38 protein-coding genes are annotated in these 44680 nt (G+C 46.0%); 14 read left to right on the forward strand and 24 right to left on the reverse strand.

Annotation, left to right across the window (positions count from 1 at the left end):
* Positions 1 to 13: 13 nt before the first annotated feature.
* The 4 genes from ntrB to QUB08_RS02350 all read right to left on the reverse strand — a co-directional run bounded on the left by ntrB (position 14) and on the right by QUB08_RS02350 (position 7843).
* On the reverse strand, positions 14 to 859 hold the full coding sequence (gene ntrB / locus QUB08_RS02335; protein WP_333223134.1) for a nitrate ABC transporter permease: 846 nt from the start codon (positions 857 to 859) through the stop codon (positions 14 to 16).
* A gap of 64 nt (positions 860 to 923) precedes the next feature.
* Complete coding sequence (locus QUB08_RS02340; RefSeq protein WP_333223136.1) at positions 924 to 2309, reverse strand: CmpA/NrtA family ABC transporter substrate-binding protein; 1386 nt, start codon at positions 2307 to 2309, stop codon at positions 924 to 926.
* Positions 2310 to 3091: 782 nt separating this feature from the next.
* Positions 3092 to 5857, reverse strand: coding sequence for an HAD-IC family P-type ATPase (locus QUB08_RS02345; protein ID WP_333223138.1), 2766 nt, complete (start codon positions 5855 to 5857; stop codon positions 3092 to 3094).
* A 528-nt stretch (positions 5858 to 6385) separates the two neighbouring features.
* A complete protein-coding gene (locus QUB08_RS02350) occupies positions 6386 to 7843 on the reverse strand; it encodes a CHASE3 domain-containing protein (protein WP_333223140.1) in 1458 nt (485 codons plus the stop codon).
* Between the two features lie 528 nt (positions 7844 to 8371).
* Here QUB08_RS02350 and QUB08_RS02355 point away from each other — a divergent pair.
* Positions 8372 to 9496 carry a cysteine peptidase family C39 domain-containing protein gene (locus tag QUB08_RS02355; RefSeq protein ID WP_333223142.1) on the forward strand — a complete coding sequence of 375 codons (1125 nt, stop codon included), beginning with the start codon at positions 8372 to 8374 and terminating at the stop codon, positions 9494 to 9496.
* 354 nt (positions 9497 to 9850) lie between these two features.
* Here the strand turns inward: QUB08_RS02355 and QUB08_RS02360 are convergent, their stop codons facing one another.
* Together QUB08_RS02360 and QUB08_RS02365 are read right to left on the reverse strand one after the other, a co-directional pair.
* Complete coding sequence (locus QUB08_RS02360) at positions 9851 to 10339, reverse strand: hypothetical protein (RefSeq protein ID WP_333223144.1); 489 nt, start codon at positions 10337 to 10339, stop codon at positions 9851 to 9853.
* Between the two features lie 169 nt (positions 10340 to 10508).
* Positions 10509 to 11537: an isochorismatase gene (locus tag QUB08_RS02365; RefSeq protein WP_333223146.1), complete on the reverse strand. Its 1029-nt coding sequence runs from the start codon at positions 11535 to 11537 to the stop codon at positions 10509 to 10511.
* 77 nt (positions 11538 to 11614) lie between these two features.
* Between QUB08_RS02365 and QUB08_RS02370 the strand changes: the two genes are divergently transcribed.
* The gene (locus QUB08_RS02370; RefSeq protein ID WP_333223148.1) at positions 11615 to 12346 is read left to right on the forward strand and encodes a TVP38/TMEM64 family protein; all 732 of its coding nucleotides are present in this window, start codon (positions 11615 to 11617) and stop codon (positions 12344 to 12346) included.
* Between the two features lie 16 nt (positions 12347 to 12362).
* Positions 12363 to 13898 carry a mercuric reductase gene (locus tag QUB08_RS02375; protein WP_333223150.1) on the forward strand — a complete coding sequence of 512 codons (1536 nt, stop codon included), beginning with the start codon at positions 12363 to 12365 and terminating at the stop codon, positions 13896 to 13898.
* Between the two features lie 153 nt (positions 13899 to 14051).
* Here QUB08_RS02375 and QUB08_RS02380 read toward each other — a convergent pair whose 3' ends face one another.
* From QUB08_RS02380 to QUB08_RS02390, 3 genes are all read right to left on the reverse strand, one after another.
* Complete coding sequence (locus QUB08_RS02380; protein ID WP_333223152.1) at positions 14052 to 14642, reverse strand: Uma2 family endonuclease; 591 nt, start codon at positions 14640 to 14642, stop codon at positions 14052 to 14054.
* Between the two features lie 70 nt (positions 14643 to 14712).
* The gene (locus QUB08_RS02385) at positions 14713 to 15561 is read right to left on the reverse strand and encodes a phosphatase domain-containing protein (RefSeq protein ID WP_333223154.1); all 849 of its coding nucleotides are present in this window, start codon (positions 15559 to 15561) and stop codon (positions 14713 to 14715) included.
* A 114-nt stretch (positions 15562 to 15675) separates the two neighbouring features.
* A complete protein-coding gene (locus QUB08_RS02390) occupies positions 15676 to 16761 on the reverse strand; it encodes a T4 RnlA family RNA ligase (protein ID WP_333223156.1) in 1086 nt (361 codons plus the stop codon).
* Between the two features lie 191 nt (positions 16762 to 16952).
* Here QUB08_RS02390 and QUB08_RS02395 point away from each other — a divergent pair, with 191 nt between their 5' ends.
* Together QUB08_RS02395 and QUB08_RS02400 are read left to right on the forward strand one after the other, a co-directional pair.
* Positions 16953 to 17513, forward strand: coding sequence for a hypothetical protein (locus QUB08_RS02395; RefSeq protein ID WP_333223158.1), 561 nt, complete (start codon positions 16953 to 16955; stop codon positions 17511 to 17513).
* Positions 17514 to 17671: 158 nt separating this feature from the next.
* Positions 17672 to 18724, forward strand: coding sequence for a hypothetical protein (locus QUB08_RS02400; RefSeq protein ID WP_333223160.1), 1053 nt, complete (start codon positions 17672 to 17674; stop codon positions 18722 to 18724).
* Positions 18725 to 18856: 132 nt separating this feature from the next.
* Here QUB08_RS02400 and QUB08_RS02405 read toward each other — a convergent pair whose 3' ends face one another.
* The gene (locus QUB08_RS02405; protein WP_333223162.1) at positions 18857 to 19024 is read right to left on the reverse strand and encodes a hypothetical protein; all 168 of its coding nucleotides are present in this window, start codon (positions 19022 to 19024) and stop codon (positions 18857 to 18859) included.
* A 166-nt stretch (positions 19025 to 19190) separates the two neighbouring features.
* Between QUB08_RS02405 and hemC the strand changes: the two genes are divergently transcribed.
* Positions 19191 to 20162 (forward strand): hydroxymethylbilane synthase, encoded by a 972-nt coding sequence (gene hemC / locus QUB08_RS02410; protein ID WP_333223164.1) that lies wholly within the window; start codon positions 19191 to 19193, stop codon positions 20160 to 20162.
* A gap of 362 nt (positions 20163 to 20524) precedes the next feature.
* A complete protein-coding gene (locus QUB08_RS02415; RefSeq protein ID WP_333223166.1) occupies positions 20525 to 21349 on the forward strand; it encodes a S1C family serine protease in 825 nt (274 codons plus the stop codon).
* 266 nt (positions 21350 to 21615) lie between these two features.
* Here the strand turns inward: QUB08_RS02415 and QUB08_RS02420 are convergent, their stop codons facing one another.
* On the reverse strand, positions 21616 to 21759 hold the full coding sequence (locus QUB08_RS02420; protein ID WP_333223168.1) for a hypothetical protein: 144 nt from the start codon (positions 21757 to 21759) through the stop codon (positions 21616 to 21618).
* A gap of 45 nt (positions 21760 to 21804) precedes the next feature.
* On the opposite strand from QUB08_RS02420, the gene glgA reads away from it, so the two are divergent.
* On the forward strand, positions 21805 to 23232 hold the full coding sequence (gene glgA, locus QUB08_RS02425; protein WP_333223170.1) for a glycogen synthase GlgA: 1428 nt from the start codon (positions 21805 to 21807) through the stop codon (positions 23230 to 23232).
* Positions 23233 to 23358: 126 nt separating this feature from the next.
* Here glgA and QUB08_RS02430 read toward each other — a convergent pair whose 3' ends face one another.
* From QUB08_RS02430 to QUB08_RS02440, 3 genes are all read right to left on the reverse strand, one after another.
* Entirely contained in the window at positions 23359 to 23787 is a 429-nt protein-coding gene (locus QUB08_RS02430; protein ID WP_333223172.1) for a DUF1824 family protein, read from the reverse strand.
* A 240-nt stretch (positions 23788 to 24027) separates the two neighbouring features.
* Positions 24028 to 24798, reverse strand: a complete 771-nt coding sequence (rnc, locus tag QUB08_RS02435) for a ribonuclease III (protein ID WP_333223174.1) — start codon at positions 24796 to 24798, stop codon at positions 24028 to 24030.
* Positions 24799 to 24891: 93 nt separating this feature from the next.
* Positions 24892 to 25392 (reverse strand): NYN domain-containing protein, encoded by a 501-nt coding sequence (locus QUB08_RS02440; RefSeq protein ID WP_333223176.1) that lies wholly within the window; start codon positions 25390 to 25392, stop codon positions 24892 to 24894.
* A gap of 587 nt (positions 25393 to 25979) precedes the next feature.
* On the opposite strand from QUB08_RS02440, the gene QUB08_RS02445 reads away from it, so the two are divergent.
* The 3 genes from QUB08_RS02445 to QUB08_RS02455 all read left to right on the forward strand — a co-directional run bounded on the left by QUB08_RS02445 (position 25980) and on the right by QUB08_RS02455 (position 27184).
* A complete protein-coding gene (locus QUB08_RS02445; RefSeq protein WP_333172864.1) occupies positions 25980 to 26339 on the forward strand; it encodes a hypothetical protein in 360 nt (119 codons plus the stop codon).
* Positions 26340 to 26413: 74 nt separating this feature from the next.
* Positions 26414 to 26668 carry a hypothetical protein gene (locus QUB08_RS02450; RefSeq protein ID WP_015176458.1) on the forward strand — a complete coding sequence of 85 codons (255 nt, stop codon included), beginning with the start codon at positions 26414 to 26416 and terminating at the stop codon, positions 26666 to 26668.
* A gap of 372 nt (positions 26669 to 27040) precedes the next feature.
* Positions 27041 to 27184, forward strand: a complete 144-nt coding sequence (locus tag QUB08_RS02455) for a chlorophyll a/b-binding protein (RefSeq protein ID WP_006632525.1) — start codon at positions 27041 to 27043, stop codon at positions 27182 to 27184.
* Positions 27185 to 27381: 197 nt separating this feature from the next.
* Here the strand turns inward: QUB08_RS02455 and QUB08_RS02460 are convergent, their stop codons facing one another.
* The 5 genes from QUB08_RS02460 to QUB08_RS02480 form a co-directional block, all read right to left on the reverse strand.
* Positions 27382 to 27504 (reverse strand): hypothetical protein, encoded by a 123-nt coding sequence (locus QUB08_RS02460; protein ID WP_333223178.1) that lies wholly within the window; start codon positions 27502 to 27504, stop codon positions 27382 to 27384.
* 196 nt (positions 27505 to 27700) lie between these two features.
* Positions 27701 to 27919 carry a hypothetical protein gene (locus QUB08_RS02465; RefSeq protein ID WP_333223180.1) on the reverse strand — a complete coding sequence of 73 codons (219 nt, stop codon included), beginning with the start codon at positions 27917 to 27919 and terminating at the stop codon, positions 27701 to 27703.
* A gap of 593 nt (positions 27920 to 28512) precedes the next feature.
* On the reverse strand, positions 28513 to 28905 hold the full coding sequence (locus QUB08_RS02470) for a response regulator (RefSeq protein WP_242715629.1): 393 nt from the start codon (positions 28903 to 28905) through the stop codon (positions 28513 to 28515).
* Positions 28906 to 29264: 359 nt separating this feature from the next.
* Positions 29265 to 31832, reverse strand: a complete 2568-nt coding sequence (locus QUB08_RS02475; RefSeq protein ID WP_333223182.1) for a PAS domain S-box protein — start codon at positions 31830 to 31832, stop codon at positions 29265 to 29267.
* Positions 31833 to 32208: 376 nt separating this feature from the next.
* Entirely contained in the window at positions 32209 to 34455 is a 2247-nt protein-coding gene (locus tag QUB08_RS02480) for a glycoside hydrolase (protein WP_333223184.1), read from the reverse strand.
* 93 nt (positions 34456 to 34548) lie between these two features.
* Here QUB08_RS02480 and QUB08_RS02485 point away from each other — a divergent pair, with 93 nt between their 5' ends.
* The gene (locus tag QUB08_RS02485) at positions 34549 to 34689 is read left to right on the forward strand and encodes a hypothetical protein (RefSeq protein ID WP_333223186.1); all 141 of its coding nucleotides are present in this window, start codon (positions 34549 to 34551) and stop codon (positions 34687 to 34689) included.
* On the opposite strand, the gene QUB08_RS02490 is transcribed toward QUB08_RS02485, so the two are convergent.
* Both QUB08_RS02490 and QUB08_RS02495 read right to left on the reverse strand, forming a co-directional pair.
* Complete coding sequence (locus tag QUB08_RS02490) at positions 34690 to 34926, reverse strand: NifU family protein (protein WP_333032298.1); 237 nt, start codon at positions 34924 to 34926, stop codon at positions 34690 to 34692.
* A 280-nt stretch (positions 34927 to 35206) separates the two neighbouring features.
* The gene (locus QUB08_RS02495; RefSeq protein WP_333155326.1) at positions 35207 to 35857 is read right to left on the reverse strand and encodes a DUF3386 domain-containing protein; all 651 of its coding nucleotides are present in this window, start codon (positions 35855 to 35857) and stop codon (positions 35207 to 35209) included.
* A gap of 320 nt (positions 35858 to 36177) precedes the next feature.
* Here QUB08_RS02495 and QUB08_RS02500 point away from each other — a divergent pair, with 320 nt between their 5' ends.
* Complete coding sequence (locus tag QUB08_RS02500; protein WP_333223188.1) at positions 36178 to 37716, forward strand: PAS domain S-box protein; 1539 nt, start codon at positions 36178 to 36180, stop codon at positions 37714 to 37716.
* A 440-nt stretch (positions 37717 to 38156) separates the two neighbouring features.
* On the opposite strand, the gene QUB08_RS02505 is transcribed toward QUB08_RS02500, so the two are convergent.
* The 3 genes from QUB08_RS02505 to QUB08_RS02515 all read right to left on the reverse strand — a co-directional run bounded on the left by QUB08_RS02505 (position 38157) and on the right by QUB08_RS02515 (position 42442).
* Positions 38157 to 38966, reverse strand: coding sequence for a GAF domain-containing protein (locus QUB08_RS02505; protein WP_333223190.1), 810 nt, complete (start codon positions 38964 to 38966; stop codon positions 38157 to 38159).
* 785 nt (positions 38967 to 39751) lie between these two features.
* A complete protein-coding gene (locus tag QUB08_RS02510; RefSeq protein ID WP_333223192.1) occupies positions 39752 to 41650 on the reverse strand; it encodes an ATP-binding protein in 1899 nt (632 codons plus the stop codon).
* A 564-nt stretch (positions 41651 to 42214) separates the two neighbouring features.
* Positions 42215 to 42442 carry a hypothetical protein gene (locus QUB08_RS02515; RefSeq protein WP_333051858.1) on the reverse strand — a complete coding sequence of 76 codons (228 nt, stop codon included), beginning with the start codon at positions 42440 to 42442 and terminating at the stop codon, positions 42215 to 42217.
* A 328-nt stretch (positions 42443 to 42770) separates the two neighbouring features.
* On the opposite strand from QUB08_RS02515, the gene lepA reads away from it, so the two are divergent.
* On the forward strand, positions 42771 to 44585 hold the full coding sequence (gene lepA, locus QUB08_RS02520) for a translation elongation factor 4 (protein WP_333223194.1): 1815 nt from the start codon (positions 42771 to 42773) through the stop codon (positions 44583 to 44585).
* Positions 44586 to 44680 lie beyond the last annotated feature (95 nt).

Raw genomic sequence — 44680 nt, forward strand, 5'->3', positions numbered from 1 at the left:
CCCATCGAGTTAGCTATTTGCCTTGAGAAGGAGCAATCTTTTGCTGCAACCAAGCCATCATGCGATCGAGCAACAAACCAACAGCCCCAATGTAGAACACCGCTAACAGAATTTCGCTGATGTAGTTTTGCTGGTAAGCGTTCCAAATAAAGAAGCCGATACCCGTAATCCCAGACATCACAATTTCCGCAGCAATAATCGCCAGCCAAGCCAAACCGATCGCAATTCTCAATCCTGTGAAGATATAAGGAAGCGCCGACGGAAACAAAATATTCATGTAATATTCCTGACGAGAAAGTTGCAGCACTTTCGCCACGTTGTTATAGTCGTCGGGAATTTGGCGAACACCTTCAGCCGTGTTGATTAAAATCGGCCAAACTGAGGTGATAAAAATCACGAACAAAGCAGCAGGTTCATTTTGTTGCAGTGCAGCCAGGGCGATCGGCACCCAAGCCAAAGGCGCCACCATCCGCAAAAACTGGAAAATCGGATCTAAAGCCTTGTTCAAGAAGGGATTCGTACCTACCACAACTCCCATGCTAATTCCCACAGCGGCCGCGAGAGTGTAGCCTTTTGCCACCCGTTCCAAACTAGCCAAAGTCTGCCAAAATAAGCCTACTCCGTAGGTTTTGGAGTTCATAAAAGGATACATCAACAAGATCCGCGTCCGTTCGTCAGTCCAAACGCTGATCGGCCCGGGCAATTTGATAATTCCCAAACTCGACAGGAACTGCCAAACTAACAGAAATCCAATTACTCCCAAAATTGGTGGCAAGATATTCGGGGAATTCTTCTTCCAAAATTCGCCCAATGCTCCTTGGGCATCGACTCCGCCTCTCCGATTTGCGCTGACAGCCATCTTGTTAATCTCCTATATTTCTGCTGTTTTTTTCGAGACTCAATTATTCGAACCTAAGACCCCATCACGCTTTTTTAATTGCCAAACTATTAATGTAAGCTTCTGGATTTTCCGGGTTAAATTCTTTGCCGTCAAAGAACTTCTCAATGCCGCGAGACGTACTTTTCGGAATCTCAGCCTCAGCAACTCCGGCTAATTTTGCTGCGGCTTTCCACAAATCTTCTCGGTTGACTTTATCGATGATTGCCTTAGAATCTGCCAAGGTTTTTGTTGGCAAGAAACCCCAGCGCACGCTTTCGGTTAAGAACCACAAATCGTGACTCTTGTAGGGATAAGAAACGTTGCCGATGTCGTCTTTCCAGTACAGCGGACTGCTCTTGAAGTCGTTGATGTCTGGTTTGCCGTCGCCCATAACATACTTGCCTTCATAAGGAGGCGTCAAAACGGCGGGAGATACGTCAAAGAAATTTTTGCCAGAAACAATGGCGACCAATTCGGCTCGATGTTCGGGCTTGTCGCACCACTGCTGTGCCTCAATTAGTCCTGCGAGTATGGCTTCGGTGGCTTTGGGGTGTTTGTCTACCCAGTCGCCGCGAATTGCTAGATATTCCTCTGGGTGATCTTTCCAGATTTCGGCAGTCAGGGCGGACATGAAGCCGATGTTTTCTTTGACAATCCGCAGCGGCCACGGGTCGCCGGTGCTGAAACCGTCCATGCTTCCGGTTTTCATGTTGGCGACAGTTTGGGCGGCCGGTACTGTTAGCAGTTCGACATCTGCGTCGGGATTGATGCCGTTAGCTGCCAGCCAGTAGCGAATCCACAAGTCTTGGTTAACTTTGGGAAAAGTGTAGGCTGCTTTGAAGGGCGTGCCTGCTTGTTTGAGGCCTTTGATGTAGTCTTGGGCCGCTTGATCTAGTTTAAGTCCGAGGCCTTTGCCTTGGTGTTTGGCCGCGATCGCAATTCCATTTCCCTGAGTGTTCAACTGGGCTAGAACATACATCGGGATTTGGGCGCTGTTTTTGGTAATCAGGCCTTTACTAATTAGATAAGGCATCGGCATTTGCCACTGGCCGCCGTCAATGCCGCCGCCTGCAGAGCCGATTTCTAGGTTATCTCTGGCCGAGCCCCAGTTGGCTTGCTTCGCAATTGTTACCTCAGTCATGCCGTATTTGGCAAAAAAGCCTTTTTCTTGGGCAATGATTAAAGGTGCTGCTTCGACGATCGGGATATATCCCAATGTGATTTTAGTGCTTTCAATTCCTTCGACTCTTTTCTCGTTGGCAACAGCCATTACTGAGGTAGCCGCGGGTATCGCGCCGTCAGCACCGGCAGTGGCACCGGGTTCTGGAGGATTTCCCAAACAGCCTTTGAGCAGTATTGAACTGACGGCAGATGCACCTGCTGTAACGATAAATTTACGCCGAGAAAATTGCTCTGAAAATTTTGTCATAGTCTAGCCTCGCTGCAATTCATAATCTTCTGTAACGACATCACTGAAGTTTATCAATGCGCTTTTTTTCTGTTCGTTAATGGAATTTAGCGAACTGTTTTGAGCGCTGGTTCGCAGGAGGGAGCAAAAGATTTATCGCTAGCATAAGTCTTTAAACTATCCCTGCTGATTTTACACTTTTGATTAACTCAATATCTCGACGATCGGCCCAGCGGTGCGATCTCCCAAAAAGCGAGCAGCACATTTTCTTGGCTTGATAATTAACTCTACCGTACTATTGCAGAAATTCTAAAACAATTATTAAATTTGATTGATAAGTAAATCTTTTAGGATCACGCTATCGATAACGAACCGTTGGTTCGGGCGATCTGGTTTGCTTATCAAAACTGGTGCAAACCAAGACTTGCTGAGTAAAGGTTGTAGCGAAGGGCGATCGGGCAGCCTTCAAATCTATTGTCAATAACTTGCAAACATCGCAGCCACCGCACATTTACTTTGTTAATATATATCTATTTTTTTTAGGGTAATTGTAGTCTTTTATACAGAAATAATTAACATTATACGGTTCGGCTGTTTTCAAAGGGTTAACTGGTTTTCATTGATGGACTAAAATTGGCGCTTAATCCTAAGTAATTTAACGGATATGATATGACCTGGGTTTTGAGGTTCGATTTCTGTAAAACAGAGAAACCCGGTTGCTTCAAGAAACCGGGTTTCTCAACACCCGAAATTACTAATCGGTGGAAGTACCTACAAGTTCGATCGCACTTTTGGGCAGCAGCTTAGTTGGGCGGGTCAAAGCGGTTGACGGAGAGAGCAACACCGATCATGGGCAGAGCGACACCGAAGCAAATCAACCACTGATCCAGATTCATCGGAGCCGTCTCAAATATGCGATTGACAAACGGAGAGTTAGCAAAGATGATCTGCAAAATCACCGCCAGGACAATTCCTACACCCAGGGCGGGAGCGCCGCTAACTTCTTCCTTAGAACCGCTAAATTTAGCAATCAAAGAAGGCAACAACTGGCTGAGACTCAACAGGTAAAAAATTCTTCCCATTACCAAAGCTTGAATCGCCATTGTCCGGGCCAGTTCCAAGGTTCCCCAAGGAGCTTGGCGTACCCATTCAAACATCCCGAAAATCAGAGTCCAGTTGTAAAGAGAAATAGCGATGATCCGCTTGATCCGATTTCCGGTGAGGAAAGGTTCGTTTACTGGTCGGGGCTGCTGTTTCATGACTCCCGCTGACTTGGGTTCGAAAGCCAGGGGCACAGTCATGGTGATCGAGTTGAGCATATTCAGCCAGAGAATTTGTAGCGACAAAATCGGCAATTCTCGACCTAGGAGCGTGCTGAGCAAAATTGTCATTGACTCCCCGCCGTTGACTGGGAGAATGAAGCTGATTGCTTTGAGCAGATTTTTGTAAACAGATCGCCCTTCTTCGACAGCAGATTCGATCGACGCAAAGTTATCATCGGTAAGAATCATGTCGGCGGCTTCCTTAGAAACCTCCGTACCGCTGCCCATCGCAATGCCGATATCCGCTTGTTTCAGCGCCGGCGCGTCGTTAACGCCGTCTCCCGTCATCGCCACGATTTCGCCTTGAAGTTGCAAAGCTTCTACGAGGCGGAGTTTTTGTTCTGGGGCGACGCGGGCAAAAACTGAGCCGGCTTCTACAGCTTCGCCGAGTTCCTGCTTGGTCATTGCGGCGAGTTGAGCACCCGTGTAGGCTACAAGTTCTCTGTGGTGTTTAGTTTTGCGGAATCCCATGCGGCGGGCGATCGCCTTGGCTGTAGCGATGTGGTCGCCGGTAATCATTTTGACTTGGATGCCGGCGGTTTGACAAGCTTGGACGGCTGCGATCGCTTCTGCCCGCGGCGGGTCGATCATGCCTTGGAGTCCCAAGAAAATCAGCCCTGACTCCAAATCCGAGTGATCGACGGAATTTTGGCTTTGGGGTACTGGCTTTTTCGCGAAAGCCAAGACGCGCAAGCCTTGCTTTGCCATTTCATCGACTTGATGGTGAATTTGTGTCCGATCGACTTCTACCGGATTTCCTTGGGTATCGAGACTGGAACCGCAGCGGCCGAGAATTGATTCTACGGAACCTTTGACGTACAAAATTTTGCCAGCGGGAGTTCGGTGCAGCGTCGCCATGTATTGAAACTGAGATTCAAAGGGAATTGAATCCAGGCGCTGCATTGACTTGGACAAAGTTTGCTGACTCAAATCAGCTTTTTTGCCTGCAGCAATTAACGCTCCTTCTGTCGGATCTCCGACGACTATCCAATCATCATCTTTGAATTCCAAGTGAGAGTCGTTGCAAAGCAGTCCAGCTTGCAAACATTCTTGCAAAGTTGGAGCTTGGCTAACAGTAATTGGCAGTTGGTTGAGTTGAATTTCACCTTCGGGGCTGTATCCCGTACCCGTAACCGAGTAGGATTCGCCGCCAGAATAGATTTCTTGCACCGTCATTTGGTTTTCCGTCAAAGTTCCGGTTTTGTCGGAACAGATGACTGTAGCGCCGCCGAGGGTTTCGACTGCGGGCAATTTGCGGACGATCGCGTGGCGATTTGCCATCCGGGAAACGCCTACGGCTAGGGTGACGGTGATGACGGCGGGTAAGCCTTCGGGAATTGCGCCGACAATCAGGGCGACTGCGGGTTCGACTGCTTCTTTAAAGGCTGAAACTCCCGGAGGGACTGGCCGCCCCAATCTGACGGCGAAGGTCAAGGTTGCCATTCCCAACACGAATAACAGCCAGTTTTGACTGAATTGGTTGAATTTGCGGGTTAAGGGGGTGGTGAGGTCGATGTGCCGATCTAATAGTTGGGAGATTTTGCCGGTTTCGGTTTTATTGGCGATCGCAATTACGATGCCGCTAGCTTGGCCAAAAGTTACAAAACTGCCGGCATAGGCCATGTTATCCCGTTCTGCTAGTGGCGTTTCTTGTGGCAGAACCAAGTCTCCCGATTGTCCTAATTCTTTTTCGACAGCAACTGATTCCCCGGTGAGTCCCGATTCGTCGATTTGCAAGTCGCGCACTTTCACTAAGCGCAAGTCTGCCGGTACTTTGTCGCCGGAAGTCAGGATTACTAAGTCGCCGACAACGAGTTCTTTGGAGGGAATTCTTAATTTTTTGCCGCCCCGAATGACTGTGGCTTCGGTGGTGACAGCTTGGGCTAGGGCTTCAATTTTTTTCTCGGCTCCAGCTTCTTGGATGAAACTAATAGTAGCGTTGGTGGTTGTTACGCCCCAAATTACGCTAGCGTTGAGCCATTCTCCAATCACTGCTTTGATTAAACCTGCACTCAGTAAGATGATCAGGAGGGGTTGGTTAAATTGCAGGATAAATTTTAACCAGGCTGGTTTCCCTGCTTTAACCGTTAGTTCGTTTGGCCCGAATTTCTGTTGGCGATGGTTGGCTTCTGTCGGTTCTAAACCGCTTTCCAGGTTGGTTTCTAAGATAGTTGCAACCTTGGATATTTCTAGGTAGTGCCAATATTGCTCTGCTACGTCTACATCGTTGGCGGATCTTGATGGCATGATTCTTCCTGAATATTGGGGGTGTGTGAGGAGCTTCGATCGCTCTTTAATAGGCACGCTAAATACAACTCATCGCTAGTTGGAGCGTGAATATATTGAGCGGCTTAATTGTTTGTTGATTACTTTAACGGGCTGTTACTTACATCTATATTACAACGGATGTGGCCGTTTGTGGCAAGAGATTTGGGGAATTATTTCCGGCGCTAAATCTGGTTTGGGACTTGGTGGCTAAGGTGGGGAAAAGTCGATCGAATCCCTTGACATTTTGCCAATTTTAGGTGTGGTTGAAGAAAGGGAGGACATGGAAGTCACGGATACACGCATTCATTATTGAACACGAGTCAGGAGTTATCGATCGCAGTTTATTTAAGGGCAGAAAGTCCCTCGCCCTGGCTGTCGCGATACCATCGCCTGCGAACACTTTGACTTGGATGCCGACTGTTTGACAAGCTGGGCTGGGAGGGCAGCGATCTCAATTCATGACTCAGTGCTATCAATTGCTCGTCTGCTAGCCCAAAACACTGAGAACTAGACAATTGAATTGAGATTTTGGGCTGCCTCGTTCAATTGTTGAGTGCCTACTTTGGTTTGAGTAATACCACTAGCGGTTTCTTTGGCAGATAGGTTGAGGCTGTTCATCGCATCCACTACTTGTTTAATAGCCACTGCTTGTTGTTGAGCAGTTAGAGAAATTTGTTGATTGTTCAATACCACATTGTTAACAGCATTTGCTATTTCCGAGAAAGCTGCTGCCGTTTCTTGACTAATTTTGGTTCCTTCTTCTACTGTTTTAGTCCCTTCCTTTGTCACCGTTACGGTGGAATTTATCGCATTCTTGATATCATCAACTAGGCGATTAATTTTCTCGGAAGATTTCTTACTTTGGTCTGCTAGTTTGCGGATTTCTGTGGCTATGACAGTAAAACCTTTGGCGTTTTCGCCCGCCCGCACCGCTTCTACTGAGGCATTTAGTGCCAGCATATTTGTTTGATTGGCTAAATCTGTGACATCAGTAGAGATATTGCCAATCTGATGGGTTTGTTCACTCAATTTCAGAATTTGTGCCGCGATTGCCCCGACATTTTCTTTCAATATTGTCATCGATTCCAGGGTTTGCTCCACTGCTAGGGTTCCCTTTTGAGTTATCTGTAAAGCTTGCCGTGCAGATTCCGCACCAGCTTGGGCTTGCTGGGCTGATTGTTGGGAAGCAGCGCCCAACTCATCCATTGTGATGGTAGTTTGAGTGACAGAGCTAGATTGCTGTGCGGCTGTGCGTTCCTGTTGTTCAACTGTGGCAGCAATCTCTGTGGAAGAACTGGCGATCGTATTTGCTACCTGATTGATTGGTCGGATAATTTTATCAAAAATAAATAATACCACAAATGAACCAAATACTACAGCAAGAACCGTACCTCCTATAGAAACAATCGTCGCTAATTGCTCCGACTGTTTTGCTAATTTTGTTCGTTGAACCAGTAAAGCATCTTCTACCTTAAGCATTTCTGCCAGCTTATCCCTGATTTCATCCATAAATATCTTGCCTTTACCTGAAATCACCAATGCTCTTAGCTCTGTTTCTTTGCCAGCCCTTTTCAGGGATATAGTTTCCGCTAATTCCTCTAGTTTTTGCTGACCAATATTTTCAAGTTCCTCCAACTTTTTAATTTGTTCAGGGTTATCTTTTATTAACTCTTTTGTCTCAGTTACTGTTTGATTAAAGGCGACAGTCCCCTTTTTGTAAGGTCCTAAAAATTCCTCCTTACCAGTGAATATAAACCCGCGCTGTCCTGTTTCAGCATCCACTAAATTTTTTTCTAGGGCTTGCAAATTTGTCTTAACTACATAAGTGTGCGTTTGCAACTCAATAGCTTCGGCTAAATTATCCATACTCAATTTAGTGGCTAATCCGATGCTAATCATTAACAAAAAAATGGAGCAGAAGCCCAAGGGAACTACTTTACTAAGCCGAATAATATTTTGCGACATTTAACTTTTTACTCCTTGATTAGTTGTTTACTTCTGCGTGGGAAGTTGCAGTCTCAATAATTTCCGGCTCTTTTTCACCAAAGTAGTTATTTAATCCTTAATCAATACTCCGGACAGTTTTTGGAACGATTCTACAAGCTTACGCGGGGCAAGGAGCCTAAAAAAGTCGAATTAAATGTAAGTCAGGGGTGGAGCTGACATTGATTTAATTATCCACAGGGGCTGCGAAGTCAAGCGAGCCTAAGCCATTGGGCAATATAAAAACTGTCCGGACTATTGCTTAATACTCATTCAGAATTAATGCCCCTTTTTTGGTGGAAAAAACTTCCAGCGCTTCTTTTTGCTTTCGTTGCTTTACTAACTCAACCATTGACTCAGACCGATCAAGAAAAATCTGGCAACACTTAATGTCGAGCAAGCGATGCAGGTCAAGCCTTTAGAATTAAGGGTTGTTTTGCCTGCTTCGATTTTGGATAAATCCTGTTTATTCGATTGTAGCGAGAAATTGAGGAACGAAACCCAAACATCATGAAATTCTCTCTCCCACTCTTCCTCTCTCCCACTATTGATTGGGTTCCAAGTCGATCGCATAAATGTTACAACCTAGTTAAGCAACAAAATTTTGAGTTCATGGAAATAGTAGTGACGCTGGTGCTGGGTTCGGTGCTGTTTGTCTGGGGAATGCGGTTCGGGCGAGTGTTAGTTCGCTCTGGAGTGACGGCTAACGATTTATTTAAGGGCAGAAACTCGATCGCCCTGCTGTTTTTGGGTTTTTATATTGCTTTGCTGCTACTGGCTCTAAATCTGCCTCAAATGCCAGCTTTGCCGATCGAGTGGCGCTTTCACGGGATGCGAGTTACTTGGACTTTGCTACGAGTGATGTTGATGGGAGTCTGCGGTATTGGCTTTAGTATAAGTTGGCTGACGGCGCGATCGCAAGTAATCGCAGTAATTTTAATTTGCTTGTTGGGATTGGGAGGATTTACAAGCGCTGAAAACTATTTTATGGCCCCAATTTACGCTGATTTAATAGATAATTTGCAGGCAAACGGTGTATTTCGGCAAACATCTAACAGCAGTTGCGCCCCTGCCGCCCTAGCAACAGTGTTAAGGCGTTGGGGAATCGATGCGACGGAATCGAATGTAGCGCGTTTTGCCGCCACGAGTCGCTTGGGAACTTCGATGCCGCAGTTAATTATAGCAGCAAGAGCTTTGGGCGTAAATGCGATCGAACTAACGCCGACTTGGGAGCAAATTCAGCAAATTAATCGCCCCGGAGTGCTAGCATTTTGGCTGTTTGACGGCCCTCGGAAGCTACCCCACGCGGTCGCTTTGCTGGGAATGAATGACAGTGTAGCTGCCATCGGAGACCCGGCACGGGGCAGGATTTTCTATTTAGATAGGGCAACTTTTGCCCAGGTTTGGCGCGAGCAATATGTGCCGATTTTTCGGTCTGCGGATATCTTGTTAAGCAATCAGCAAGCTATTGATTATTTGAGTAAATTAGGATATAATTCTGGTAATTTGCCAGCAGATATTGAGCGCTTTCAAAAAGATAAAAAATTGCAAGTCAGCGGCAACTTAGACCGGATGACTGAGTTAATGTTGAGTGGCAGTTTTTTGGAAGAAGTCCCCCGATTGGATGGGAAATAGTTAGGGGAAATCATCAAACGCAGAGGCACTATTGACGCAGAGGTAAGAGGAATTGTGCAGTTTTTTTCCAAACAATCTTTGAGTCATATTATCTCCGGTCGATTACCCTAATAAGGTAGGGGCCGGTTAACGAAAAATATCTGCCAATAATTGACAATCTCAAAAACCCGCCCTTTTAATCTCGATCGGACATGATATCATTCGTTCATAGCGATCGCAAATATTTAATCGCCCCAGCAGATGATCGAGGATCGCACATTCCTAGCGTGGCTGCATGAAATTACCAATATAACCGTAGGAAGTTGCATCTAATTCCTCGTATATTTTTACGGTCGATCGCAGCTTGGTCACGCCTCAGCGTTTTTGACAATTGGGAACAGTTGAATCGCTCATTTTAGGCTCAGACAGCTTGACTTCCCATCCAGGTAAATTCCACCAATTAACTCGCTGATTCGGCTGAATCCAGAAGTTTAGTTGCACGATTTTTCCATCCTCAAATCTGAGTGTGGGAAAGCTAGGATAACTGGTATCATCGGTTTCGCGATAAGTGCGTCCCAGGTAATTTAGGCAAGTCGTTAATCCCTCAATAATTCCCAATTCTTCCACTCCCGTTCCCTTCAATTTGGCATCATCGTAGCTGAAAGAACCGTTGAATGAATTGCCCGCTAACCCGCCTTTGGTAACAGTGATGGTGAAATCGTAGGTTACGGGAACTGCGTAGACTTCGGTTGCAGTTACAACTGTGCTCAAAAGAGTCGTGGCGATGGCGACCGAGAGTTTTGAAATTGCTGGCACACTCGCCTCCCGAACAAGAACAACACTATAAATTTCGCTTTCAGCCATCGGGAAACTCCTTAACTACGCTTCTCTCGTAAGTGATTTACCGGATATGATATCATAAGCAATAAGTTAAATGCGATCGCAGCCGAGTGCCAAGCGAACAAAAATTACCGCCTTTTGTTAATCATGTATACTTTTTTGCACTGAAAACCCCAAGAGAAAACACTCGTCTTTAATCGTCCAGAATTAACTCAGTAGATTTAACAATATTCATTCCCGCCGCCGCAAATTTTTGATAAGCTGCATCTGCTTGTTCCGTAAAATCAACAACACCCGGAACCACCACAGGTGAAGTGCAATCTTCCAGCAAATAAACCTTCTTTGCCAAATTTGGATCTCGCGCCAAAATTTCCGTTAACAAATCATCAATTGTCCAAGCAACGCAGTGACTTTTGGCTTGTCCGGCAATAATTACTGCATCAAAATCGAGTAATTTATCAATAAACCTAGCATTCTTTTCCGCAATCGGATTGCCGTCGAATCCATCTAAAACTTCTGGCCGCAAAACCGAATAGTTTTCTGTGAGTGGATTGCCGCCTTTGATTTCAAAAAGTGCTTGGCTGTTGCGGGCTATAGTATGAAAAAATACAGCTTCTTCCACCGCAGAAACCAGGGCGTGTCCGATGCCTCCTAACATTGAGTGATAGGGCCAAATTGTCAGCGGATATTTCCCATCGGCGCTGAGTTTTTTGACGTAGTGGCAAGCCTGTTTTTCCAGTGCTGAAAAATTGCCGGGGCTGATGCTGTGGGCGACGGCTGGATTGACTTTCCAAATGCCTTTTTGGACATCTTCGAGTGTAATAGAAGTGGCGGCAGGTAGGGGGTGTTCGCCTGCTTCGTTGATCCAAAAGATTGGATGAAAAATTTGCATGGCGGTGTGGGTATCCATTGTGGGCGCAATGGTTGTAATTGCGTTTAAATTACGGTAAATAAATTCGCACAGCCGCAGGTTGTCATCAACTGCACCGCTACCGGAACGCCCGCCAACAAATAGTTCAAATTCGGGCAAACAAAAGGTATTTTGGGCATCGATTATCAGCAAACAAATGCGGTTTTTGTCGCTGGATGCTGGCTGGATGCTGTGCTGGTTTGCCCACTCTTTCGCTTGGGTGGCACGTTCTTGGTAGGGGACTCGCCATACTTCGCCTAATTTGTGGGGATCAAAATGTTCGGGGATTGGAAGTTGGGCTTTTGGTGTCATGACGATCGCTTTTAGGGTAGTTTACAGTAATCATTTAAGTTTGGAGTATAATGCTGATAAATATTTGCGGGTGAATCATGGCAAAAGAACGAATCCAAAATTATGCTAGGGTAAAATTTAAACGCATAGTGTTGTTTTTTTCGATCGCCCTTTTGCTTGCTCTCTTGATTGTAGCAACTAGATCTGCCTACCTTCAAGATGTTTTGAGAACTATGTTAATGCGGATTGAGGATTTAGGCTGGTGGGGGCCGGTGGCTTTCGTAGCTACTTATAACTTGGCTACTGTGCTGTTTGTACCGGGTTCGGTACTGACGCTGGGAGGGGGGGCGATTTTTGGTTTGTGGTGGGGCTCAGTTTACGTCTTTGCGGCGTCCATTTTAGGTGCTGTATTTGCTTTTGCGATCGGGCGCTATTTGTGCCGCGATCGCGTGGTAAAATATATGGAATCTCACCCCAAGTTTAAAGATCTCGATCGCGCAGTTTCCCAACAAGGATTAAAAATTGTTTTTTTGACTCGTCTTTGTCCTTTATTTCCTTTCAATTTATTGAATTACGCTCTGGGAATCACTCAAGTTTCTTTGAAAGATTACGTGCTGGGTTCCTTTGGCATGATACCGGGTACAATTATGTACGTTTACTCTGGTTCTTTGGTGGGAGAGGTTGCTGCAATAGGCACGGCAACTGTGTATGCAAGTCCTCAAGATTCCGCAGTAAAATGGTTGATTAATATTATCAGTTTTCTTGCTACTGTCGCTGTTACTGTATTTATCACTCGGATAGCCAGCAAAGCTTTGGAAGAAAGTATTTAATTAGGATAATTTGCCCATGTCGCAGTCAAAAGTCGATCGTGTAACTGTCCCCCCGATGGACGAACACAACCAGAAATTAGTCTCCTATTTGCATCCCCCCGATTGGGTAAATCCGCAGCCTGCTAGTTCTTATAATTTAGTAGTAATTGGCGCGGGGCCCGCCGGATTAATTGTGGCTGCAGGTGCCGCAGGTTTGGGCGCGAAAGTTGCTTTGATTGAAAAACATTTGATGGGCGGCGACTGCTTGAATGTCGGTTGTGTGCCGTCAAAAGCGCTGATTCGTTCGTCTCGTATTGTCGGCGATATCTCGGAAGCAAGTAAATTTGGTGTTAATGTTTCTGACAGTGTAGAAGTGGATTTTGCCGCTGTGATGGAACGGCTGCGCCGTATCAGGGCGGGAATCAGCGATGTTGATTCTGTTCAACGATATCAGGAAAAATTAGGAGTTGATGTTTTTCTGGGTTCTGGTCGTTTTACTAGCAATAATACAGTTGAAGTTGCAGGTCAAACTCTCCGCTTTAAAAAAGCAGTAATTGCCACAGGTGCAAGGGCGCTACAACCGCAAATTCCCGGCTTGCCGGAAGCTGGATATCTGACAAATGAAACTGTATTTAACCTCACAGAAAGACCTCAGCGTTTGGCAGTAATTGGTGCAGGGCCGATCGGCTGCGAATTGGCTCAAGCCTTTCGGCGGCTGGGTTCGGAAGTCGTATTGCTGCACAAAAATGCTCAGATTTTAGACAAAGAAGATGCGGATGCTGCTAAAATCGTGCAGCAGGCTTTTGTACGCGAAGAAATTCAACTAATACTAGAATCCACAATAGAGCGCGTTGAGAAAACAAATGCAGGCAAAGTAATTTATTATAAATCTCAAGGTAAGGAAGCATCGGTAACAGTAGATGAAATTATTGTGAGTACAGGGCGATCGCCCAACGTCGAAGGATTGAATCTGGAGGCTGTAGATGTCGATTATGATACACATACGGGCGTATTTGTCAACGACAATTTGCAAACTACTAATCCCCGCATTTATGCGGCTGGGGATATTTGCATGAAACATAAATTTACTCACGCTGCTGATTTTGCCGCGAGGATGGTGATTCAAAACACTCTATTTTTCGGGCGCAAAAAGCTCAGCGCTTTGACGATACCTTGGTGTACTTATACAGATCCCGAAGTGGCGCGCGTCGGAATTGGGGAACACGAGGCTAAGGAAAAAAGCATTGATATCGATACATTTTTAATTCCTTTCAGTCAAGTCGATCGGGCAATTATTGACGGCGAAGAGGAAGGATTTGTGAAAATTCACGTCAAGAAAGGCAGCGATAAAATATTAGGTGCAACTATTGTAGCGCGCCACGCTGGGGATATGATCAGCGAGATTACTTTGGCAATGGTTAACAATATTGGTTTGGGAAAGATTGCTAGCACAATTCACCCGTATCCAACACAAGCTGAGGCAATTAGGAAAGCGGGAGATGCTTATAATCGCACTCGTTTGACTCCGTTTGTGAAAAATTTGTTTAACCGCTGGCTGGCTTGGACGCGATAGATAAATAATTGTGGAATAGGCATCTTGCTGGTTCATTATCGGCTTTTATGGGCGGCGTCTAAGCCCAACCCCAACTCCCCACAAGAAAATTCACTCTTTGTGGAACAGGCCGGAAAGCCTGTTCATGAAAGAGGTGAAAAATGAAGTGTGTTTTTATGCTTCTGTTTCTGTTTCTGTTTCAAATCCAACACCTTCATACAAAAGTGCGACCGGCAAATCAAACTCAATGCTTGATAAAGTGATAATCTCCCCAGCAGTGTAAGAATAGTACAGCCACATTCTGCCCTCTCCCCGACAGTAACGCTCAACAAAAATCTTTTGTGAATCAATCAAGATATACTCTTGCAAAGTCGGAATTTTCAGGTAACAAGTGAATTTTTCATCCCTATCTTTAGCACTTGTACTGGGAGAAAGAACTTCCACAATGATTTTAGGATTCTGAATGAATGTGCGGGAATTGAGGTCTTGAGGGTCGCAACTGACTATCACATCAGGGTAGTAGTAACGGCTTTGAAAACTGACTTGCAATTTCACATCTGACACGTTCATCCGACAGCCTCTGGAACGCAGATGCGGGCGTAATGCAGTGTAAAAGTTAAGTGCCAGATCGTTATGGGGAATTGTACTGCCCGTCATGGCAAAAACTTCGCCGTTGACATATTCGTGGCGAATCTCTTGTTGAGCTTCCCATTCGAGATATTCCTCAACGGTCATTTTTTGGGGTGGTTGGGGAATGGATATCATAACAAAATTTTTTGTAATGTTACTTTGATTGTAGCATTAGGCATGGGACAATTGTCATAAAAACCATAGGTCAAAAATCCCCTTCATCTACTTGGAATACCGTCAATCCCAAGCCTCTCCACATATCAACAACTTGCTGGCGATCGTCCAACACAAATTTAACATTATATTTCCCTTCAATATACTGCCGATAAAATTCTTCTTTCATAATCGCATCCTTCCTCATATCTCCAGTTCTCCGCATATAAAGAGCAGCATAATTGATCTCGTACTGCTGCAACCATTTTTCAGTTTGAGGCTGACAATCATCTGTTCGACCCGATACTACAATAATATGGGCGCTGGACTGCCATTTGCGAACGGTATCTAAGACGGGCTGATTGGGCAAATCGCGATCGCACGTCGAAGCATCAAAAGGGTTTCTGCCGTTGAGAAGTGCTAATGTGCCGTCCATATCGACAATAATTGCATCCGGCAAATCCGGGTTATATTCCGGCGGCACAACGGGAACCCGCACGTACTTATTATACATCTTCATGATCACATCTTTGCCCACCGAATTAAGTCTTTTCAAATCCCGTTTAATACATTCTTCAACCGGAACTTGCAGGAAAGAATCATTAACTTCGACGATGGCTTTACCTTTAACTAACTCTTTGATATGCTCGATGTGAGGCCCGAAATTAGTATCATCAACAATGACGTGCTTGCCGCTTTCCAAAGCCATCAAAATAATCGTATCTCTCAACTGCACAATAAACTTTTCATTCGCCGGCGACCAATGAGAAGCATGAGCCATTTCTCTAAGCAAATCTTTATTGCTCCGCACCCACTGGGCAGGTTCCGACAGCAGCAATTCCCTAGCAAATTGAGATTTTCCCGAAGCAGGTAAACCGACCAGTACAATAACTTTTTTCATGGCAATTGGTAATGGTAATGGATAATTGGTAATTGCTAATTTGCAACTTAATTATTTAGTCCGCGTAGGCGGACTTTGTTTGTGTAGGAGCGGTTTCAACCGCCGATTCTCTGCTCACAATCCTAGATGGATGTAATCTAAACCTAATAACTCTTCTATTTTATGGATCGTAACATCACGGAGAGCTTCTTTCACTCCCGCAACTCTTCGGGCCCGCAAAGAAAACAAAATCCCGGAATACGGCAAATGCTTCACAGCTAATGCAAAATCTTTCTGAACTTCGATATGTTCGTGCTGTCGGTAAACCTCCTCGATTTCTTCAACCAAAGATTGATATTTGTCCTTAACTTGTTGATACAACTCACTCCACTCAGGAAAATAAGCTAAAAACTCTTCTCCTTCATTAGTTAAAACAATTTCTATCATGCGGCGGGTCGAAAACCCTTCGCGCAGATGGGAAATCGCGACATATTGCGGAGACTTAACTTTAACTCTGTTGAAGTTAGCGTCGCAGATAATATACCCTTCCGAATCCATCGGATCTAAATGTTGTGCTGCTTCGATAACTTCTTTCCAGCTAGTTAAAGGATAGGATGCTACCAATTCCCAGCCATATTTATTTGCCCAAAGACTTGGGTCTGTTTCTAGCAGCGTTTGAGTGTTGCGAACCCCGTGCATCACGATTTGATTGTTTGGTTGCTGGACAACTATTCTATTGTAAGGCGTCATCAACTCAAAGATAAAACACTGGTCGGTTTCTTGTGGCAATTGATATCCCAATTCTTGCCAGACTTTCCAAAAAAGTTCGGCAAAGCTGAACCCAAAACCATTAACTTCCCCGGCGGCGTCGGGAGTGCCGCTAGATTGCACTCTCCATTCTCCCTTGTAAAAATACAGTACAGTCAGAGAACCGTCTAGTTTTTGGTAAACTTTGGCATGACTCCAATCAATTGCAGTGGCGTGAATTTCTCCGTAATTAAAAAATTTGTCGTAGGGATAAGAAACTATCTGCCAATCTTGAGATGAATCTAAAATAATGCCTCGGCACTGCTGGACTATTTTTTCGCCCAGGGGAGATTCTATCTGCGAGTATTTCAGACAGACTAAATCGGGATATTGGCGGTGGCGGGTAACTTTGATATGATAAGTTTCGGACAAAGTTTCCAATCCGTGCTGACGTAAATACTCTTGTAGTTCCACGTTCTATTCCTAAATTTGTCTCCTTCTATATTTTATCTGTAACTGCATATTTTAGGGAATTTGTAAAAAAAAGTTAAAGTTGCTTTTTTGCGGAATGCCTATTGGGAGTTTTGTATTTTGGAGTATCGTTGTAAATAGGTGAATGTGCTTCAACGAAAAACTGGACTGTTTCGACATCAAGGAAAAACACAGTGAACAATAAATTCTTGCGTTTAGCGACTTCGGCGTGTGTATTGACTATTTTAGTACCTGTATCGGGAGTTTTTGGTGTGTCGGAATTGTCGCAGCGACCGCCGGAAACAAAATTTGTTGCTGTAGCTGGTACGGCTGTTCCGGTAAGTCAAATCTTGCAGCAGTTAAAAGGCAAAACACAAGTACCAATTTTCATCCCCAGTCGGCTCCCTATTTCGGAGAAGCTTTACTATCAAAGCCAAGCGGAAGCGGACAGCTATACTATTTCTATGGAGTATACAGCAGATTGCCGAGGTGCGGGAGCTTGCAGTTTTGGGGAAATTAGAGGTCAGAAAGGCGGTGAATTTTCTACCAAAGTAGAAGGGGTCACTAAGACCTTAAAAAATGTTCAACTTGCGGGCGGAGTGAAAGGTGTTTTTCACAATGGTTGCGGGGCTTACTGCACAGCAACTATTGAGTGGAAAAGTCAGAATTTTATGTATACCGTAGCAATTAAGAATGGACGGGAATCTGATTTAATTTTAATAGCCAATTCTGCTATTTTAGCTCGGAAGCGTTAAGCTTTGTAGTCTGGGACTCACAACTTATATCTGTAGGGTGTGCACGGCACACCTTACCGTTATTGTATGAGAGATTTGTATGAGAGATATTAACTCGCACTCGCCCTTTACAAGATGCTATGGTTTTTTTTCGCTGACCTACTTAGGGGGAAATCAGGATGAGGAGAAGATGGCTATTTGCAGCGATTTTTGCTTGTGTGGTTACTGCTTTTACGATTCCCTACCCTTCGGGAACCCCTGCGGGGAACGGGATAGCTTCGCTTCACGCACCTTTGACACCAAACTCAGCCTTAGCAAGGACTGAACTCCCGATTACCGAAATCCGTTGGTTTAATTATTCCCCTGAAGATAGCTGGCAACCGATACAATTTATTGTACCCGATCGCAACACTGCAAAATCTGCCAACGGCCGTAAGTTGCGGTTGTACGATGTTCATATTGCCAAGATGTTTGAGATTTCTCATTTTTTGTGCGATCGCGATCGTGCTTCTGAAGGTTACAATTGGTCTTATCAAGCGGAAAATGGCAATATTGAGACGGGACGCTTCAAAATTAGCTGCAATCTCGCCCGTTCCATAGCCACAGCTTACGGGTTAGGGAAACCAGAAATTACAGTGATTCGCCGCAGCTTCAACCTGAAAAACGGTCGCCCTTCTTTTGCGCTAGAAAAATACTCGATTCCCACTCTCAACATTGCTAAAAATAGAGTTGTGCAGTGGAGGAATTTTGTGCAAAAAATTCCCCCAATCCCCGATAACTCAGGTGCAAACCAAGCTAACAGTCGTTTTCCTGCTAGTAACATCTTTAGACAAATCAAAGGCAAAACGCGAGTGCCTGTTTTTCTTCCGAGTAGACTTCCTTTATCAGACATTCAGCAACTTGATTTTGATGTGCAAGCGGGGGCCCACGGTTACATTGTGGGAATGTATTTAGGCAAAGGATGCCGCGCGGGAGCCTGTTATTTCGGCACAATCGAAGCTAAAAGAAATGAACCGTTTTCGCCTCCTTCCCAATTACCGCAGGATACTTACAGAAGCATTGAATTGGCGGGCGGCATCAGGGGGATTTATTTCAATAATTGCGGTGCTTACTGCACTGCTTTTGTTGAGTGGCAAAGGCTGGGGGTGCTGTACCGAGTCACAAGGAAAAACGGACGGCAGCAAGAAGTTGTCCAGATAGCAAATTCTGCACTTCAAGCAGGGCAACGTTAAATTTGGGTGAGAAATGGAAAAGGTACGCGGGAGCGAAGCTATCTTCCCGAAGGGGTTCCCGAAGGGTAGGGAATCGCCCTTTGCTCAACGAAGCTACTACAAATAAATATGATCGCCCTTTTCCCCTCCCAACTACATTTCTCTCCCCAATCTCGCAACCTTTGAGCTAATTCTTTCGATCTGCTGCTGAGCTAACTCCTCATACCAACCAGGTTCATCCGGCTCTACCCTAGGTAGAGCGTACATCGCCGGCAGCCTTTGCTTCGCAATGTCGATCGCCCCCGTGCCAGCGACGCCCAATGCAGGATGGGAAACATCATCAAGGCTAACTGCTACTGGCGCTCCAAACCTGGTATTTCTATTTTATCGCCCGAATTATCCCAACCAGCAATTAAAGTCCCCACCTGCGGTACGCTAGATCAGGTGAATATATTGGCTGATTTCAAGCTATCCTCCGATCGATCTTATGTCCCCAACCACATCTGCCCCTTCCCGAACCGTTCGCATCGGTTCCCGCAAAAGCCAACTCGCTCTCGTGCAAACCCACTGGGTGCAAGAACAGCTACAGAAACACTTCCCGGAACACACTTTTGAAGTCCACACCATGTCCACCCAAGGGGACATAATTCTTGATGTCGCCCTCGCTAAAATTGGCGATAAAGGACTTTTCACCAAAGAATTAGAAACGGGGATGATTAACAATGAAACGGACTTTGCCGTTCATTCCCTCAAAGATTTGCCTACCAATTTGCCCGAAGGTTTAATTTTAGGATGCGTCACCGAACGGGAAAATCCCGCTGACGCCCTGGTAGTTCACTCCAAGCACAAAGACAAGCAACTCGACACCCTCCCAGAAGGTTCAGTAATCGGCACTTCTTCCCTGCGGCGGCTGGCTCAACTTCGGCATCATTTCCCTCATTTTGAATTTAAAGATATTCGCGGCAATCTCAATACTAGACTCGCTAAATTAGATGAGGGCGGTTACGACGCGATTATTTTAGCAGTTGCTGGCCTCGAAAGATTGGGAATGGGCGATCGCATCCACCAAATTATCCCTGCTGAAATCTCCCTTCACGCCGTCGGACAAGGTGCTTTGGGCATCGAATGCCGCGCCGGAGATACAGAAATCATGGAAGTGATTAAAGCTCTTGAACACTCGGAAACCGCCCAAAGATGTTATGCTGAACGCGCATTTCTGCGGGAATTAGAAGGTGGCTGTCAAGTGCCGATCGGCGTCAATACCAAAATAGAAAACGGTCAATTAACCTTAACCGGAATGGTATCGAGTCTCGACGGCCAGCGATTCGTCAAAGATACTGTTTCCGGCGCAGCCGAGACTGCTGAAATGATCGGAATTGACCTCGCTCACCGCCTGCGCCAACAGGGTGCTAGTGCAATTTTGGAGGAAATATTTGTCGAAGTTCAACGCGGTTCCTAAAACAGATACCCATCTCTTTGTCAATGCTTTTAGACGCAATATATCGCCTTTTGTAAAATAAAAATAACAGGCGGTTTGCTTTGGCTTTCACAGGTAGAGTAGCAGTCTGATTGTAGATTTTTGATGGGATTTTAGGTAGGATTTGGGCGATAGATTTCAAAAATATCTGACTAATTTAGGACGCTCCGCACGGGTGTTAAGCAACCCGGTTTCTGATGTAAGTCTCGCTGTATAGCCCAAGATTTATGGTAAAAACCGGTTTTTTTTTTTTCGTGAGTCCTATAATTCTTAACCTACCCATCCACAATCTACAATCAAACATCCAAAATTAATCAGCAATTTATTTCAGGTAAAGGCCCAATATGAGCGCTAGAGAAACTCAATTAAAGCTGGAAGTGAAAAAGGTTCAGCAACTATATAGCAAAATGCAGGCAGACCAACAAGCTTTGCAGAAGCAATTGAAAGAGTTCAAAACTCAAGCCGGAAGTTTTTCGGATGTAGTCGAGCAAGTCTTGCCGTCCGTAGTTTCAATTTACGTCATGGATTGGGATACAGAAGAAGAGATTTCTTCAGGAAGCGGGTTCTTTGTATCGCCGGACATAATTGTCACGAACTATCACGTTGTAGAAGATATTGCCGATGAAGATTACTTCTATGAAGAAGATGAAATCGAACAGGTTTTAGTCGAAACTCACGACGGAAAATTGAGATTAGCAGAGGTGGTGTTTACTGGTAATGCTGAAGAAGATTTAGCATTACTCTTAATTAGCGATTTTACCTTCGACCCGAACACAGGGGAACAAGTGGACTCTCCCCAAGAATATCCTCCCCTAGAGTTGTCTTTGGATGTGAAAGTGGGAGATAGAGTAATTGCTGTGGGCAATCCTTTGGGGCAGTTTGCTTCAACTGTAACTCAAGGTATTGTGAGTGCAATTCGCGAACCAGAGGAATATGAAGAAGGCGACGATGAAGAAGATGTTGCTGAGGTGAAGGTGTTGCAAACTGATGCGGCGATTAATCCGGGAAATTCGGGCGGCCCGTTGATTAATATGGCTGGTCAAGTGGTTGGTGTGAATACCTGGGGATTGGAAGATGCCGACAGTATTAATTTGGCGATCGCCTCTGAAGCTTTGGATGATTTTCTAGCGGGATTTGAGGAGACTTTGGAGGACAATTCTCAGAATTAGTCGGTAGCTGTCGGTAGATTTTATCCCACATTTAACCACCAATGTAGGGGCGGGTTCGCCTAGATATTTGACACCACAGACAAATGATAAAAACCCGCCCCCACCCCACCCAGAAATTAAGAATTAATTGTATTTAACGGTGGGGGAAATGGTCGATAGGGGTTATTGGTTGGGTGGGGGCGGGTTTATCAAGATTATCGGTGGGTGGCAAATATTTTGGTGAACCCGCCCCTACAGATTTTATTCAATATTTATCATAAAATCGATCACTCTTTTGTTCGCCACAGAGCGCCGCCGATAAACACGGATGGAAAAAGGGCGATCGCATTCTTGAGTAAAGTGCGATCGCTACAGCAACTCAGATTTATACTTGTTTTTGGCAGGCGCGTTAATATTGTGCCACTCGCCATTTAAACTTAATCTAGACTAACAATCTCAAGGAACACAAAAAAATAATGCGTATTTTATTTGTATCCGCCGAAGCATCACCCCTCGCCAAAGTGGGCGGTATGGGCGATGTCGTCGGCGCTTTGCCGAAATTTCTGCGGCGCATGGGCCACGATGTCCGCATCTTCATGCCCTACTACGGTTTCGTCCCCGACAAAATGGACGTTCCCAAAAAACCTGTTTGGGATGGGGCTGCCATGTTCCAAAGCTTCTCGGTGTTTGAAACTGTTTTGCCGGGAACCGATGTACCTTTATACTTAATGCAACATCCATGTTTCTTGCCCCGCCGCGTTTACGGCGGTGTAGATGAAGATTGGAGGTTCACTTTCTTTGCCAATACTGCGGCTGAATTTGCCTGGAATCATTGGAAGCCCCACATTATCCACTGTCACGACTGGCATACGGGGATGATACCTGTTTGGATGAGCCAAGATCCTGATATCAGCACAGTTTTTACTATTCACAATTTAGCTTATCAAGGGCCGTGGCGCTGGCGTTTGGAGCAGATGACTTGGTGCCCTTGGTATATGCAAGGTCACAATACAATGGCTGCCGCAGTACAGTTTGCCGATCGAGTAAATACAGTTTCACCGACTTACGCCGAGCAAATCAAAACTCCAGCTTATGGGGAAACTTTGGAAGGTTTGCTGTCTTACCTCGGCGGTAAAGTATCTGGCATTTTGAACGGAATTGATACAGAATCTTACAACCCCGCCACTGACAAGTACCTCCATCAACAATTTAGTGTTGATACTATTGAAAAGCGCCCCGCTAATAAAATTGCGCTGCAAGAAGAAGTCGGTTTGGAAGTAAATAAAAATGCCTTTTTGATCGGCATGGTGACAAGGCTGGTAGAACAGAAGGGATTGGATTTGATAATTCAAATGCTCGATCTGTTCATGGCCTATACCGATGCTCAATTTATTGTACTCGGAACGGGCGATCGCTACTACGAAACCCAACTCTGGCAAATGACAGCCCGCTATCCCGGTAGGATGTCCACCCAACTACTTTACAACGAGGCCCTTTCCCGGCGCGTTTACGCAGGCTGCGACAGCTTCCTGATGCCCAGCCGTTTCGAGCCCTGCGGCATCAGCCAAATGCTCGCCCTCCGCTACGGGTGCGTGCCAATGGTTCGCCGCACCGGCGGTTTAGTCGATACCGTTTCCCACAACAACCCGATCGACAATACCGGTACCGGTTACTGTTTCGATCGCTACGAACCCCTCGACTTGTTCACCTGCATGATCAGAACTTGGGAAGGTTTCCGCTACAAAGATAAGTGGAGAGAACTGCAACAGCGCGGCATGAGAGAAGATTTTAGCTGGGATATTTCGGCCCGGAAATACATCAACTTGTACAGCGATATTTTGGGATTGCCGCCCGAAGGAACCGCACCGGAACAAGAGCCAGAATTGATCGTTGGTAAGGGTTAATTGGTAATGGGTAAGTTGACTGTTGACAGTTGACTGGTGACAGTTGACTGTTGACAGTTGTTATTTGTTAGTTTTTGGTTCCAATGCCCAATGCCCAATGCCCAATTCCCAATGCCCAATTCCCAATTAATCAACAAATAAATCGAGAGGTAAATGACCGAAAGTTCCGCTAACTCCACTTTCTGAGGCTGATTGGCACGAAATCAAAACGCCCCGGTAAGTTCCGGGATAGCCGTCAACATAATACGACCCCTTCAAAGTATTGAACTTAATATAAACCGAACCAGCAAAGGTCGATACAGCATTGGGATCTAAAACAACTTGATATCCCAAAGCTTTCAAATAAGCTTCTAAAGCTAAAAACCCCTCATCCGTCGAAGAAGCGCACACTCCCAACATTTGATAATCCGACAAACTTGCTACCAGCAAAATCGCTTGACGGAGTGCCTGTTTTTCCAGAGGCGATGCTACTGATTGCATATCCAGACAAGTGAAATCTTTGAGGATTTGCTGTGCTTCTTCAACAGTTAGGGTAGTCGGGTTGTGAGTAGACATGAATTGCTCTGATATTTCCCAAAATTACGATAGACACTCGGGCACTCGTCAACGAATTTCTGTCATTGCAACCCTCAATCGACGGCGGTAACACTTGCCCAAGTCCTGATTATAACCGATTGTGGACTCTGGCAATCAATTCGGGCGATCGTCTTCGAGGGTTTTCCTTCGGATCGCTTCGCTAACGCCAACGCCCGCATCGCACAAAAAATCTAGTAGTTTTTACCAATGTTTTCAAGTTTAGATCAGTCCCCGTTTTTTCAGCTTTGCTAGCGCATCTTCAGCCGCATTTTTCTCAGCATCTTTTTTGCTTTTGCCTTTACCTTCTCCATAGAGTTTCTCTCCGACATAAACTTTAGCGAGAAATTCCGGCTTGTGAGGCGTTCCTCCTGCTTGGATGGTCACGTATTTGGGCGGAGTCGTGTCACCGTTGGCTTGTACCCATTCCTGAAAGCGATTTTTCGAGTCTACAGTCGATCGAGTTTCCACAACATTTTCGGGAACAGAATCAAACATTTGTTGCACAAAGTTGCGAACTTTGTCCATGTCTTGCGTGTCGAGATAGTAAGCGCCAATAAATGCTTCAAAAGTGCTGCTGAGCAAATTTGGATTGGTAATCCCACCTTCTCGATAAGCTCCTTTTCCGAGCCGCATTTTTAAGTCTAAACCTATTTCAGTAGCAAATCTGGCTAATTGTTTTTCATCTACTAATGCAGAACGCCGGCGAGTCAGTTGGTCTTCTCCCATTTCTGGATGACGCTGATAGAGATATTCGCCACTGAGAAAAGTCAGCAAAGCATCGCCGAGAAATTCTAAGCGTTCGTTGTCTTCTTCGCGGAATGTGGGGTTTTCGTTGACGTAGGAACGATGGGTTAGTGCTTGGCGCAGCAGTTTTTCCTTGTTGAATTCGGGAAGGGTCATTTGTATCTCTTTTGTTGGATGAGTTAATTGCATAGGAGTTTGATACTTGTCATTTTGGGCAGAGTTGAGGGCTATTGCGGGAGTAGACATGAAATAGCCGCAAATAGCGGTGGGTTTGGAGAATCTAGTTTATCAAATAAACTGGATTTTTGCTATCTGCGACCTGGTGAATGTCTAGGAAGTTTAGGCAGTCAGTTTGTAAGTCTCGATCGACTTCGGCAATTCATCGATCAAGTAAAATCGATCGGCCAGCTTTTTGAGATTGTAACTATCATTACCTTTGCGGGCAACAATTATTACCTTCTTCCCCTTTTCATGCAGATCGTGAATCAAAATTTCACCGTAGCCGTCTCCAGACACAATAATAAATGTGTGTGGGTATGAACTCATTGAAGCCTCGCTACAGCAGTTCATTGACAAATAAAAGTCTACAGCATTTTTGATGTTTAGCGATACATCAAAACGTTGAAACTTTAGATAGTCTAAAGTTTCTTGTGCAGTCTTATTTCTTTGTTTCCAATTGTCGTAAACTTTTTGATTGACTACATATCCTAGTCCACTAGCAAAGAGTAATAAATCTTTGGCTCGTTTGTAATCAGGGATGTTCTGATAATCCCAATAAATGGAAACTAAAGGCTGAGACTGGCTTTTTTGTTTGCCTGTGGTTCGATGATTGTCTGTCATTGGATCATTCCTAAAAAAGGGTGAGCAGACAGCATCAATAAATTACCCATCTAGCACGAAGTATTGTTTTTGGGTTCGCTCAAAAATGAGCTTTCCCATTTAACAAATGGCTCTAGTAACAAACTCTGAATTTAGTTTGTAGTTGTTTGGTTAGCGTCTCAGCGATACGATGCGTAAACTTCGGCTAGGGGTTCTAAAAACCCGTTGATATACACATTTAAACAAATGTTGTGCCAGCCGAAATAAACGCTCATCCTCGCTGAGACGACTTAACCAACACTCCTTGCTTTTGAATGAGGGTGTTTATCTCAGCTATACTGCTTTGATGCTGGCGCATTAATTCTAAAATGTCAAGGGGTAATCTGATTTATTTTTTGAGCTTTATTTTATGAACGGGACTTATGCGCTCCGACAAAAGAAACCGGGTTTTTTATCGAATGTGCCGGATGCAGCGAAGTATTTTCGTAAAAAAACCCGGTTTCTGGCTACCCGTGGGTAAGTCCCAATTGTCAGCTATAGTCTATTAGGGGAAATATTACACCAAATGGGATGATACCATAATCCTAAAACAGTGTAATTTTTACCCTATGTTGCGAACTTGCAGAACGTCGCGACGCGACAAATGGTTTAGCTGGCTGAGTGAGTCAATGGAAGCTTGGGATTTTTGCCGTCGGTGGTTCCACGCCACACAAGAAGAAGAAAAAGCCAGAGGCTACAAAGCGCGTTGCAACCTGCTTCTGGTAAAGGTTTTAGGCGTTAATATTGATGCCGTCAAGCGGTGGGGGCCGAGTTTTGAAAAAATGCCAGACCACCACAAGCGTACCTTGTCATACGCTGACACGCTGCGAGAGATGATAGAGGTTGCTGGCAAAAATGAAGATTTTTTGGAGGAGGTACTAGAACGAATCAAAAACAAATCTAAGAAAATAGGGGAATATTTACACTAATTTGGTGGTATCAAGCGGGCTGGGTGTTGTATTTTTTGGATGTAGCACTCAACTAGCAAAAGCCTTTAATCACTGTGACACAGAGTTTTTTATCCAATTCCAGCAGCGACGCCATTCAACTTCCCGCGTCCCTGTTAACTCCCGACGCAGCAAATCCTGAGAAAGAACCCCTCAAACATCTGCTAATAGGTTCTCCCCAAGCTGTCAGGAGTACAATTTACCTACTCCACGCGCGCGGGTACGCTGAGGTTGGTGTCTGGAGTCCCCTGCTACCAACTGCTAAAAGTGGTGAGGTGATGAGTATTTTTGTGAAATACCTTCGCATCTAATAGATTCAGATTGCATGGTGCCCCGGAATGATGCTGTGTGCGAAACAATTAGGGTTTGCTCTTCCGGGGCACCCCAGGCGGAGTGTCACTAGATTTTTGCTATTTTATATTAACTAAAAATTATTTTTCTGACATCCTTCGACCCACGCGCCCTGACCTCAGAAACCCGGTTTGTACGAGATTTTGCGACGAGTCACGAAAAATACAAGAAGAAACCAGGTTTCTCGCCTCCGATGCGATCGCCCCTCGGACTGCGGGCCCATCCCGCTGAGATCCGGCATTTAAACAGTAAATGTAAAAATATGTTGCAAACTTTGTACTGCTGTGTTAAGTTTAGTTACATAAGGTTGAAATTAAACGAGGTTTCTGGTCATGGAAAACAAAGACGCAAAGTTGGGCTTCACTGAGTTTGCTGAAACCTGGAACGGCCGCTTGGCAATGTTGGGCTTCGTTATCGGCCTAGCTACCGAATTCCTCACCGGTCAAGGCATTCTCTCTCAAATCGGTTTGATGTAATCAGCTTAACTGCATACAATAGCTGAAATTCAGTCGGACGATCGACCCCATCACAAGTGCACTCATCCCCCCGCTAAGAAGTCCCCTTCACTTCACACGGAAGGGGATGAGTGCATTTTTTATCAAAAAATCCCACAGAGGACACAAACAAAAATCTTTTCAGTCTCAATATTTATCGCGAGACTAACTCCAGCAAACTAAGCAATTTCTACAGAATCAAAAATCCTCAATTTAGGAGTCAAAGTCGCCACCTTCACCAAACCGTCGCGTTTGTGATTCCGCACGCTGTTACGTAAAATCATCTCCGATAGATCGGGCATTTCCTGCCAGCAGTGCGAGCAGAACCAATAAACGCGATTGTGGCGAGCGTGGCGGAGCAATTTAGAGGAGCAACAAGGGCAACTATTCATGATATTTTAAACCTTTTTTGAAGATATGGAGCGATAACCCAATCATTAGAGAGATTCACGAAAGCCTGCACATCTCAATTCCAGGCACAAAAATAACAAATCTCTTTCACTCACAGCTTTGGGCGTCGCGCAAGTAGCACTTTTGGAGGCCCAACAGTAACACCACAATCAAAAGCTGAACGCTCCAAGGAGCCCAAGAGAAACCCCAAATAAAACAACCGAGCCCGGCCCAAGCCACAAGCACAAAAATATCTTGAGAGGTTTGCCAGTAAATCCAGACTGCTGCCAGAGAAACTATTAGTAGCAAAATGTAAGCTGAGGGCATAGTCGTCTTCTCCCAATGTGTCTGCCAACAGTCAGGAGCGATCCCTGACGTTCTGCTTAAACATAAAACTAAAACCTGAAGAACTTATGAAGACGAGTAAGTTGTCACAAAAAGTAAAATACTCCTGCCAGCTTATATTTGTCCGAGAAATCCACAGGAATATTCAGTTCATGGCTGAGGTCGAATCCGGTTAAATAGACGCACTAGCAATAGGGAATTAGGCATCGCTAATTGGTATCAATTTCACCCCAAGACCGACAGGGTTGAAACTGGGAGCATCTCATATTTGTAAAAACACTTCTTCTGGCTCCTTCCTTCTTCCTCTTTCCTCCTGCCTCGCAGCCTCGGGCCTCAAAACTCCAATTTCTAGCTTGGCTGCTTTCATTGAGATGCTCCCGTTGAAACTGATACCGGACGGCGGTTTTTAGTCTTAAGCTGACAGGACGAAAGGCACGGCGCCTAAGCCCCTACATATATCCTGTCCGATCGACCCGATTCGAGCTCAGCAACGCCACCAAAGAAAGCAAGTTTTTTTAACTCTCTTTGCCTGCAAAACTACTGCTTTAAAAGCTGCACAATTCCATGGGCGCGACCTATTCTTGCTCCCAGCCCAAAGCTTCAGCGACCTGAGCCGCCAAAAACATCGGTTCAAAAGGCTTAGCAATCACGCTCACCACCCCCAAATCGGCGAACATCCGCCTGTCCCCAGCCAGAGCCTTAGCTGTCAATAAAATTACCGGAATGTGCTGCGTAGCATTATTAGCTTGTAACTGTAAAAAAGTAGTAGGCCCGTCTTGGTCGGGCATCATCACGTCCAATAGAATAGCATCAGGCTGTTCGGCAAGAGCCTTAGCAACGCCCTCGCGGCCAGAACTCGCTGTCAGGACTTCCCACCCCCCCACCAGTTCAAGACTGACTTGAGCTACTTCCCGAATATCTTCCGCATCGTCAATAACCAGGATGCGCTTGGCAGTCAAAATTAACATTTTTTTATGAATGAGAACTGATCATAGATTAGAGGTGAAATGTGAATATTTTGTAAAGCAAATTATCTTACCCGATCGGACTTTACAGTAAAATTTCAAAACTGTATAGCAAATGTTGAAGGAAGAAGGAACAAGGAAGACCGAAGTTGCCATCGACAGCCAGGGTTTCAACTAAGAACTTCCTAACCGTCTGGCGCAGTTGCTGTAAAATATCCCACCCAAAAACAGCCGCTTTTCGACCTCAAATTGTGCTTTTTGCCCGCAGTCCCCAAACTGCAGAAAAGGCTGAGATTGTTTATCGATGACTTGATCGAACAATCTGCACAAAATCAGTAACTTTGGGTACACCTGCGTAGAAATTAACTTTCAGTTGCCAGCCCCTCCCTCAGAAGTGGCAGACTTAAGAAAAAAGTGCTGCCCTCCCCCAAAACGCTCTCCACCCACATCCGCCCCCCGTGCTGCTGCACGATACTGCGACAAATAGCCAGCCCCAAACCAGTACCTCCCTTCTGGCGAGAATCAGAAGCATCCACCTGTTGAAAGCGTTCAAAGACCATCTCCAGTTTGTCTGGCGGAATACCCCGCCCTTGGTCTTTCACAGCAATCACGATGTACCACGAGCTCGTCCCTGGCAAATGCGGATGGGCGGCGGCAGGCTCAGGAGACAACAAAGACGGAGACGACACCGACTTCAACCCAGCTTTTTCTGTCAAATCCCGATTGTGGGTCAACTCCCCGCTCAGCCACACCGTAGCGCCGGAGGGAGAAAATTTTATAGCATTACTGAGTAAATTTGTCAAGGCTTGAATTAGCCGATCGGGAACAGCTTGCAATTGCGCCTTCACAGGCTTCACTGACAGAGTAACTCCCGCCTGCTGAGCCATTCCCTGCATCTCGTCAGCCGCCTGTAACATCAGCTCAGCCACATTGCAAGTTTGTTTGATGGCAGTGCTGTAACTTGACTCCATCCGCTCTAAATCTAGGATGTCGTTGACCAAGCGCACCAAACGGTCAGTGTTAGTGACAGCAATCTCCAGCATCCGCTTAGCTTTCTGGGGGTAAGCGTCCAGCAGGCCGCTGTTGAGGAGGCCGAGGGCGCCGTGAATTGAGGTCATGGGTGTCCGCAGTTCGTGGCTGACAACAGAGATGAATTCATCTTTCATGCGCTCGACGGCAAGCCGCTCCGTGATATCCTTAAAAGTCACTACAGCTCCAATAATTTCGCCTTGTTCTCGCATCGGAGCGACAACGTACTCAACCGGAAAACTGCTGCCGTCTCGCCGCCAAAAAATCTCATCGGTGACGCGCCGCGCCTCTCCGTCTTCCAAGGTGGCTAAAATTTGAGAACTTACCCGGTTCGGCAGCCGTTTGCCCGCCTGCGGTGCGGCGCAGTGTGGGACAAGTTCAGAGCCTGAATTGATGTCTGTTGCAGGTGAGAGTTGCTCGATCGCCCTTGAGCATTCTTCCTGTGCACGGTGTAAGCTTTCATAGAGTGGTCGATCAATCAATTGCTTCGATTCGCACCCAGCCATTCTCACCGCCGCAGGATTGACAAAAGTTACTTTTCCCTGTTTGTTCAACCCGCAAATTCCTTCTCCTGCGGAGAACAAAATCATTTCTGTTTGGTGGCGGAGTTGTTCAAAGGCTTTTTCGACTCGCTTGCTGTCGCTGATGTCGCGAGAGATTGTCGAAACGCCCGTTACCGCTCCAGTAGCGTCTTTAATTGGAGAAATCGTCAGGGACACATCTATCTGTTGACCGTCTTTCCGCAAGTGCACGGTTTCGTAATGGTCGATGCTGGCTCCAGCCCTAATATTTTCGAGAATTTGGGGCATTTCCTTGGGGCGTTCGGGTATTGCTAAAATCTCTATCGACTGCCCCTTGATTTCCGCAGCACAGTAGCCGTAAATCTTCTCTGCTCCTGCGTTCCAGCTCTGAATTGTCCCGGCGAGGGTTTTGCCGACAATGCCGTCGTCGGAAGACTCGACAATCGACGCCAAGCGCACGAGTTCGTCTCTAGTTTGCTTGTGTTCGGTAATGTCGCGACCCAAAATCACTATACTTTTGCGTCTGCCGTCGGGGTGAAATACGGGTACTTTAATCACGTCGTAGATTTTCACAGTACCGTTTGAGCGGAGAATCACTTCTTCTCCCCTAGAAAGCTCACCTTTTTCCCACGCTTCTCTATCGCTCACCTCGCACGCCTGTAGCGCCTCGCGGTAAAAAATGCTGAGTTCTCCTAGCTGAGAATCTTTGAGACCACGGTAGTCTATCTTTTCTAGCTCGAACACTTCCAATATCGCTCGATTTGCCTCCAGCCACCTGCCCTCGCCATCTTTGAAGCAGACAATATCTGGCATGGCATTGATCAGCGAGTTGAGATAGGAGTTTTCTCGCAGTGCAGTTTCTACCTCCGCCCGCTTGGCGATTTCCCGTTGCAGGTTTTCGTTTGCCGTTTGCAACGAGTCCTTTAACAAACTTTCTGTAAAAGTCTGTTCTTTAATTACTTTTTGAAGTCTGTGGAGTTCTAGCGACAGCCACCTGCGGGCCAACAAATTCTCTACCCGCAAATGCAGTTCGACTGGTTCTGCGGGACTTACTATCAAATCGTCTATTCTGCGTTTGAGTTGTTTTGCCTGCTGCGAAAATGGCTGCTCAAAAAGAGCAGGCGTTTGGGATTTACTAACAAGCAAGAACGGTAAAAATATCGGCTCGGCGGCAGTTTTTAATGATTCTACCAGCGGCCCGATGCGATCAAAATTTGCCTCGTCGAGAATGCACAAGTCAAAAGCGATTTGGGGAAAGGGAAATTCGGAGTTGGGTTCTAAAGCGCGATCGAGTACGATCACCTCATGCTCGGTGTTGAGGTGGGCGATCGGCAAATTAAGTTGTTGGTGGCGATCGACCAAGAGTAAAATGCGGCTCATTAGTTTGTTAATTTCCCCATGACTAATGATATGATGTCCGGTAAATTAACCATTATATGTTTGGTAGTCAGGACTTAAGTCCTCTTTTTTATGAGGGATGAAGCCCTCACTACGAACAAATTTTATAGCCTTAGATCGACCGGACGCGATCCGAATGATGAAGGCATTAGCAGCCAGAGTAGAAGCCCCACTTCAAGAATAATTGATAATTATTTAATTGTTTGTTGGTTCAAAAAATGACTAATGACTAATGACTAATCACTGTTGACTAATTCAGTTGGCGAGGGCGGGTTTATATGTATTTGGGCTGGCAGTTCTATGAAAGCTGGTGAAACCCGCCCCTACAGACTAATGACGACTAATGACTAATGAATTTTTACGGCATTCCGATCGGAATCAAAGAATCGAACGGCATACAGCTAGAGTAACGACTCCCATCCGATAAAACCGCAATCAGCCTCACCTGCCAGTCGGGCATAATTTGCAAATCCGCCCAGGGTACTGCTACCTCCAAACATTTATCCACTCCCACTTGGGCGCGGCTAATGCGGGGCTGCCACTCATCGCCCTCTCCTGCTTCCTGAAACCAAATCGATTTCGTCAGCAAATTAATCTCTAACTGATGGTGGTATCGATAGTTTAGGGGTGCTTCGTCAGGCAAACCCGACAGCGGAATCAGACTGTTGTTCATCGTGCGATCGGGATAAAACCAGAACAAATTTAACTGTGGAGGGCAATCAATTCCCGGCCGCACCCCTGCCTTGAAATCGGCGCGAATGTAAAAATTCAAGTGGTCAACCCCGTACCAAAGCCGCTGAATTGCCGAACTCCGGTGCATCGTACCCCTTGCTCCCCCAACTTCAATCCGGCCGGCTTTGTCCCAATCCTGTTCGTTGCCAATACCGTCAATCACCGGGTGAATAAAGCTCAGCGGCAGGTGGTCGCCTTGAACAGAGTGCACCTCTACTTGCCGCCGCACTTCCGGGGGTACGGGCTCGCCGAGAGCTTCGTAAATTCCCGCTACGTGTTCGCGAAATAGCTGATCGAACATGGCATCTTGGTTCGACGTGTGGCCTTCGCCAAACCACCAGAACCAGTCGGAACCTTCGGCCGCATAAAGCGCTTCCCAAGCTTCTGGGTTGGTTTCTTCTGTCGCCTCTGGATGGTTGGCCAGCATTTGTCTCGCGGGCCCTAATATGTCCCAAGCGCGATTTTTCGCGGGATCGCCGATCCAAGTTGTCAGAGAACCGTCTACCCAGGAACCGGTGTGCAGTTGGGCTGCGGGAATTGTTTCGGTTGCTGGGAATTTGTCGAGAAATTCTGAGACTGTGACTAATTTGATATCGGGATTGTCGCTGAGAGTTTGATAGAGGGATTCTAAGAACGGTTTGCCGTCTTGGGGATAGAATTCCCAGCAATTTTCGCCGTCTAGGGCGATCGTCACTAACCAGGGATTTTCTAAAGCTGTTTGGCCGTCGGACTGTCGGTGTTTGAGAGTTCTGCCGATCGCTTCTAAGTGTCCCACTAAATCTGATGCTGCTTTTTCCGGTTCCATCGAACCGTAGGTAAACCCGATCAAGTCGGACAATCTGTGGTCTCTAAATACTATGGCTAAATCGCCGTCAGGAGTTTCTAAACGGTAAGGGCGATATAAGAATTCTGGTTCGTAGACATTCCCTGTCGCGTCGCGGTTGAAAAAGTGTTTAATTGTCCACCCCAATACTGCTTCGTCCGAGACGATCCATTTAAAGCCTTGTTTGGCAATGTAGGGCAAAATTTCTGGGCTGACTGCTTGTTCCGACGGCCACAAACCGCGCGGTTGGCACTCAAACCGGTCTTGATACATTTCCCAGGCTTTTCTCAGGTGTCGGGGAATATCTTCTTCCCACTGAAACCGGTGTTGTGGCAGCGTCATGTTTGGAATAGCTATGCGGCCGCCATTAGTGTCGGCAAGCAGCGGTAAAATCGGGTGTGTGTAGGGGGTTGTGGAAACTTCCAACTGTCCCTCCGCTTGCATTTTACGGTGCTGGGGAATGATGCGAGCGAGGATTTCTTTTTGTTTTGAGTAGATGTTTTTTCTATCTACCAAACTAAAATTTTCTCCTTGTTTAAGCCACCCTGCAATATCGGGGTCGTCCCAAAACAGCGGGTCAATCCAAGCTAAATTATGCCAAGCCAGCAAGTCGCTAAAATCCTGCAATTTCCAGTTTGCCAAACACCACTGAATGCCTTTTTCCTGCCGCTGAGTGTAGAGTTGAGCGTAGCGGGGGTGTGGCTGAATCAGGGTGTGATAATTGGCGTCAAAGAAGTGTTCTAAAATGAACTCTTGTTCTGGGATGGTTAAAATTTCTGCTGACTTTAATGTCACCGTCAAGTAAGGGTCTAATGCTCTGTCTGCGATGCAGTCTTCTATCTGCAAAATCAAGGAGGGAACCAAGTTTACGGTTTGATGCAGTTTGGGATATTTTGCCAGAAGGAGAACTAAATCCAAGTAGTCTTTGACTCCGTGCAAGCGCACCCAAGGCAGTCGGTACTGGGCTGTTCCTGCGCTAGCTGATACTCTGGATTTGTAGAGCGGTTGGTGTTGGTGCCAAATGAAGGCTACATAAAGGGGATGAGACATTGAATTTAGTAATTGGTAATTGGTAAGTGAATTTGGTAATTGGTAATTGGTAATTGGTAATTAAATTGGGTAATTGGTAATTGGCAATTAAATTTGGTAACAGTCAACTGTCAACTGTCAACTGTCAACTGTCAACTGCCAACTGCCAACAGTCAACTGTCAACAGTCAACCGTCAACAGTCAACAGTCAACAGTCAACAGTCAACCCTCAACCGTCAACTGCCAACTGACTAATTACATTACCTGTTCGACTTCGGCAATTTCTGGGATAGCCTCGCGCAGGCGACGTTCAATGCCCATTCTCAGAGTCATTGTGGAACTCGGGCAAGAGCCACAAGCTCCTTGTAGTCTCAGGTGTACCACTGGGCCCTCAATTTCTACGAGTTCGACGTTGCCACCGTCGGATATCAGGTAGGGGCGCATTTCATCGAGAACTGTTTCGACGTTATCTCTGGTTAGTGCTAGTGTCATATTTCGCCTCTGTGATGATTTCTTGCAGTTGATGAAAGTTCGATTTGACTCAAGGACAGCATTCTCAACCCGCGCGGGATTTAAGAAACCGGGTTTTTTGATAAAAGACTTAGGCACTCAGGTGAGCCCGCGCCAGGAAACCCGGTTTCTGTCACGCTGATGCTCGCTCCCAATTAGCTCTCTCGTTCGATCGTAGCGTTACTTGCCGCCAAATCAAGTTGATTCTGATACGTTATCCAAAAAAACCCGTTTTATTTAAGAAATCGGGTTTTTGATCGCGCTACACTACTGCTGGTTCTAGCAGTTTGACGTTGGAGTAGTTGAACTCGGTTGTTGTCAATTGACCTTTTTCTTTCGATCGAACTACTTGCTTTGTCATGACATAATAGTCGCCTATCTTCTCAAAGGTATCTTCAAATTCGAGTTCTTTGATAATTTCGTCTGTTTGGGGGTTGCGGAAAACGGCATCGTAGTGAGTAGCCAAAGAACCTTCGGGTGTCTCTAAGCTTTTGTGCGTGTCAATTACGAAAGCCATGCGGCCCATCACCCGGCTGACTTGACAAATTGAGAGACCTCGGATTTTATAATTCGATCCCATTGAGTCGCCTTGTACCAAGATGTCCACAGCGTCGGTGCTGTCCTTCTCGCCCAGGGTGAAGCTATTTTTGCCGTGAGATTTTTCAAATGTCGAGCGCTTGCGGTGGGTAACAATATCGCGCATTTGGGTGTAAACGCTTTGCTGCACTTCCTCGTCTTCAATGCCGGTGACTTCCACGCTCATGTCGGGTTTGATCCAAACATGACCCGTATATACTTCGTCGCCCTGTTTGAGTTCAATATCGGCACTGTAACCGGGAAAATTGGCATCCCAGGTATAGCGGTGTTCGTAAGCAGCGCGAAACAAATCGCGAGCGTTGGCTTGCTCTGTCATAAATCCCTCTTTCTCTTGACACCCATCTAGTTTAGCTTAACCGCGAGAAGCCCCACATTCACGGGATAGGGGAGTTACCCGCACTCCTGGCGAGCACTTTTTGGGGGTGCGGCTGGGCTGGCAATTAGGGCGCAACAAGAATTTACTTTCTCTATCGGTTGCTATGATTTGAAGAGAAAGTCCCAAAATGCCTGGTTATTGAGAGCGCGATGGGTCGATCGCCACACACCAGTCTTAGTTATGGGTTATGTTGAAAAAACTTGTGTCCGCTTTTTAGGGGTTGCACCCGCAGGCAACTATTAGATTCCCCCCTTAATAAAATGCTAGAAACTGTCTACAAACACTTAGAAACCTTGCAGGAACAAGCTAGGGAATTGCCACACTCGCAACAGGCAATTTTCACAAAGACTTTGGAAAATTTATCAAATTCTCTACAGGAAATGGCAGGCAGCCGCTTGTTTGAAAGCGCCACAAATAACGCGGCAAAGCTGGTTGAAATTGAAAAAAATAATCGCCTCTTGGAACGGACTGTAGCCCAGCAAGTAGGGCAAATCAGACAGCTACGGGAGCAGTTGGAAAAACAAATCAGCCAGCATCGCAGGGACAATCAAGCATTAACTAAAAGTGAAGCCAAACTGCAAGCTATGCTTCGTAATTCTCCCGATCTAATTAGCATTGTTGGCTCGGACGGGCGAGTTCGATACCACAGCGGATCCCTACAGCGGCTTTTGGGTTACAACCCAGAAGAAAGAATTGGCAAATTTCACGGCGAGTTAATCCATCCAGACGATTTGCTGGCTTGGCAGACGTATTTTGGTAAGTTGTTAGAATCTCCAGGAATTGGGGGGGCAATCGAATATCGGAAACGCCACGCTGACGGTTCTTGGATCTACATGGAGTCGGTAGGTAACAGTTTGCTTTACGATTCTAGTGTGCAGGGAATTATAATTTATTCGCGGGAAATAGGGGAACGCAAGCAAGCCGAAATCGCAGTCAGAGAGTCGGAACTGCACTACAGAGTTATGTCGCAAATTACTTCGGATTTTGCCTATTCTTTTAAGGGACTGCCCGACGGCAAGTTCGCCTGCGAGTGGGCGACAGAAGCTTTTGAGCGCTGCACTGGTTGCGTTCCTGAAGAATTAGAATCGTTTGGTTGGTGGAACTCGGAACTCGTTCATCCCGACGACAGGGAAATGTTAATTAAACAATTAGAAGGCTGTACTTTCAGCCGCACTGGAGCTAATGAGTATCGCATTATTAATCAAAAAGGCGAGGTGCGCTGGGTGCGGGACTACTGGCAAGTGGTGTGGGACAAAACTGCGGAACGGGTTGTCCGTTTGTGGGGCGCTTGTCAGGAAATTACCGATCGCAAGCAAGTAGAATTGAAACTGCAACTCGTTAACCAAGTTTTGCAAGCCCAGATAGCATCGGCGCCGCTGGCGATTAACTGTACCAGCAATGACGGCAATACCGTTGTTTGGAACCGCGCCGCCGAACAACTTTTTGGCTGGACTGCGGCTGAGGTTTTAGGGAAACCTTTACCGAATATTCCTGAAGGCCAAAAGCAAGATTTTTACGGGCTGCTAAAGTCTGCGTCTAATGGCAAACCGCAAAACGGTTTGGAAATATCTTTGTTGAAAAAAGACGGTAGTTCGATCGATGTTTGGCTGTTTGCCGCACGGGTGCGAGATGCGGGTGGCCAGACTGTCGGCAGTATCAACATATTTTCTAATCTTTCAGAACGCAAGCGCATAGAGGAAGAGCGCCAAAAACTAGCAGCGATGAAAGATATGGAGGAACCTTTTTGGGCGCGCTATGTCAGCCCTCCAAAAACTATGAAAAAGAAGGGCGGCGGGTAATTCTATCAAGCACAAGTTAAGAGCATTAAAAGTGCAAAAGTGTAATCTTATGCTTGCAATATCCTTTCCGGTCAAATAACCTATTTAATGGGAGTCGTTCGAGCGGACATAATATGATGAATACACCGAGCTACTACGGGTAGTAGTTGCTATAGCCTTTCTCAGTAACATGAGGTGGTCATAGGGCATAGGCCTCCGTGGGCATAGGCCTCCGTGGGCATAGGCCTCCGTGGGCATAGGCATAGGGATCGCTCCCATACTTCACCACGCTTGAGAACCGCTATATGTTGTACTGGGTAAAACTATAATTACCTAAAAATAATTGATGAACCAGCTATGGAATTTATTGAGGGAATCTATCGATAAAGTGTCAGCTTTTTCCTGGGTAAAAATTGTTGGCACGGTAAATATTAGACTTGTTAAATACGCCACTAGAAGGTTTACTGATGCCCAGATTTTTCCTGACTCCTGAAAGTGGCTAACTCTGCGTGAGTTTGGCAAGCTTCACTTAACTCAATGTAATCTAAGATATTGGAAACTACCTGAGAAAGGTGGATAGCCGAACGGTGAGCTTCTTCGATAAAATCTCTCTCCTCTATGGGATCGTCAGCTTGATCGTCTATGGTTAGTTGTAGATAGCCGATGATGTGATTTAGGGGAGTGCGGAGCTCGTGGGACGCCTTCAACAAAAATTGCTTTTTGAGCTGGGATAGTCCTTGTACTCGCTTGCTGCGTTCTTGGTAGAGGGTGGCAAGGGCGATCGCACTTCCTACTTGCTCGGCAAGTTCTTGTGCGAATTCGATCTGGCATTGAGTCCAAGGTTGATCGGTCTTACCCTTCCCGGACGATCGACCTTTGCACTGATGCAAGCTAATTATGCCGTTAGGTTGCTCTTGGTAAGCGGTAGCCACCACTAGCAGCGACTGCTGCCCAAAAGAGTCATTGGCTGCAAAGGACTCTACTACCACCGGTTCGAGGGTGGCTAGAGCTTGAAGGAAATGAGGTGCTGCTGTGAGCGAGATTTCCATTCCCAGCATCGGTAAAAATGGTTCTTGGCAGTATTCAGCAGCTACTTTAACTTGCAGGCTAGAACTTTCATAGGGAAAAAGGATACAGCGGCTGACGCCTAGTGTTTCTCCCAGACTGTTAACTGTTTGCTGCCAGATGGTATTGAGATCCAAGGTGCGACGAATATTTCTGCCAATTTGGAGTAAAAGCTTTTGCGATTGAGCTGATATTTGCTGATTCATAGCAACCCTTTTTCTACTAGACTGGCAAAAGTTTACCACTCCGGCAACAGGGCTGGGAGTTACTGAATTTGCCAGCCAGCCTCTGTCAGACTTATGGATTACGTAATTCTACTTAAATATTGCCACAGACCGTCAAACATTACTAAGTATTTGCGGTGTCTTTACAAGATCTTTATGATTTTCACATAGAAGAGAGAGCATCCTGTTTTCTTAAAAATCCTTGACAGTAGGGGATTGAAAAGCTGAATCAGTGCTAAAAGTAGGCATGAAGTTCTTGTAAAGTTGGCGGTTTATGCGGGTTTACTCGGAGGTGTGAGCTTCCAGCCGACAGATTAAAGATTAGCTGTTATCCGTATCCCCCGGATTTGATTTATGCCAATTCTGGGTGGGGATCAGAAGTAGCGTGGGTGATCAATATGATCCCAAAACTCCCAAAAAGGGAGCTTGGCGACGGATAAAAGTCAAAATTGATACGCTGGTGGGCGATCGAACTGTGTTTATAGGATAATTACCAATTATCGATGACTTTTATTCACGAAACGGAACTCACGAATACAGGAATATAGGAATTTTTAAGTGAGTAAGGTACAGTTGGGTAATTGGTAATTGGTAATATCAATTCCGGCTGCGCCGGAATGATATCAAATCCGCGCTTCATCGTGGGGCGTAAAGTGGAATTAAGCTGCCAACAAATAATTCGCGCAATTTTCATTTTTTTGACACAAAGTCAACAGTCAACAGTCAACAGTCAACAATGATAAGGAGTGCAACCGGAATCGATATGATTAATTTTTAAATAGTGGTTCTTGATAAAGCGGCACAGTAAAAGTAACCGTCGAGCCGAGTCCTTCCCCCATACTGTAAAAATTTACTGTACCCCCCATCGCTTCTACCAGTTTTTGAGAAATAGCCAATCCCAAACCGGTGCCGCCGTATTGTCTGGTACGATCGCCGTCCACCTGAAAAAACGACTCAAATAATTTATCTTGCTTGTCGAGAGAAACCCCAATGCCAGTATCAGCAACTCGAATTTTTACCATTCCGGGGAACTGCTGGTTGTGAACAGTCACCTTTTTCTTAATAACCTCGGCACTGATGCGAATTCCCCCTTCCCCGGTAAATTTAATTGCATTGCCCGTGAGGTTCAAGATTACTTGAAGCAGGCGTTGGTAGTTGCCATACAAAATAATCTCGTCCTCCACAGGGGGTTTTTGGATTTGAAATTGCAATCGCTTTTGCTCGACTTGAACCCGTGTAAAATCCTCAACTTGTTGCAACAGTTCACCGAGTTTGACGGGAGCGAGGTCTAACTCCATTTTGCCAGCTTCGATTTTAGCGACATCCAAAATATCGTTAATCACATTGAACAAATGTACTGCTGAGCGGTAAGCTTCTTCGATAAATTGGTGCGCTTCTTCGGGGTCATCTGCCATGCCGTCCATAAGCAGTTTTAGGAAGCCGAGGATGCCGTTGAGGGGGGTGCGGAGTTCATGAGAAGTATTAGCAAGAAATTGACTTTTAAGTTGGGAAAGAGCCACGGCTTCGGCGCGAGCCTGTTCTAATTCTTGGTAAAGTGTAGCGTGGGCGATCGCACTGCCGACTTGAGCGACTAACTCGCGGGCGAATTCGAGTTCGACTGGACTCCATTTCGGGGAACTGCCGCAGCGGTGCAAACATATCAGTGCATTGGGTTGGTCTTCATAGGAGGTAGCTGCTACGAGCACGGAATGGCGGTGGAAGGGATCGGCGGCGGGGGAGGCGTAATCGACTGCTACTGGTTTTAAGGTGGCTAAAGTTTGAATCCACCCCGGCTGTTCGGCTGCGCGCAGTTCTAATCCCAGCATAGAAGAGTAAGCTTCTTGGCGGTACTCAGCTACTACTTTAAAAGTTTTCGATTGGAGATTTTCGATTTGAGTTGGGGAAAGCGGGGGCGAGGGGTAGCTAGCTATTGACTGTTGTAATTCGGCTGCTGCTGCGGTCGAATATTGCTGATTTTCGGAGGCTAGGAAGGGGGATGTTTCGAGATTTTCGCTGTCTTTTTTGTAGGAACAGATGATGCAGCGACTCGCGTTTAAAACTTGACCCAAGCTGTTAACAGTTTGCTGCCAAATGGTGGCGAGATCGAGGGTTTTGTGCAGGTTTTGAGCGATTTGGGAGATGATTTTACGGTCGATTTCCGAGTAGGGAGGGAGCGATCGACCGGGGATACGGCTCGCTGGAAGCGACATTTGTTGACGGCCGTCCAAGGGGGATGGCAAAGCTCGATAGAGCATGAATTCTGGGGAGTCGGGCCGTCTGTCTGTGGGTTTGTCAGACAGCAGCCTTCCCATAACTAAGACTTTTGTAGCTTTGCCGTTTGAGTCGATCGCCGGAGTGAGTGTCAAATCGAAGAGAAAATATTGTCCGGCGTGGCAAAATGGATAGCTGAACCTTTGCGGTACGAGGGTTTCGATCGCCCGCCGCAGGATATCGAGATAAGGCGCTGGGGGGATGGGTTGCAGGGTTTCGCTGAGGGGGCGATCGACAATTTGTTCTGCTGTAAGGTTGTACTGCTCGGCTTTTTGCCAGTAAAAAGATAGATATCGACCAGAGGCGTCTTGGGTAAATACTAATTCTGCCCCTAACTCTTGAAAAAAAACTGTAGAGGCGAGGCTCGATCGCCGGAAATCTGTGTTAGAGTCCATCAGAGTAGGGGATGAAAGTAGTTCGGATTTTTGAGTATTGAGTTTTTAATAAAGAACTCAATACTCCCCCTTGTTTGGGGCTTCTACTGTTAATTTGTGAGTTATTAATCAATTAAAAAGTTGTTGGCTTTTTAATTAAAACATTAATCGCTCAAAACTCACAATTTGCAAAACTTTTAGGCTTCTACTATTGACTTTTGAGTGATTAATGAACTCATAAAATATTAATTCTTTAATTCTGAACTCAACTCAAAACTCAAAACTATTCGTTCTCAGCCGTTTTGGGTAATTTAAAGATAAAAATTAAGATTGAGAAATTAGGAATCTGCACCGATTAACTATCAAGTGTGAAAATTACGCCAAAATATGAGGCTGCGAACAACTCAAGTCGGGGAATGGCTCACGCATTTTTTCCCTCACCTAGAATAGTTCCGAGGTTGTGATTTAGCCGAGTTCACTCGCCCACCACCTGTAGCTTTAGCCACGAAATCTGCAGGAGATCGCCCGCGCGATCTAAATTTCACAGCCTGCAGATTTGCGCGCGCCGTCTGGGGCGAGAGCACCTCAGTCGTTCCATTCACCACGCGGCGGGACTGGGGGGTTGCGGCGTAAACTCAGAGCCAGCTCGTCTTCCCGGCGCTCGCCTCGGAGCCACTGCTTGATTGCTGTTTCAATGACTTTGCTGGGGTCATTCGTCAAGTGCTTAATTTGGTCTAGCAGTTCAGGATCGATATGGATGGACAGTTCGACTTTTTCTGACGAACTGTGGGAAGGTATTCTTGATTCGCTCATAGTTTAAAAATCCTAGTTTTAATTCTTAAGTTTCAATTCTTTTGATGACAACCGACTGGACTAGATATTGGCAGTCCCTGATTTGCACCCAACCTTTCCTCAACCGCTTAACCGCTTTCTGTACAATGAGAGAGAGAAAAGTTTTTTCCTTTTGGGTGTCCGGGCTCGATCGGACACTTGAAAGGCTAATAACTGATACTCTTGAGGTTTGCCTCAGTTGTGGTTTCATCTCAATCCCCAGTAAGAGGTTGAAGTAAGCACTCTACTCTTGCTTGTGTAATCATACAACAAAAAGTATCCTTTGCCGATTAGCTCTTCGATAAAAAACATGACTAACGTCCCTGTATCTCGCATTCGTAATTTTTCGATTATTGCTCACATCGACCACGGAAAATCGACCTTGGCCGATCGCCTGTTGCAGGCGACTGGGACTGTGCAGGCACGGGAGATGAAGGAGCAGTTTTTAGACAATATGGATCTCGAACGCGAACGCGGCATTACGATCAAGCTGCAAGCGGCTCGGATGAATTACACTGCCAAGGACGGTCAGGAGTACGTGCTCAACCTGATCGACACTCCCGGACACGTGGACTTTTCTTACGAGGTGTCGCGATCGCTCGCTGCTTGCGAAGGGGCGCTGCTGGTGGTAGACGCATCTCAAGGCGTGGAAGCACAAACCCTGGCAAATGTCTACCTTGCCTTGGGACACAATCTGGAAATTATTCCAGTTTTAAATAAAATTGACCTGCCGGGGGCAGAACCGGAACGGGTAAAAGGGGAAATTGAAGAAATTATCGGTCTGGACTGTAGCGGGGCGATTGAGGCTTCGGCTAAGGAAGGAATTGGTATAGATGAGATTTTGGAGTCGATCGTGGAATTGGTGCCGCCACCGCAGGATACTGTTGACAAACCGCTGCGGGCGCTAATTTTTGATAGTTATTACGACCCTTATCGCGGGGTAATTGTGTATTTCCGGGTGATGGACGGAAGTGTCAAAAAGGGCGATCGAGTTTTGTTGATGGTTTCGGGCAAGGAATATGTCATTGATGAATTGGGCATCCTTTCACCGACGCAAGTTCAAGTAGACGAACTGCACGCGGGGGAAGTTGGTTATCTGGGCGCGGCAATTAAAGCCGTAGCTGATGCTCGCGTTGGCGATACGATTACTTTGGTCAAAAAGCCTGCACCGGAGCCTTGGCCGGGTTATACAGAAGCAAAGCCGATGGTTTTTTGCGGCTTGTTCCCGATCGATGCTGACCAATTTCCCGATTTGCGGGAAGCTTTAGAAAAACTCGAACTCAACGATGCGGCGCTTTCTTACGAACCGGAAACTTCGAGTGCGATGGGATTTGGTTTCCGCTGCGGTTTCTTGGGTTTGCTGCACATGGAAATTGTGCAAGAAAGACTGGAGAGAGAATACAATTTGGATTTGATTGTTACGGCTCCTTCTGTGGTTTATCAAATTACAACTATTAAAGGAGAAGTCTTAACAATTGACAATCCCAGCCACTTGCCCGATCCTCAGTATCGGGAGAAAATTGAGGAACCTTATGTGCGGGTAGAAATGCTGTCGCCGGAAACTTATGTGGGCGCGCTGATGGAACTGTCTCAAAGTCGGCGGGGCATTTTTATGGATATGAAGTATCTGAGTCAAGGCCGAACTACGCTGGTTTACGAGTTGCCTTTGGCGGAGGTGGTGACGGACTTTTTTGACCAGATGAAATCGCGATCGCGCGGTTATGCGAGCATGGAGTATCACATAATTGGTTATCGCGAAAATCCGTTAGTGAAAATGGACATTTTAATTAATGGCGATCCGGTTGACGCTTTGGCGATGATCGTACACCGCGATAAAGCTTACAATGTGGGCCGCGGGTTGACGGAAAAACTCAAGGAGTTGATTCCTCGCCACCAATTTAAGGTTCCCATTCAAGCGACAATTGGCGCTAAGGTGATTGCTTCCGAGCACATTCCGGCTTTGCGGAAGGATGTGTTGGCGAAGTGTTACGGCGGTGATATTTCGCGGAAGAAGAAGTTGCTGCAAAAGCAGGCGAAGGGTAAGAAGCGGATGAAGTCTGTGGGTACTGTGGATGTGCCGCAGGAGGCTTTTATGGCTGTGCTGAAGCTCGATCGGGATTCGTAATATGTGTAGCCTTTTGTGAGGAACAGGCAAGATGCCTGTTCCACAAAGAGTCTGTTTTTTGTAGTTGTTTGCAGTCATCTAGAACAGGCAAGATG

Source organism: Microcoleus sp. BR0-C5 (assembly GCF_036705045.1).
In the GTDB taxonomy this organism is placed as follows: Bacteria; Cyanobacteriota; Cyanobacteriia; order Cyanobacteriales; family Microcoleaceae; genus Microcoleus.

Excerpts from the sequence above, each read along its gene's own strand:
- QUB08_RS02455 (WP_006632525.1), top strand. The coding sequence starts at position 27,041 with ATGGAAAACAAAGACGCAAAGTTGGGCTTCACTGAGTTTGCTGAAACC.
- QUB08_RS02475 (WP_333223182.1), bottom strand. The coding sequence starts at position 31,832 with ATGAGCCGCATTTTACTCTTGGTCGATCGCCACCAACAACTTAATTTG.
- QUB08_RS02445 (WP_333172864.1), top strand. The coding sequence starts at position 25,980 with ATGTTGCGAACTTGCAGAACGTCGCGACGCGACAAATGGTTTAGCTGG.
- QUB08_RS02480 (WP_333223184.1), bottom strand. The coding sequence starts at position 34,455 with ATGTCTCATCCCCTTTATGTAGCCTTCATTTGGCACCAACACCAACCG.
- QUB08_RS02375 (WP_333223150.1), top strand. The coding sequence starts at position 12,363 with ATGTCGCAGTCAAAAGTCGATCGTGTAACTGTCCCCCCGATGGACGAA.
- QUB08_RS02505 (WP_333223190.1), bottom strand. The coding sequence starts at position 38,966 with ATGAATCAGCAAATATCAGCTCAATCGCAAAAGCTTTTACTCCAAATT.
- QUB08_RS02465 (WP_333223180.1), bottom strand. The coding sequence starts at position 27,919 with ATGCCCTCAGCTTACATTTTGCTACTAATAGTTTCTCTGGCAGCAGTC.
- QUB08_RS02420 (WP_333223168.1), bottom strand. The coding sequence starts at position 21,759 with ATGGCGAGTGGCACAATATTAACGCGCCTGCCAAAAACAAGTATAAAT.
- lepA (WP_333223194.1), top strand. The coding sequence starts at position 42,771 with ATGACTAACGTCCCTGTATCTCGCATTCGTAATTTTTCGATTATTGCT.
- QUB08_RS02415 (WP_333223166.1), top strand. The coding sequence starts at position 20,525 with ATGAGCGCTAGAGAAACTCAATTAAAGCTGGAAGTGAAAAAGGTTCAG.
- hemC (WP_333223164.1), top strand. The coding sequence starts at position 19,191 with ATGTCCCCAACCACATCTGCCCCTTCCCGAACCGTTCGCATCGGTTCC.
- QUB08_RS02470 (WP_242715629.1), bottom strand. The coding sequence starts at position 28,905 with ATGTTAATTTTGACTGCCAAGCGCATCCTGGTTATTGACGATGCGGAA.
- QUB08_RS02360 (WP_333223144.1), bottom strand. The coding sequence starts at position 10,339 with ATGGCTGAAAGCGAAATTTATAGTGTTGTTCTTGTTCGGGAGGCGAGT.
- ntrB (WP_333223134.1), bottom strand. The coding sequence starts at position 859 with ATGGCTGTCAGCGCAAATCGGAGAGGCGGAGTCGATGCCCAAGGAGCA.
- QUB08_RS02345 (WP_333223138.1), bottom strand. The coding sequence starts at position 5,857 with ATGCCATCAAGATCCGCCAACGATGTAGACGTAGCAGAGCAATATTGG.
- QUB08_RS02380 (WP_333223152.1), bottom strand. The coding sequence starts at position 14,642 with ATGATATCCATTCCCCAACCACCCCAAAAAATGACCGTTGAGGAATAT.
- QUB08_RS02370 (WP_333223148.1), top strand. The coding sequence starts at position 11,615 with ATGGCAAAAGAACGAATCCAAAATTATGCTAGGGTAAAATTTAAACGC.
- QUB08_RS02500 (WP_333223188.1), top strand. The coding sequence starts at position 36,178 with ATGCTAGAAACTGTCTACAAACACTTAGAAACCTTGCAGGAACAAGCT.
- QUB08_RS02400 (WP_333223160.1), top strand. The coding sequence starts at position 17,672 with ATGAGGAGAAGATGGCTATTTGCAGCGATTTTTGCTTGTGTGGTTACT.
- QUB08_RS02365 (WP_333223146.1), bottom strand. The coding sequence starts at position 11,537 with ATGACACCAAAAGCCCAACTTCCAATCCCCGAACATTTTGATCCCCAC.
- QUB08_RS02515 (WP_333051858.1), bottom strand. The coding sequence starts at position 42,442 with ATGAGCGAATCAAGAATACCTTCCCACAGTTCGTCAGAAAAAGTCGAA.
- QUB08_RS02495 (WP_333155326.1), bottom strand. The coding sequence starts at position 35,857 with ATGACAGAGCAAGCCAACGCTCGCGATTTGTTTCGCGCTGCTTACGAA.
- QUB08_RS02430 (WP_333223172.1), bottom strand. The coding sequence starts at position 23,787 with ATGTCTACTCACAACCCGACTACCCTAACTGTTGAAGAAGCACAGCAA.
- QUB08_RS02510 (WP_333223192.1), bottom strand. The coding sequence starts at position 41,650 with ATGGACTCTAACACAGATTTCCGGCGATCGAGCCTCGCCTCTACAGTT.
- QUB08_RS02385 (WP_333223154.1), bottom strand. The coding sequence starts at position 15,561 with ATGAAAAAAGTTATTGTACTGGTCGGTTTACCTGCTTCGGGAAAATCT.
- QUB08_RS02460 (WP_333223178.1), bottom strand. The coding sequence starts at position 27,504 with ATGCCCGATCTATCGGAGATGATTTTACGTAACAGCGTGCGGAATCAC.
- QUB08_RS02490 (WP_333032298.1), bottom strand. The coding sequence starts at position 34,926 with ATGACACTAGCACTAACCAGAGATAACGTCGAAACAGTTCTCGATGAA.
- QUB08_RS02440 (WP_333223176.1), bottom strand. The coding sequence starts at position 25,392 with ATGACAGACAATCATCGAACCACAGGCAAACAAAAAAGCCAGTCTCAG.
- rnc (WP_333223174.1), bottom strand. The coding sequence starts at position 24,798 with ATGTCTACTCCCGCAATAGCCCTCAACTCTGCCCAAAATGACAAGTAT.
- QUB08_RS02350 (WP_333223140.1), bottom strand. The coding sequence starts at position 7,843 with ATGTCGCAAAATATTATTCGGCTTAGTAAAGTAGTTCCCTTGGGCTTC.
- glgA (WP_333223170.1), top strand. The coding sequence starts at position 21,805 with ATGCGTATTTTATTTGTATCCGCCGAAGCATCACCCCTCGCCAAAGTG.
- QUB08_RS02355 (WP_333223142.1), top strand. The coding sequence starts at position 8,372 with ATGAAATTCTCTCTCCCACTCTTCCTCTCTCCCACTATTGATTGGGTT.
- QUB08_RS02340 (WP_333223136.1), bottom strand. The coding sequence starts at position 2,309 with ATGACAAAATTTTCAGAGCAATTTTCTCGGCGTAAATTTATCGTTACA.